Here is a 57,671-nt window from a genome sequence, read left to right on the forward strand (position 1 = left end):
CGGCGCGGTTCATCCGGCGCGGTTCATCCGGCGCGGTTCATCCGGCGCGGTTCATCCGGCGCGGTTCATCCGGCGCGGACGGCGGCGTGCACCGTGTGGGCGGCCAGCACGAACACGTCCGGGCGGTGGTGCACGCTCGCCCGGTCGTCGGGGTCGAGGAGACGGTCGAGGGTGGCGCGGTCGTCGGCGTCCAGGGCGTCGGCGAACGCCTCCCGCAGCCGGGACAGGCTCGCGGCGATGTAGGCCCGGGCCCGGTCGGGGGCCGGTGCGGGCAGGTCGAGGAGGAAGCTGCGGGTGCGGGCGTGCGTCAGGCCCGCGCCGGTCAGCAGGGCCGGCCAGTCCTCCACCTCGTCGACGGAGCCGGGCAGATCGGCCCGCATCCGGGTGAACCGCTCGGCCTCCAGGGCGTCCAGCCGGGTCTGGAGATCCGGGCGCCCGAATCCGAGGTCGCGCGGCAGGTACCGGGGCGGCAGCCCGCCTTCCATGATCGCGAGCGTGCCACCGGGCGCCAGCCGACGCGCGAAGGCGGCGAGGGCGGCGCGCTGGTCGCCCAGGTGGTGCAGGCTGCGGCCCGCCCACAGCAGGTCGGCCGGGTAGTCCGACTCGTCCAGGACGTCGGGGAGTTCACCGGCAAGGGTGTCGAACCGGTCGGCGTACCCGAGCCGGGCGGCACGGCCCCGGGCGCGTTCCAGGAGCGGCTCGGAGCCGTCGACGGCCAGCACGCGCGCGCCGGTGAACGTCTCGGCGAACAGGCAGGAGACGACTCCGGGGCCGCTGCCCGCGTCGACGATCAGACCCGGCTCGGTCACCTCCTTGCCGAGCCAGAAGAGCGCCTGCTCGTACAGGGGGGTGAACAGTTCGGCCTGGGCCTCGAGGAACGGGGCCATCTCGGCCCAGTCGATGTCCGTGTGGTGCCCGTGGGCGGGGTGGCCGTGGTCGTGGCCGCCGTCGTGTGCGTGGTGGCCGTGTTCCGGGTGTGCCATGGTCGTCAGCCTCTCGTCCTGGGATGCCGCCAGCGTGCTCCGGCGCACCGGACGGGGCCACTTCTGTTGCGGGCGCGGCAAAAAGTTGCGGGCGCGGCAAAGGAACGAGATGCGCGGGACGCGGTCCCGCGCGAGCCGATGGACGACGTCATCGGTGGCGAAGTTCGCGATCCGCCGGGGGTCCGGCCCAGGAGGGGCGGCCCCGGCGGATCACCGGTGACCGGCCGGGACGTGGTTCACCGACCGGTCACCGCGCTACGGCGCCACCGCGCTGCCGTGCTACGGCAGCGGCGGGTAGGCGTTCTGCATCAGCTGCTGGAACTGGGCCGAGAACCAGTGCCCGGACAGCGGCGCGTTGGGCAGGGCGCCCGACATGCTGTTGCCGTTGCGGGCGTTGCCCGTGTAGGTCGGGTCGCACATGCGGTCGAAGCCCTTGCCCTCGTCGTTCGCGATGGCGCTGCTGGAGCCGTCGGACTCGCCCGGGGGCTTCATCCAGACGTAGGCGTCGATCCCGGCGGCGGGGCTGGCCTGCGGGCGCTCACCGAGGCCGGCGCCGGCCTGGTTGCACCAGTTGCCGACGTGGATACGGCGGTCGTAGCGGCCGCCGTCGACATAGGCGTCGACGCTGGTCGTCGGACCCGCCGCGGTGGGCCGGGCGGTGCCGCCCCAGCCGTTGCGGGAGGTGTCGATCAGCATGCCGATGCCGGAGTTGAAGCCGACCGAGACCAGCTGGTTGCGGAAGGCCTGGGCGTAGGACAGCTCGTCGACGTAGCGGTTCCAGTCGACCCACTTCGACTGGCGCACGGAGGTCCCGTTCACCGAGTCGTTGATGGTGAAGTTGTTCTCCTTCAGGGCGCTGTAGTTGGCCGTGTTGGTGATGAAGCCGTGCACGTCGTCGACGGTCGCGCCCTCGCTGGTGGCCGCCTGCTTGAACAGGGTGGCGGTGGGGCCGAAGTTGTCGTCCCAGCCGAGCCAGCCGTGGTGGCCGGCGTCGAGGTAGTTGTAGACGTTCGGGACCGCGCCGAGCTTGGCCAGCGCGTAGCCGACGCCCTTCACGTAGTTGCCGTTGGCCAGCATGGTGTCGCAGTTGGGGGTGGCGGTGGCCCGGCTGCCGGTGTTGGTGACGAGGTTGGGCAGCGAGTCGATCTCGACGGTGGTGACGATCCGCAGCGAGGAGTACTTCGGGTCGGCCAGGATGGCCGCGATCGGGTCGATGAACTGCGTCTTGTACTTGTCGATCTCCGTCGGGCCGAGTTCGCCGTTGGAGGCGAGGGCGGAGCAGTCACGGCCGGGCAGGTCGTAGATGACCAGCTGGACGACCTCTTCGTTGCTGCCCTTCTGCGCGAGGGCCGCGTCGAGGTGGTCGCGCAGGCCCATGCCGCCGTTGACCCCGTTGATCGCGGCGATGCGGTCGAGCCACACGCCGGTCGGCTGGTTGGAGACGCGGCTGCCGCCCGGTTCGGCCGCGGCGTGCGCGGACCACTCCGGGTTCACGTACACCTTGGCGCCGGCGTAGGGGTTGTCGACGCGGCCGCTCGGGTCGGTGCCGCCGCCACCGTCACCGCCGCCGCTTCCGTCGTCGACGTTGCAGGTCACGCCGTCGAGGGTGAACGTGGTCGGCAGCGCGTTGGTGCCGCTGTAGGAGCCCTGGAACCCGAAGCCGGCCGAACCGCCGGTCGCCAGCGTCCCGTTGTAGGACTCGTTGTTCGCCGTCACGGCGGTGCCGCTCTGGCTGACCTTGGCGTTCCAGTAATTGGTGATCTTCTGGTTGCCGGCGTAGGACCATTTCAACGACCAGGCGCTCTTGGCGGCGCCGTTGTTCGTCACCGTCACGGCGGCGGTGAAGCCGGTGTCCCACTGGTTCTGCACCGTGTAGTCGACGGTGCAGGGGACGGCGGACAGGCCGGCGTCCGCCGGGACGACGGCCGTCGCCGTCCCGGCCGTCCCGGCGACCAGCGCCAGGGCGGCGAGTATCGATGTTCTCGTGCGGCTCATGAAGGCGGGTTTCCTGTTCTGTCGGTTCTGTCGGGGGATCAACCGTTCAGCGCGCGCAGGTGGTCGCGCAGCCCCGCGCCGTACGACGTGGGGGTGCCGTCGTAGGCGGAGATGAGGGAGGGACCGGAGGAGCAGTCCCAGGTGTTCCAGGTCCAACCGAGGTAGGAGAGACCCCGGTCGTCGAACCACTTCATGACCTGGTCGACGAAGGAGTGCGAGCAGGTGTTCTCACCGATCTCCCCGGCCACCAGCGGCACCTGGGCCGCCACCGGGGCGAGCGTGGAGTTCCAGCAGCTTTCGTTCGAGCAGGTGTTGAAGTTGTAGACGTGATAGGCGGCGACGAGATTGCCCGTGGGGTCGCTGGGCCTGTACGTCAGCCACTGGCTCAGGTCGTTGGAGTACGCGAGCCCGCCGGCCAGGACGACGTTCTTCGCGCCGGTGGCCCGGACGGCGTCGACGAGGTCCTGCATGCCGGCGACCTCGTAACCGATGCCGGGGCAGTTGCCGCCGTCCCGCCAGCACTGCCACGCCTGGGTGGTCGTGGAGGTCGCACGGTCCGGATAGGGCTCGTTGAACAGGTCGAAGGCGACGGCCGGATCGTCCTTGAAGGTGCTCGCCACCGAGGACCAGAACGACGGCGAGTACTGCATGTCCGGCATCGGCTTCTGGCAGGTGGCGTGCACGTCGGAGCAGCCGGCCGAATTGCCGGTGTACTGGCCGTGGCTCCAGTGCAGTTCGACGATCGGCGTCATGCCGTGCGCCTCGACACGGGCCACCAGGTCCTTGACGGCGCCCACGTAATTGCTTCCGCCGTACTCGGGCTTGATGTTGGAAAGGCCCAGCCAGCACTCCTCGTTGAGAGGAATGCGGACCGTGTCGGCCTTCCAGTCCGCGATCGCCTCGACCGCGGCGTCGTCGACGGGACCGTCCCAGATGCCGTAGCCCTGCACGCACATGAACTCGCCACCGGACCGGTTCACACCGAGCAGCCGGTGATTCGTTCCCCCCGCGTCCACGAGCTTGTTGCCCGAGACGTGCAGGGCGGGCGCCGTACCGCTGCCCGTGCCGGGCGGGTCGCTCGGCGTGGGCGTCGGCGACGGCTCGGCGTCGACGTTGCAGGTGGTGCCGTTGAGCGTGAACGACGCCGGCGCGGCGTTGTTCCCCGACCACGAGGCGATGAACCCGGCGCTGACGCTCGCGCCGGTGGCCAGGGAGCCGTTCCAGCTCTCGTTGGCAGCGGTCACCTCGGTACCGGACTGGGACCACTTGGCGTTCCAGCCCTGGGTGACCTTCTGTCCGCCGGAGAAGTCGAAGCCGAGGCTCCAGCTGCTCAGCGCGGCCGAGTTGTTGGTGATCTTCACAGCGCCCTGGAAGCCGTCCGCCCACTGGCTGGTGACGGAGTACTCCACCGTGCACGCGGGCGTGGCTCCCTGCGCCGTCACGGCCGGCACGGTGATCGCCCCGAGGAGGGCGGTCGCGCCGGCAATGGCTAAAAGTGCTGAACGCGGGGGGTGTCGCATGAGCGACTCCTTGCAGATCAGGCGCACCGCAACCGGCGCGTCGACTGATGGAATCGCTCCCACTGGTGCCCAAGAAGCTAGCGCCAAGTGACCGAGCTGAACAGAGGGTGACAGAAACTTTGTTGACTTGTCCTTGTCACAGACTCGTCGAATCTTTTCGACTCTTCGAACATCTTGACCGCCCCTGGGCTCGTACCCACTATGGGAGCGCTCCCACTGGTTCAAGGCTTGTTGCTCCTCCCCCACTTTCTCCGAGCCGCAAGGAGGAACCGGCACATGCATTCCAGACGCAGACGCCGCGCCGCATGGACGGGACCGCGGCGCCTGTGGACCGCCGCCCTGGCGGCCCTCGCGCTCCCGTTGGCCATGCTGTCGACGGGCTCGACGACCGCCCACGCGGCGGCACTTCAGTGCAGCGTCGACTACAGGACGAACGACTGGGGCTCCGGCTTCACCGCGGACCTGACGATCACCAACCGCGGTACGGACGCCATCGACGGCTGGACACTGACGTACTCCTACTCAGGCAACCAGAAGCTCAGCAACGGCTGGAGCGGCACCTGGTCCCAGTCGGGTCAGCAGATCACGGTGAAGGACGCCGGGTACAACGGGAAGGTGGCCGCCGGCGCCGCCGTCTCCACCGGCGCGCAGTTCGCCTACAGCGGCACCAACACCGCGCCCACGAGTTTCGCGATCAACGGCACCACCTGCGCCGGCGCCCACCAGCCGCCGGTCACCGTGCTGACCAGCCCCACCGCGGGCGCCGTCTACACGCAGGGTGACGCGGTCCCGCTCGCGGCCACCGCCGCTGCCGCCGACAACGCGACGATCAGCAAGGTCGAGTTCTACGACGACACGACGCTGCTGGGCACCGACACCAGCTCGCCGTTCACCTTCTCGGCCTCTGGTTTGACCGTGGGCAGTCATTCTCTGGTGGCGAAGGCGTACGACAGCCTGGGCGCGTCCGCCGACTCCACGCCGGTCGGCATCACCGTCGCCTCCGGTCCCGCGGTGGTCGCCTCGCCGACCCAACTCGGCGTCCAGCAGGGCAAGTCCGGCACCTACGAGGTGAAGCTGTCCACCCAGCCCTCCTCCGACGTCACCGTGACGACGGCCCGCGCGAGCGGCAACTCCGGCCTGACGGTGTCCGGCGGGACGACCCTCACCTTCACGCCGTCCAACTGGAACACCGCGCAGCAGGTGACCGTCACCGCCGACTCCTCCGGCACCGGCTCGGCGACCTTCGAGTCGACGGCGACCGGCCACTCCAAGGCCACCGTCACCGTCACCGAGCTGGCCGCCTCCAAGGCGTACGACGCCCGCTTCCTGGACCTCTACGGGAAGATCACCAACCCGGCGAACGGCTACTTCTCGCCCGAGGGCGTCCCGTACCACTCGGTCGAGACGCTGATCGTGGAGGCGCCGGACCAGGGCCACGAGACCACGTCGGAGGCGTACAGCTACCTGCTGTGGCTGCAGGCCATGTACGGCAAGGTCACCGGTGACTGGTCGAAGTTCAACGGCGCGTGGGGAATCATGGAGAAGTACATGATCCCCACCCACGCCGACCAGCCCACCAGTTCCTTCTACAACGCGTCCAAGCCGGCCACCTACGCGCCGGAGCTGGACACCCCGAACGAGTACCCGGCCAAGCTGGACACCGGTGTGTCGGTCGGTCCGGACCCGATCGCGAGCGAGCTGAAGAGCGCGTACGGCACGGACGACGTCTACGGCATGCACTGGATCCAGGACGTCGACAACGTCTACGGCTACGGCAACGAGCCCGGCAAGTGCGAGGCGGGGCCGACGGCGACCGGACCGTCGTACATCAACACCTTCCAGCGCGGTCCGCAGGAGTCGGTGTGGGAGACGGTTCCGCAGCCCACCTGTGACGCCTTCAAGTACGGTGGCACGAACGGCTACCTGGACCTGTTCACCGGCGACTCGTCCTACTCCAAGCAGTGGAAGTACACCGACGCCCCGGACGCCGACGCCCGTGCGGTGCAGGCCGCCTACTGGGCCGACGTGTGGGCGAAGGAGCAGGGCAAGGGCAGTGACGTCGCCACCACGGTCGGCAAGGCCGCCAAGATGGGCGACTACCTGCGCTACGCCATGTACGACAAGTACTTCAAGAAGATCGGCAACTGTGTCGGCCCGTCCAGCTGCGCGGCCGGGACCGGCAAGGACGCCTCGCACTACCTGCTCTCCTGGTACTACGCGTGGGGCGGCGCCACGGACACCAACGCCGGCTGGGCCTGGCGCATCGGCTCCAGCCACGTCCACGGCGGCTACCAGAACCCGCTCGCCGCGTACGCCCTCAGCAGCTACGCGAACCTGAAGCCGAAGTCGGCGACGGGCGCGTCTGACTGGAGCAAGTCGCTGCAGCGGCAGCTGGAGTTCTACCAGTGGCTGCAGTCGTCGGAGGGCGCCATCGCGGGCGGCGCGACCAACAGCTGGGCGGGCCGGTACGCGACCCCGCCGTCGGGCACGCCGACCTTCTACGGCATGTACTACGACTGGCAGCCCGTCTACCACGACCCGCCGTCCAACCAGTGGTTCGGCTTCCAGGCGTGGTCGATGGAACGGGTCGCCGAGTACTACCAGCAGACGGGAGACGCCAAGGCCAAGGCGGTCCTCGACAAGTGGGTGAAGTGGGCGCTGTCGAAGACCACGATCAACCCGGACGGCACCTACCGGATCCCCTCGACGCTCCAGTGGTCGGGCCAGCCCGACACCTGGAACGCGTCGAGCCCCGGCTCCAACAGCTCGCTGCACGTCACCGTCGCCGACTACACCGACGACGTCGGTGTGGCCGCCGCGTACGCCAAGACCCTGACGTACTACGCCGCCAAGTCCGGTGACGCGACGGCCAAGTCGACGGCGAAGGCACTGCTGGACGGCATGTGGGCGAACTACCAGGACGACCTGGGCGTCGCCGTCCCGGAGACCCGCGCCGACTACAACCGCTTCAACGACACGGTCTACGTCCCGAGCGGCTGGAGCGGCAAGATGCCGAACGGCGACACGATCAACTCGTCGTCGACGTTCTCCTCGCTGCGTTCGTTCTACAAGAACGACCCGGCCTGGTCGAAGATCCAGAGCTACCTCGCGGGCGGAGCCGCGCCCGTCTTCACGTACCACCGGTTCTGGGCCCAGGCGGACATCGCCCTGGCCATGGGCTCGTACGCGGAGCTTCTCGAATAGCCCCCGCCGAGCGCTCCGGGGAAGGGCGGCACCGCGACCGCCGCCCTTCCCCGGTACCGCTTGAAGGCTCCGTGTGCGTGGCCTCGCCACCTGACGGCGAGGCCGACCTGCCGGGCGGCCCCCACCTGCACCGGGGGCCGCCCGGCTCTCGCGCGTTTCCCCCCTGTCCCCCGCTCAGGAAGGACGCCCCACCGTGCGAAGAACCCGCATCGTCACGGCCGTGCTGGCGCTCGCGGCCGGTCTGCTCGCGGGCACCCCGCCCGCACTCGCGGCCGGCGGCGCCGCGAAGACGACACTCACCGCCGACACCTACAGCTGGCACAACGCCCGCATCGACGGCGGCGGCTTCGTCCCCGGCATCGTCTTCAACCGCACCGAGAAGAACCTGGCCTACGCCCGCACCGACATCGGCGGCGCCTACCGCTGGCAGCAGTCGACGAAGACCTGGACGCCCCTGCTGGACTCGGTCGACTGGGACCACTGGGGGCACACCGGCGTGGTCAGCCTGGCGTCGGACTCCGCCGACCCGGACAAGGTGTACGCGGCCGTCGGCACGTACACCAACAGCTGGGACCCGGGCAACGGCGCCGTGCTCAGGTCCTCCGACCGGGGGGCCAGTTGGCAGAGGACCGACCTGCCGTTCAAGCTGGGCGGCAACATGCCCGGCCGGGGCATGGGGGAACGCCTGGCGATCGACCCGAACAAGGACAGCGTGCTGTACCTGGGCGCGCCCAGCGGCAAGGGCCTGTGGCGGTCGACGGACTCGGGAGCGACCTGGTCGCAGGTGACGGCCTTCCCCAACCCCGGCGACTACGCGCAGGACCCGAGCGACCCCTCCGGCTACTCCTCCGACAACCAGGGCATCGTCTGGGTCACCTTCGACGAGTCCACCGGCACCTCCGGCAGCGCGACGAAGACGATCTACGTCGGGGTCGCCGACAAGGACAACGCGGTGTACCGCTCGACGGACGCCGGCGCGACCTGGACCCGGCCGGCCGGGCAGCCGACCGGATACCTCGCGCACAAGGGCGTGCTGGACGCCGAGAACGGCTACCTGTACCTCGCCTACAGCGACACGGGCGGCCCCTACGACGGCGGCAAGGGACGGCTGTGGCGGTACGCCACCGCGACCGGCACCTGGACGGACATCAGCCCGGTCGCCGAGGCGGACACCTACTACGGCTTCAGCGGGCTGACCGTCGACCGGCAGCACCCCGGCACGGTGATGGCGACGGGCTACAGCTCGTGGTGGCCGGACACGCAGATCTTCCGCTCCACGGACAGCGGCGCGACCTGGACGAAGGCGTGGGACTACACGTCGTACCCGAACCGGGTGAACCGCTACACCATGGACGTCTCCTCCTCCCCGTGGCTGACCTGGAACGCGAACCCCTCACCGCCCGAACAGACCCCGAAACTGGGCTGGATGACCGAGGCGCTGGAGATCGACCCGTTCGACTCCGACCGGATGATGTACGGGACGGGCGCGACGGTCTACGGCACCGAGGACCTGACCAAGTGGGACAGCGGAAGCCGGTTCACCGTCAAGCCGATGGTGCAGGGACTGGAGGAGACGGCCGTCCAGGACCTCGCCTCTCCCCCGTCGGGCGGCGCCCAGTTGTTCAGCGCGCTCGGTGACATCGGCGGCTTCCGCCACACGGACCTGACGAAGGTCCCCTCGACGATGTACACCTCTCCGACCTTCACCACGACCACCAGCCTGGACTTCGCCGAGACGAACCCGGACACGGTCGTGCGCGTCGGCAACCTGGACTCCGGCCCGCACGTCGCGTTCTCGACGGACAACGGCGCCAACTGGTTCGCGGGCACCGACCCCTCGGGCGTCAGCGGCGGCGGAACGGTCGCGGCGGCGGCCGACGGCAGCCGCTTCGTGTGGAGCCCGGACGGCACCGGCGTGCGGTACACGACCGGTTTCGGCTCGTCCTGGTCGGCGTCGAGCGGCATCCCGGCGGGCGCGATCGTCGAGTCCGACCGGGTGGACCCGAAGACCTTCTACGGCTTCAAGTCCGGGAAGTTCTACGTGAGCACGGACGGCGGCGCCACCTTCACGGCGTCCTCCGCGAGCGGCCTGCCGAGCGGCGACAGCGTCCGCTTCAAGGCGCTGCCCGGCACGAAGGGCGACGTGTGGCTGGCGGGCGGGGCGAGCGGCAGCGCCTACGGCCTGTGGCACTCCACCGACGGCGGGGCGAGCTTCACCAGGCTGGCGAACGTCGAGCAGGCCGACACGATCGGTTTCGGCAAGGCGGCGACGGGAGCGTCGTACCAGACCCTCTACACCAGCGCGAAGATCGGCGGCGTGCGGGGCATCTTCCGCTCCACCGACACGGGCGCGAGCTGGACCCGCATCAACGACGACGCCCGCCAGTGGGCCTTCACGGGTGCCGCGATCACCGGCGACCCGCGGGTGTACGGGCGGGTGTACGTGTCGACGAACGGGCGCGGGGTGATCTACGGCGACACCTCCGACACCGGCGGGGGCGACAGCGGCGGCGGCACGGACCCGACGCCCACGCCGACCGGCGCCTGCACGGTGACGTACAAGATCACCAATCAGTGGTCGGGCGGCTTCCAGGCGGACGTGCGACTGAGCAACACGGGGTCCACCGCCTGGAGCGGCTGGTCGCTCGGCTGGTCCTTCCCGGACGGCCAGCGGATCTCCCAGCTGTGGAACGCCGGCTTCACGCAGTCCGGCGCCGCGGTGACGGCGAAGAACGTGACCTGGAACGCCGATGTGGCGGCCGGGTCTTCGGTGAGCTTCGGCTTCACCGGGAGCTGGTCGGGCTCGAACACGGAACCGGCCTCGTTCCAGCTGGGCGACCAGGAGTGCACGGTCGCCTGACCGGCCGGTGGGTGCGCACCCACCGGGCGCGCACCCACCTCCGCTCACGGCGGGTACACCGTGGGCCGCGGCGCGCGTCTTCACGAGCGCGGACCGCGTCGTGACCACAGGATCGCCCCGCCTCCGGTCCGAAGGCCGGAGCACCGCGATGGATTCCCGGTGGCCGCGGGTCGGGATCAGCGAGCGGCGGGAGCCGTCCAGGCAGGCGGTGCCCGCCAGGAACCGGTCGACGCGGTTGCCGTAGGAGTCGTGCGGGTGCGTTTCGTGTGTACGGCCCGCTCCCGCGCCGCCGCCCGCTGGGAGCGGGCGTCCTCCGTGGACGGCGGCCGGACGTGGCTGACCGACTCGACGATGGACTTCACCCGGGCTTCCCGGGCTTCCCGGGCTTCCTGAAGGCGCGCAGGTGGAACACGGGGTCGGGGCGCGGCCGGTCCTGGTCGGGCAGCTGGGCGAGCCGGGTGGCGAACCGCTCGGTGAGCGGATCGCCGGGCGGCAGCGTGACGAACCAGCCGCGCCGCAGGTCGGCGATGGTGCGGCGGGGGCTGCGGCCCTGGCCCCGGCCCGGGAAGCCGGCCTGCCCGGCGGGCAGCAGGCCGTGCTCGGCGGCGCGCCGGGCGACGCGGTCGGCGGCGTCGCGGGCGGGGGTGCGCGGGCGGGCGGCGAGGACGGCGTCGATGTCGCTGCCGACGTTGTGGGACGCGGCCTTGTCCACGGTGGTGACGTACACCCCGCCGGGGCGCAGCACCCGGGCGCACTCGGCGACGGCGGCGCGGACGCCGGGCTCGTCGAGGAGGTGCAGCAGCCAGACGCTGGTGACGGCGTCGAAGGCGGCGTCCGGGAACGGCAGCGCGCGGCTGTCCGCCAGCAGCACCGCGCCGGGCAGCCGCGCGGCGGCCGTCCGGGCCATGCCCCGGGTCCGGTCGACGCCGGTCACCCGGGCGGCGGGCAGCGCGGCGGCCAGCCTCCGGGTCACTATGCCGGTGCCGCAGCCGACGTCGAGGAGCCGGCCGACCCGCGCGGGGAGCAGGCCCAGCACGGCGTCCGCGGCGGCCTCGGCCCTCGGCTCACCGCCGCGGGAGGCGTCGTAGACGTCGGCTTCCTTGTCGTAGTCGAGCACGGGCGTCACTTGGCCCCGTGCCCGGGCGCGAGCGCCTCCACCCTCCGCGCGAGCGCGAAGTCCAGCTCGGTGATCTTCCCGCCGACGCTGTGCGTGTTCACGGACAGCGAGACGGTGTGGTAGCCGAGGGTGAGGTCCGAGTGGTGGTCGAGTTCCTCCTGCACCTGGGCGACGTGTACGACCATGGCGGCGGCCGCGAAATGCGACCCGAGCCGGTAGGAACGGGTCAGGCGGTCGCCGTCGGCCGCCCAGCCCGGCAGCTCGGCCAGCCGGTCCTCGATCTCGGTGCGCGACAGCGGTTCGACGGGCATGACTCGCTCCTCTCCGGGGCCGGTACGCCCCATCCAGCCTGCCACAGCTGTGCCGCCGCGTCCCTGGTCAGCACCGCGCGGGGCAGCTCGAGCCACAGGCATCCGGCCGCGGCGCGGCCGGCGGTCCGCCCTGTACGGGCCGGCTGCGGGCGGCGGGCACGGCGGGTGGACGGGCGGCCGGTCGGCGTGACCGCCACCGGTTCCCGTGCCCGTCCCCCCGGCCCCCCCCCCCCCGCCCACCGAACCGGGCCCGCGGGCACAACCCGCGCTGCCCGCGCGGAGGTTGCCGGTCGCCGTGGCCGCACCCCGGCGGACCCGGTCGGTCGTCGTCTTCGACTACGGTCGTCCGTATGACGATTCTCGCCTCCGGCGGCCCCGCACCCGCCGCCGTCTCCGCCGGACAGGGCGTCGGCCCGTTACTGCGGGCCTGGCGGGAGCGGCGGCGGGTCAGCCAGCTTGAGCTGGCGCTGCGCGCCGACTCCTCCGCCCGGCACATCAGTTTCATCGAGACGGGCCGTTCCAGGCCGAGCGAGGAGATGGTGCTGAAGCTGGCCGAGCACCTGGAGGTGCCGGTGCGCGAGCGCAACGCCCTGCTGCTGGCGGCCGGTTACGCCCCCCGCTACCCGCGGACCCCGCTGGACTCGCCCGCGCTGGACGCCCTGCGCGCGGGCCTGGAGCGTCTCATCCAGGGCTACGAGCCCTATCCGGCACTGGTGGTCGACGCGATGTACGACGTGGTCACGGCCAACCGGGGCGTCATGATGCTGCTGGAGGGCGTCCCCGACGCCCTGCTGACACCCCCGCTGAACGCGATGCGGCTGACGCTGCACCCGCAGGGCCTCGCGCCCCGCATCCGCAACCTGCGCGAGTGGCGCGGGCATCTGCTGGCCCAGATGGAGCGGCAGATCGCCCTGGACCGCTCCGAGCCGCTGCGGGAGCTGTACGAGGAGGTGGCGGCGTATCCCGTGCCGGAGGGCCGGCAGGACCGGGAACCGGCGGAATCCGTGCCGTACTTCGCGCTGCCGATGGTGATCGAGCACGCCGGCCGGACGCTGTCCTTCGTGTCGTCCATCTCCACGTTCAACACGCCCATGGACGTGACGGTCGCCGAGCTGGCCATCGAGACGTTCCTCCCTGCCGACCCGGCGACGGTCAAGTACCTCCAGTCGCCGGTGCCTCATGCGTGACGGCAGCCCGATGTGTATCTTCACGGATCTTGTGAGAGTGTCGACGGAACATGACACACTGCTTCGCGCAGACGACGGTGCGTAGGGGAGGCGTGGCGTGAGTGAGCGGCGTCCCGCTCCCACGGTGGGGCAGGTGGTGCTCGGCAGGCGCCTGCAGGAACTGCGGGAGGCGGCCGGCCTCAGACGTGAGGAGGCCGCACGCGTCCTGCGGGTGGCGCCTGCGACCGTGCGGCGGATGGAGACGGCCGAGGTCGCGCTGAAGATCCCGTACGTGCAGGTGCTGCTGACCACGTACGGCGTACCGGAAGCCGAGGCGGCCACGTTCGTCGCGCTGGCCGAGGAGGCGAACCGGCCGGGCTGGTGGCAGCGGTTCCACGACGTCCTGCCGGAGTGGTTCAGCCTGTACGTCAGTCTGGAGGGCGCCGCCCGGATCATCCGCACCTACGAGCCGCACTTCGTGCCGGGGCTGCTGCAGACCCCGGAGTACGCGCGCGCCGTCATGGAGGCGGGTACGGTCGGGCAGACCGGCCCGGAGGGCGTCGAGCGGCACGTGTCGCTGCGCATGGCCCGGCAGCGGCTGCTGGAGCGCCCCGACCCGCCACACCTGTGGGTGATCATGGACGAGACGGTGCTGCGGCGCCCGGTGAGCATCCGCGGCGAGGTGATGCGCGACCAGCTGGACAAGCTGCTGGAGTTCACGGAACGCGACCGGATCACGCTCCAGGTCGCCGAGTTCGCCGACGGTCCGCACCCGGGGACCGTCGCGCCCTTCACGCTGTTCCGGTTCGCCCAGCCCGAGCTGCCCGACCTGGTCTTCACCGAGTACCTCACCGGCGCGCTGTACCTGGACTCCCGCAAGGAGGTCTCCGCGCACCTGGAGGTCCTGGACCACATGACCGCGCGCGCCGCGTCGGCCGAGCGCACCAAGAAGATCCTGCGGGAATGCCGCGAGAGCTTCTGAGCCGTCCCGCCACCGGATCACGCGCCGCGCCTTCCCGGCACGCACGTTCCGAGCACGCACGTTCCGAGCACCTCCGAAGCACCTTCGAAGCACGCCGAAGCACCGCCGAGCACCGCCGAGCAATGCCGAAGCACCGCAGAAGCACCGCAGAAGCACCTTCCGAGAGACCGAGGAGAAGAGAGCGCATGACCGGATCCGACGCCACCGCCGTCCAGATCGACACGAGCCGGCCGCACCCGGCCCGGGTGTACGACTGGTGGCTGGGAGGCAAGGACAACTACCCGGTGGACGAGGAACTGGCCCGCAGGATCCTGGCCGCGGACGGGACGGCGGTGCGCGGGGCGCGGGCCAACCGCCGGTTCATGCACCGGGCCGTGCGCACGGCAGCCGAGGCGGGCGTCCGCCAGTTCCTGGACATCGGCACCGGCATCCCCACCGAGCCCAACCTGCACCAGGTCGCCCAGGCGGCCGCCCCGGAGACCAGAGTGGTGTACGCGGACAACGACCCGATCGTGCTGCGGCACGCCCAGGCGTTACTGCAGGGCACGCCCGAGGGCAGCACCGACTACGTCCACGCCGATGTCCGCGACCCCGGCACGATCCTGCGCCTGGCCGGCGAGTCGCTGGACTTCGACCGTCCGGTGGCGCTGTCCCTGGTGGCGCTGACCCACTACCTGGGCGACGAGGAGGACGACGTGTACGGCCTCGTCCAGCGGTACGTCGACGTCCTGGCCCCGGGCAGCCACCTGATCCTCTCCCAGGTCACCCAGGACCTCAGCCCGGACGGCGTGGCCGCGGCCGCGGAGCTGTTCCGCAGGAGCGGCACGCCGTTCTACCCGCGCACGCTGCCGGAGTTCTCCCGCTTCTTCGACGGCCTGGAACTGCTCGGCCCCGGCGTGATCCCCGTCTACGGCTGGCGCCCGGACCCGGAGGACGTCACGGCCCAGGCCGAGGGCGTCGTACCGGTCTACGCGGGAGTCGCCGTCAAGAACTGACCGGAACACGCCGGGCCCGCCGTGCTCTCCCCGGGGACGGCCCCGGGGAGAGCACGGCGGGACGGTCCGGACGGCGGGCCCGGCGCCCGGTCGGCGCGCCGGACGCCTCAGTCCGCGTAGGGGACCTCGGTCACCGCGGCTCCCCCGGTGACCGTGTGCACGGCACCGCCCGGTCCGCCGGTCCGCAGCCGCCAGGGGTGCGGGCTGTCGGTGGTCACACGGAGCCGGTCGCCCTCGCGGCGGACCTGGAAGCGGGCCGTCCCGCCGGTGCCGTCGGTGCGCGGGATGACGACCGTGCGCTCGGCCCCGTCGGCGAAGGCGTGCACGCGCAGTTCGACGTCCTCCGCCCACGCCGAGACCGGCCGCTGGTCGTCGGCGGCCAGCGGGATCACCGACTCCGGGCGGGCGAGCAGCGGCAGGGTGTGGAAGTCGTGCCGCTCGGTCACCCAGCGCGGGCCGGTGACCCGGGCGCCGGTCAGGACGTTGGTCCAGGTTCCCGCGGGCACGTAGTACTCGACGGTGCCGTCGTCGGAGAAGACGGGGGCGACGAGCAGGTCGTCGCCGAGCATGTACTGGCGGTCGAGCGGGGCGGCGGTGGGGTCGTCGGGGAACTCCAGCAGCATGGCCCGCATCACCGGGACGCCGGTGGTGTGCGCCTGCTGCGCGGCGCGCTGGAGGTAGGGGGCGAGGCGGTGCTTGAGGAGGGTGAACTCGCGGGTGACCGCGACGGCTTCCTCGCCGTAGTCCCACGGGACGCGGTACGAGTCGCTGCCGTGCAGGCGGCTGTGCGAGGAGAGCAGGCCGAACTGCACCCAGCGCTTGAAGACGGCCGGGGTGGGGGTGCCTTCGAAGCCGCCGATGTCATGGCTCCAGAAGCCGAAGCCGGACAGGCCGAGGGAGAGGCCGCCGCGCAGTGACTCGGCCATGGCGCCGAAGTGGGAGTCGCAGTCGCCGCCCCAGTGCACGGGGTACTGCTGGCCGCCGGCGGTGGCCGAGCGGGCGAAGAGCAGGGCCTCGCCCTCGCCGCGCTCCTCCCGCAGCAGTTCGAAGACGGCCTGGTTGTACAGGTGGGTGTAGTAGTTGTGCATCCGCTCCGGGTCGGAGCCGTCGTGCCAGACGACGTCGGTGGGGACGCGTTCGCCGAAGTCGGTCTTGAAGCAGTCCACGCCCTGGGCGAGCAGGGTGCGCAGCTTGCCGGTGTACCAGTCGCGGGCGGCCGGGGAGGTGAAGTCGACCAGGGCCATTCCGGCCTGCCACAGGTCCCACTGCCACACGCTGCCGTCCGGCCGGCGCACCAGGTGGCCCTCGCGCATGCCCTCCTCGAACAGCGGTGACTTCTGGGCGATGTACGGGTTGATCCAGGCGGAGATCTTCAGGCCGCGTGCCCTGAGCCGGGCCAGCATGCCCTCGGGGTCGGGGAAGGTCTCGGAGTCCCAGTCGAAGTCGCACCACTGGTAGGCGCGCATCCAGAAGCAGTCGAAGTGGAAGACGCTCAGCGGGATGCCGCGCTCGGCCATGCCGTCGATGAAGCCGCTCACGGTGGCCTCGTCGTAGTCGGTGGTGAAGGACGTGGTCAGCCACAGGCCCAGCGCCCAGGCCGGGGGCAGGGCCGGGCGGCCGGTCAGCGCGGTGTAGCGCCGCAGGATCTCCTTCGGGGTGGGGCCGTGGACGACGAAGTACTCCAGCGACTGGTCCTCGACGCTGAACTGCACCTGGCCGACCGACTCCGAACCGACCTCGTAGCCGACCTTGCCGGGATGGTTGACGAAGACGCCGTAGCCGCGGTTGGTGAGGTGGAACGGGACGTTCTTGTAGGCTTGTTCGCTGCTCGTGCCGCCGTCGGCCTGCCAGATGTCGACCGTCTGGCCGTTCTTGACGAACGGGGTGAACCGCTCGCCCAGGCCGTACACCGACTCGCCCACGCCGAGGGCGAGTTGCCCGACCATGTGGTGGCGGCCCTCGGCGTCGGTGACGAATCCGTTGCCCCGCTCCCCGGCGGAGGTCAGCACCCGCCCGTCCGCGACGAACTCCAGCCGCCACGGGCGGGAGGTGTCGACGCGCAGGGTCAGTTCGCCGGAGGTGAGGGTGAGCAGCGGGCCCTCGCGGCCGACCTTGCCCGCGTCCTCGCCCGCGCCGGGCAGCGCGAAGTCCGGTCCGCGGCGCGCGGAACCGGCGTGGTGGGTGGTGCGCACCCCGATCACGCCCTCGGCCGGGGACCAGCACTCCACGGTCAGCAGCGGGCTGTTGAGGGTGCCCCCGCGGCGGGTGACCTGCTTCACCGGCGCGTAGAGGGTCATCCGGTGGCCGTCGGCGCGCACGTCGGCGATCTCGGCGGCGAAGTGGGCGGTGCAGCCCGGACGCATGAGCCAGTAGCCGTCCGTGAACTTCATCGGGTTTCCTCAGTACGGGCGCGGTGCGCGGTGATCAGGTCCCGGTACCAGCGGTAGCTGTCCTTGGGAATGCGGGTCTGGGTGTCGTAGTCGACGCGGATCAGGCCGAAGCGCTGCTCGTAGCCGCGTGCCCATTCGAAGTTGTCCAGCAGCGACCAGACGTAGTAGCCGCGCACGTCCACCCCGGCGGCGATGGCGTCGGCCACCGCGCTCAGATGGTCGGCGAGGTAGCCGATCCGGTCCGGGTCGTGGACCCGGCCGTCGGGTGCGACGGCGTCGGCCTCGGCGGAGCCGTTCTCGGTGATCCAGACGGGAGGCAGCCGCGGATGGCGGTCGTGCAGGTCGCGGAGCAGTTCGGTGAACGCGGACGGGACGACGGGCCAGCCCATGGTGGTGTGCCGGGTGCCGTACGGGTCCGCCTCGGCCACGCCGATGTCCACCGCGGTGCGCCCGGCGGGGTCGTCGACCTGGTGCGGCGCCGCGGCAACGCAGAGGGGCCGGTAGTAGTTCAGGCCGACGAAGTCCAGTGGCGTGCCGATCAGTTGCAGGTCGTCCGGGAGCCGCCAGGGCCCGTCCGCCTGCCCGGCCCACGTCTCGGCCTCGTGCTCGGGGTAGCGTCCGGCGAACAGCGGCCCGGTCCAGACGTCGTTGTGCAGGGTCTCGGCGCGACGCAGGGCCGCGAGGTCCTCGGGCCGGTCGGAGGCGGCGTGGATCCGGTCGAGATTGAGGGTGATGCCGGCCTCGTGGTCACCGCTCGCGCGCAGGGCGCGCACCGCCAGACCGTGGCCGACCAGGAGGTGGTGGGCCGCGGCGAGGGCGCCCCGGCCCTCCCGGGTGCCGGGCGCGTGGCGTCCCTCGGCGTGGCCGACGAAGGCGGAGCAGTAGGGCTCGTTGAGCGTGATCCAGCGCCGTACCCGGTCGCCGTAGCGCTCGGCGGCCAGGGCCGCGTACGCCGCGAACGCCTCCGCCGTCTCCCGCACGCGCCAGCCGCCGCGGTCCTCGAGCGCCTGCGGGAGGTCCCAGTGGTACAGGGTGACCAGGGGCTCGATGCCGGCGGCGAGCAGTTCGTCGATCAGGCGGTCGTAGAAGTCCAGGCCCTTGGGGTTCGGGGTGCCGGTGCCCGCGGGCAGCAGGCGGGGCCAGGAGATCGAGAAGCGGTAGCTGTCGACGCCGAGGTCGCGCAGCAGGGCGACGTCCTCCCGGTAGCGGTGGTAGTGGTCGGCGGCCGTGTCGCCGGTGGCGCCGCCGAGCGTACGGCCGGGTGTGTGGCTGAAGGTGTCCCAGACGGAGGGTCCGCGGCCGTCCTCGTCGTGGGCGCCCTCGATCTGGTAGGCGGCGGTGGCGGCGCCGAAGCGGAAACCGGCGGGCAGTACCGGGAAGGCCTGATCGGTCATGTCGTGTGAACCTTCGGGGAGTCGAAGCGGAAAGAGGCGAGGCGGAAGTCGCCGTGCGGGGTGAGCCGCAGGTCGTGGACGCCGTCGAGGGGGGAGCCGGTCCCGGTGGTCACCGTCGTCCGGGTGTGGCGGCCGCCGGTCACCGGGACGGCGGTCGCGGCGATGAGCCGGTCGACGGCCCGGACCTCCGGCACCGCCCCGCCCGGCCCGGAGTCCTCGCGGGCCACCTCCGCCGCGAAGCGGGTGACGCCCGACAGGTCGGCCGAGCGGAACAGCAGCGTCGCGGGGCGCCCGGAACCGGCCGGGATGACCGCGTCGCCGGCGGCGCGGGTGGCGTCGGCGGGCCGGAAGGCGGCCAGGTCGTATTCCTGCAGTACGCGGGGGCGCAGGCCGGAGGAGGTGACGCTGCGGCCGTCCTCGTTGTTGCAGGCGAGGAAGTGCTCGAGCACGGGAGCCGTGCGCGGGTAGGCCGGATGGCCGCCGGCCAGGCCCGGCAGCAGGCCGTGCCGAGCCGCGCGGTGTGCACCGGGTCCTCCGAGCAGCCGTCCTCGTTGCGGCCCCACCGCGGGTCGCGCAGCAGGTTCACGACGGGCGCCCACACCTGCAGGCCGGGGGTGCCGGTGCCGTCCACCGGCGGGCGGTGGTGGTGGAAGGCGCGCAGTTCGGCCGGGACGGCTTCGGCGACCTCGAGGACCAGGTCCTCGTCCCAGGTCGCGCCCAGGCCCACGGCCTGCGGGAAGACCGTCGCCGTGCCCAGCCGGGCGACGCCGTGCAGCGCCTCCGTGCCGGTGCGGAACGCGGCGACGCCGAGACGCGGGACGGCCGGTGCGTACTGGTGCAGCAGCGTGATCCGCTCGTCGAGCGTGAGCCGGCCGGGCAGGTCGTCGACGCGCTTGCCGGCCGGCAGCGCGGGATCACGGAACGGAACCCGGCCGGTGGCGGGCAGGGACGGAGATCCCACGTGGCAAACCCCTAGAGCAGACTGATGCGAAGACCATATCGTCGAAGCGCTTCGACGCTGACATTCGTTACGGAGCGCTGTCAATAGCCCAAGATGAAGAAAGTTTCGCTTCTCCCTTCCCCTTGTTTCGGCAGATACATGCCATTAGCGTTCGCGGCCGAGTGAAGCGCTTCGACGATCCGAGGGAACAAGGGACTGAACCAGCCGTGACAACGACAACCACCCGGCCGTCGCCGGGACCTGACGGCGTACCGGACGAGCGGCCGGCGGACGCCACCGTGGCCAACCCCGTGATCCCCGGTTTCCACCCCGATCCCAGCGTCTGCCGCGTGGGCGACGACTACTACCTCGTCTGCTCCAGCTTCGAGTACTTCCCCGGCATCCCCGTCTTCCACAGCCGCGACCTGGTGCACTGGACGCAGATCGGCAACGCCCTCGACCGGCCGGACCAGCTGCGCCTGACCGCCGGCACGGCGTCGTCCGGTGGCATCTACGCCCCCACCCTGCGCCACCACGACGGCCGCTTCTGGCTCGTCGTCACGAACGTGGCCGAGGGCGAGGGCAACATGCTGTTCACCGCCACCGACCCCGCGGGACCCTGGTCCGACCCGGTCCGGCTGCCCGGCGTCGAGGGCATCGACCCGGACCTCGCCTGGGACGAGGACGGCACCTGCTGGTGCACGGTCGCCGGGGTCTCGCAGGTCCGGATCGACCCGTACACCGGGGAGGCCCTGGAGGCGCCCCGGCGGCTCTGGTCCGGCACCCCCGGCGCCCTGGCCCCGGAGGCGCCTCACCTGTACCGCGTCGGCGAGTACTGGTACCTGCTGATCGCGGAGGGCGGCACCGAGCGCGGCCACGGCGTCTCGATCGCCCGCGGGCCCGCCCCGAGCGGTCCGTTCGAGCCGTGCCCGGCCAACCCGGTCCTGACGCACCGCAGTACGGACCGTCCCGTGCAGAACACCGGCCACGCGGACCTGGTCCAGGGTCCGGACGGTTCGTGGTGGATGGTGCTGCTGGGCGTCCGGCCGCGCGGTGGCACGCCGGGCTGGCACGTCCTGGGGCGTGAGACCTTCCTCGCGCCGGTCACCTGGGCGGACGGCTGGCCCGTCGTCGGCGAGGTGTCGCCCGCCCTGCCCGCCCCGCCCTGGCCGCTCGTCCCCGGGCCCGTCGAGTCCGGCCGGGACGACTTCGACCTCGCGGAGCTGCGGCCGTACTGGATCTCCGTGCGCGACCGTCCGGTGGAGCGCTGCACCACCGCGGAGCGGACCGGCTGGCTGACGCTCCGCGCCCGGGGCGACGGCCTGGACGATCCGGACGTCGTCTTCGTCGGCCGCCGCCAGCAGCACCTGACCTGCCGGGTGCGGACCCGGATCGATCCGGCGCGGGGGCGCGGAGGTCTCGCCGTCCGGCTGGACGAGGAGCACCACTACGAGATCGAGGCGTCCGAGGGGGAAGTGCGCGTGCTCGCCCGCGTCGGTCCGCTGCGCACCGTCGTCGGGTCCCGGGCCGTGCCCCCGGGGCCGGTGGTCCTCGGCCTCCGCGTCAGCGACACCCCTCCGCGGGACGCCCGCACGGGGCCGGACACCCTCACGCTCGGCGTCGAGGAGCCGGACGGCGCGTTCACCGTGCTCGGCACCCTGGACGGCCGCTACCTGTCGACCGAGGTCGCGGGCGGCTTCACCGGCAGGGTCATCGGCATGTACGCCTCGGCCGGCACGGTCCACTTCGACTGGTTCGACTACGAGCCGCCGGCCCTGCTCGGTGACCGGCACGCCTCCTGACCGTCCGGGCCCCGGGTGCCGCCCCGGCACCCGGGGCCCCTCCCCGCCCGCTCAGTGCTTGGGCGGGGCCGTGCCCTCCCGGACGGTGAGCGGGGTCGCGATCTCCAGTCCGGCCCGGGGCACGTCCTCGCCACGGCCCAGGGCCGGCGCCGGCTCGGTGGCGACCACCGCCATCTCGGCCAGGGGCTGGTGGACCGTGGTCAGCGGCGGGTCCACCCCGGCGACGGCCGGCACGTCGTCGAAGCCCACCACGCCGACGTCCTCGCGGATGCGCAGCCCGAACCCGCGCGCCGCCCGGTGCACGCCGGGCGCCTGCATGTCGTCGGCGGCGAATACGGCGGCGGGGCGATCGGGCCCGGAGAGCGGATCGCGTGCCGGCCGCCGGCCCGCCCGACCCGCGCGCTCCGCCCCGCCGCCGCTTCGGTCTCCGCTTCGGCGTCTTCGGCCTCTACCGCCTCTTCCGCCTCTTCCGCCGAAGGCGCTTGTGATCGGTTGTCCGGCACGGCCGCCTGTCCCCGTCCACTCGCCTGCTGAAGGCGGCATCGTGACACCGCTCGTCACGGAGGGGACGTCCGGACGGACGCCCGTGGTGCGCTCGCCCGGCGGCCCTCAGGCCGCTCCTCCCCTGTGGTCCGTGTCGTCGTCGACGATCTCCGCGTCGACCACGCCGTCGTCGTGCGGCCCGGTGTGCTCCGTGCCCGCGCCCGCGCCCGTGTCCGTGTCCGCCGCGGCCGACTGCTGCCCGGCCCGCTCGTACATGGCCTGGCCCATCTTCTGGCTGACGGTGGCGAGCCTCTCGACGCCGGTGCGCAGGGCGCCGGTCTCGGCGTTCTGCTTCAGCAGGGTCTTCAGCTCGCCGGTCGCGGACTCGACCTCGGACTTCGTCTCCGCCGGGACGCGGTCCTCGTTGTCGCGGAGGAACTTCTCGGTCTGGTAGACGAGTTGCTCGGCCTGGTTGCGAATCTCGGCGGCCTCCCGGCGCTTGCGGTCCTCCTCGGCGTACTGCTCGGCCTCCCGCATCATGCGGTCGATGTCCTCCTTGGGCAGGGCCGAGCCGCCGGTGACGGTCATCTTCTGCTCGCGGCCGGTCGCGAGGTCCTTGGCGGAGACGTGCATGATCCCGTTGGCGTCGATGTCGAAGGCCACCTCGATCTGCGGCACGCCGCGCGGGGCGGGCGGCAGGCCGGTGAGGTCGAAGACGCCGAGCTTCTTGTTGTACGCGGCGATCTCGCGCTCGCCCTGGTAGACCTGGATGCCGACCGAGGGCTGGTTGTCGGTGGCGGTGGTGAAGATCTCCGAACGCCGGGTCGGGATCGTGGTGTTGCGCTCGATCAGCTTCGTCATGATGCCGCCCTTGGTCTCGATGCCGAGGGACAGCGGGGTGACGTCGAGCAGCAGCACGTCCTTGACGTCGCCGCGGATGACGCCCGCCTGCAGGGCCGCGCCGACCGCCACGACCTCGTCCGGGTTGACGCCCTTGTGCGGCTCCTTGCCGGTGAGTTCCTTGACCAGGTCGGTCACCGCGGGCATCCGCGTCGAGCCGCCGACGAGGATCACGTGGTCGACCGCGGACAGTTGCACGCCCGCGTCCTTGACCGCCTGGTGGAAGGGGGTCTTGCAGCGGTCGAGCAGATCCGCGGTCAGCTCCTGGAACTGGGCGCGGGTCAGCTTCTCGTCGAGGTGCAGCGGCCCCTCGGCGGAGGCGGTGATGTACGGCAGGTTGATCGTCGTCTCGGACGACGAGGACAGCTCGATCTTGGCCTTCTCGGCGCCCTCGCGCAGCCGTTGCAACGCCATCTTGTCCTTGCCGAGGTCGATGCCGTACTGGCCCTTGAACCGCTTGACCAGGTACTCGACGATCCGCTGGTCCCAGTCGTCGCCGCCGAGGTGGGTGTCGCCGTTGGTCGCCTTGACCTCGATGACCCCCTCGCCCATCTCCAGCAGCGACACGTCGAAGGTGCCGCCGCCGAGGTCGAAGACCAGCACCGTCTGCTCCTCGCCCCGGTCGAGGCCGTAGGCGAGGGCCGCGGCGGTCGGCTCGTTGATGATCCTGAGGACCTTCAGGCCCGCGATCTCCCCGGCCTCCTTGGTGGCCTGCCGCTGGGAGTCGTCGAAGTAGGCGGGGACGGTGATCACCGCTTCCGTGACGTCCTCGCCGAGGTAGGACTCCGCGTCCCGCTTCAGCTTCTGCAGCACCCGCGCCGACAGCTCCTGCGCCCGGTAGCGGGTGCCGTCGACGGAGCCGTGCTCCGGGAAGTGCCAGTGGGCGTCGCCCATGTGCCGCTTGACCGAACGGGCGGTGCGCTCCACGTTCGTCACGGCCTGCCGTTTCGCGACCTCGCCGACGAGCACCTCACCGTTCTTCGCGAAGGCCACGACCGACGGTGTGGTCCTGGCCCCCTCCGCGTTCGCGACGACGGTGGGCTCGCCGCCTTCCAGAACGGCCACCACGGAGTTCGTGGTACCGAGATCGATCCCGACCGCTCGTGCCATCTCCGTCCCCTTCCGCGAGGGCACTGCCACATTTCAAGCACAAAACTTGAGTGGGCCGTTGTCAATGCCACATGTCGCCGAGTACCCCGGGAACGCCGGTGCCGCGCCTCCCGATCCCGGGGAGGCGCGGCACCGGAGCGGAAGCGGGTCCGCGGGGCTCAGGCGAGCTTCGCCGACAGCGTGATCGTCGTGCCCGCGAGGGCCTGGCTGACCGGGCAGTTGGCCTTGGCGTTCTCCGCGGCGGCGACGAACGCGTCGTTGTCGATGCCCTCGACCGTGCCCTCGACGGTCAGGTGGATGCCGGTGATGCCCTCACCCGGCTGGAAGGTGACGTCGGCGGAGGTGACGAGCTTGGTGGGCGGGGTGCCGGCACCGGCCAGGCCGTGCGACAGCGCCATGGAGAAGCAGCTGGAGTGGGCGGCGGCGATCAGCTCCTCGGGGCTGGTCCTGCCGTTCGCCTGCTCGGCGCGCGACGGCCACGACACCGGCTGCTCGCCGATGCCCGAGGAGTCGAAGGTGACGACTCCGTTGCCCTCGAGCAGGTTGCCTTCCCAGACGGTGTGTGCGGAGCGCGTGGTTGCCACGGTGAATCCTTCCGAATTCCGGCTGTTGCTTGGGACACCATCCGATCACATTCCCGGTCACCGCACCCGGAAGACCGGCCCACGGGCGGTGAACGGCAGCCGCGCCCCCGCGGGATGGGGCAGGCCCCGGCGCCTTGCCGAGCAGGGTGCGCTCCATGGAACCGGAGGTGTCCAGGACGACGCCGAAGGTGCACCGGGCGACCTCCCCGGGCGGGAACCAGTGGCCGGCGCGGGGGATGTCGGGGGCGGCGGACCGGCGCCGCGAGGGACGCGCGCAGGACCGTACGGGTTCCGGGCGGGGCACGAACTCGTCGAACCAGCGGGCCGGCCTGGCGTCCCAGGGCAGCGGCGGGTGGCCGAGCGCGCGGATCGCCTCGACCGGGCGACCACCCCGACATCACCGGCACGCAGGCCGTCGCCGCCGGGCAGGAAGCCGCGCCCGACCCGCTGGCGCGGGTCCAGGCCCTGGCCCAGCCCGCGGCGGCGGAACTCGTCCAGGTCGACGTAGTCGCCGGGCGGGCCCAGCGGGCCGCCGAGGATGTCGCCCACACCCTTGCCGCGCGGGGTGGCCGGGCGGCGCACGCGGCGCGGGTCGCCGGCGATGCGGTCGTGGACCTCCTCCGCGGACAGGCCCGCCGGCGCCGGGTCGTGCAGCAGTCCCCCGGGCACGGTGCCGACCCGCGTCTCGCACAGCCGGGCGTTGATGACGTGGTCGCGGGCGACGTTTCCGGTCAGGCGGCCCGCTCCTGCCCGTCCTGCTCGGTGAGCGGCACCTGGGGGCCGTCCGCCTCGCGCAGCCAGCGCCGCAGCACGTGGTGCACCCGCTCGGCGCCGACCACCTCGCACCCCTCCCCGGCCGGCGCCGAGAAGGCGAGCGGCGACAGCAGGAAGGGCCGGCCCTGCGCCCCGCCGAGCCCGCCGTGCGAGCCGATCTGCTCCTCGAAGGCGAGGACCTCGCCGTCGGCCGGGTCGTGGAAGGAGTTGACCATGATGTCGGCGGTGTGCGGGAAGGAGTGGGTGCGGCGCACGGCGTCGGCGGCACCGGGCCCGAACGCGGCCAGCGGACCCGGATCCTGCTCCAGCCGGTCGAGCGGAACCTCCGCGCCGTACGCGCCGAGCACGACCCCGCCGTGCTCCTCGCTGCGCACCAGCAGGAAGCCGATCCCCGGGTGGTTGGCGAGCGTGGTCAGCAGCGCCGGGTGGCGGGCGTCGATCTCCTCCTTGCTCATCCGGTGCGGCACGTCCGGGAAGGACACCAGGCCGAGATTGCCGGAGGCCAGCACGATCGGCTCCGAGCGGCGCCCCGGCAGCCGGTGCCGCTCGCCGCCCTCCTCGACCGGCCGGCGCAGCGCCGCGCGCACCGCGGCGCGGGCCTCGGCGCCGCTGTGCGTGTGCTGCGCCTTGCGCGGCACGGGCAGCCCGCAGCCGGCCCGCACCAGCTCGCCGAGGCCGAGGCCGTAGCGGGCGCGGAAGGTCTCGCCGGGGCTCTGGCCGTGGTCGGACAGGACGACGATGCGGTACGGCCGCGGGGCGTGCTCGGAGACCTTCTCGATCAGCGCGAGCGCCCGGTCCAGCCGTCCGAGGACCTTCTCGGCGTCCCGGCTCAGCGGGCCGGAGTGGTGCGCCACCTCGTCGTAGGCCACCAGGTCGGCGTAGATCGCGGTGCGCCCGGCGAGCATGTCGCCCATCACGGCGGAGACCACGACGTCGCGCTCCACCACGGTCGCGAAGGCGCGGACGAAGGGGTAGAGCCCGCCGCGCGAGACCCGTGGGCGCTGCTTGCGCAGGCGGGCCCGGGTGGACTGGCCGATCTCCCGGCCGGTCTCGGCGACGAACGACATGGCGGTGCGCACGGCGTTGGCCGGGTCGGAGAAGTACGCGAAGTAGCCCGCTCGGGACCGGTTCTCCCGGCCGCGGCGGCGGGTGGCTATGGACAGGACGAGGGCCTGCTCGTCCGCGCCGCCGCTGAAGAGGTTGCCGCGGCTCGCGCCGTCGGCGGTGAGCAGGCCGGTGTCACCGGTGCGCACCACGGCACGGCGCTGGAGCTCGGCGGCGCTGGTCGGGCGGTTGCAGACCATCACCTCCCGGCTGTCCTTCTCGTACCAGCGGAACGCCGGCACGTCGTGGTTGGAGCCGTGCAGGATGCCCAGCTGGCTGGCGCCGGTCTGGCTGGACCAGTCGGTGCGCCAGGGGGTGAGCCGGTGGGTGCCGTCCAGCCACCTGGCGACGGTGGGCGCCAGTCCCTTGCCGACGGCGTCCAGCAGCACGTCGTGGCCGACGCCGTCGAGTTGCAGGAAGACGGTGCCGGGGCTGGACGGGCCGGGCGGCCGGCGTCTTCCGCGGCGCTGGGCGAGGCGGTAGAGGCGGCGCCGGTAGGCGTCGTCGTCGCGGACGGCCAGTGCGCCGCCGGTGGCGGAGGCGACGGCGGACATCACCGCGGCGACGATGACGGCGGTCTCGGGCGCGGCCTCGCTGTCGCCGGAGGGATTGATGCGCAGGGCGAGCAGCAGCAGCGAGCCGTTGAGGAAGAAGACCAGCAGCCCGAGCACGAGCGCCGGCACCAGCAGCAGGGCCCGGACCAGCAGCGGCCACACCAGCGCCGACAGCAGACCGAAGGCGCCGGCGCCGAGCGCGGCCGTGACGGCGATCCGGGTGGCGCTGTCGCCGGTCGCGGACTGCAGCTGGAAGTCCGGCAGGATCCCGGCGAGCACGAGCATGGTGACGGTGGAGACGGCCCAGACCGCGACGCTCCGTCCCACCTGACTGGCGATCCGCCGCCAACGCCCGCCACGCACGCCTGCCCACCTCACGTCCCGGCCCGCCCCCGCAGCGGGCCCCCACCCCTCCTACCCTGTCACACCCCCTCCGAGCCCCCACCGCCTCGGCACGGACCCGACAGACACCTGGGCATGGGCATGGGCATGAGCATGCGCCTGGGCATGGGCGGGGGACGGAGGCGGGGCGGGGGACGGAGGCGGGGCGGGGGACGGAGGCGGGGCGGGGGCGTTGACACTGGCCCGGAATGGGCGCCGACGGCGGGTGCCGCAGGTCGGCCGTCTCGGAATTCCCGACCTTCGGGATGGTCCACCCGAGCGTCCGCTTCGTCGGCCGGAAGGTGTGTTCCGGATCGAAGCGGTGAAGGAAAGGAATTTCCTCGGCATGGTCGGTCCAGGGGCCGCGGTGAGTGAGCCGGGGGCGCACCCGGCCCCAGGCCGTCGCGGTACTCGTGTCGTAGCGGATGATGTCCGTTGCCGTACCGAAGGCCGGGAATCAGCCATTCACGCGGCTTTGGAGTTCCTTGTCCCGGGAGCGGATGCGGCCTGCATTGTCCCGGCGGCGAACAGTTGCGCCACTGCCCGTGACGGTGGGCTCTCCCACCCATGCTGACCTGCGGACACAGCGGACGAGCGGGGCATTTCGTCCGCACTGAGGCGCCTGCTCCGCTTTCATGGCCCCGGGTGGTGACATAGGGGGCCGCCGCAGGCCACAAGACCGTTTCTCGACGTTCGCCGCAACGCATCACCCTTGACGTCATGCGAACACTGCGCGTTTGATCGGACGCTGTCGGCCGAGCCTTTTACCAAGGAGGTTCCGTGTCCGTCCACGACGATGATCTCGTCCCTGTCGAAAAAGCGCTTGCGTCCCACCCAGAATTCAGCGACGCTTCGAGGATCACTCTGAAGGCCACCGAATTCTACCGTTTCGCTGTCGATCTCCTGTGCGAGCGGTCGGCGACGGTGGAGCGCCTGGCGGCGGGCATCCGCGACGAGACCGGCCGGCTCCCGACCGCCGTCGTGGAGGACCCGCTGGTACGGGTGACACTCGACGAGGCGGTGTCCCGGCTGGAACAGGGCTTCCTCGACGAGGCCGCCTGGACCGAGGTCGTGACCATGCTGCGTCTGGTCTCCGATGTTCTGGAGCTGCACGGCGCCGAGGCCCCGCCAACCGGCGCGAGTATCTCCGCCGGCCGCCGGGTGCGGGTCACTCCAGGCCGGGAATCCTGGCTGTGCAGCACAGGCTCGGGTGCCACGACCCCGCTGGGCGGTACGTTCCTCAACAGCTTCGAGCGTGACTTCCTGCGTGGTGTGCCCGGTGACCTCCTGGAGCCCACGCCCGAGCACGCGCGGCAGCTCGACGACGGCTTCGCGGCCCTGAACGCCCTGTTTCCCGAGCTGGGAGCAAGTGTCGCGGCCCACTACATCGGTGTGGGCGTCGTCGACGTGCGGACCGAGGGCGAGACCTTCCTTGCGGGCAACGTGGGACGCATTCCCGGAGTGGTGTTCTTCTCCCCGAACCGCATGGCCCGTCCCTGGCGGTTCGCCGAGACGGCGCTGCACGAGGGACTGCACCTGAAGCTGTTCGACATCCAGCGGTCGGCGAGCATCTTCGCCGCCCCCGAGCGTCTGGCCGACGGGCCGAAGGTCAGGGTGCCGTGGCTGAAATGGGCCTCCATGGTCGCGCCCAACGAGTGGGCGCTCGACCGGGCCCTGGGCGCCTTCCACGTGTACGCGCACCTCGTGCTGTTCCAGGCCGCGTTGCGGGCCAGGCTCACGCCTGAGCTGAAGGAGCGTTTCGGCACCCCCGAGCCCGACGACCCACCTTCCCTGTACCGCTTCGGCAGCGAGCGCGCCCACTATCTGGGTCGGCAGATCCTGGACCGTGGCGGCGACGAACTGACCGATCATGGCAGGGAGTTCGTCAGCTGGCTGCTGGAGGCCACGGCAGCGGTGCCGGAGGAGGTCGCCCGTGTCTGATCTCCGCTACAGCAAGGCGCCCGGCCTGAGCACGCGCCCCGTCGAGGCCGCCGACGCACTCATGGTCTTCACCCCGGTCAAGCCCAAGGTCCATTGGCTGAACCTGGCCGGCTGGTACCTGTTCGAGCTCAGCGACGGCAGCGGCGAGGAACACATCGCCGCCGAGTACGCGGAAGCGGTCGCGGGCCAGATACCGCGGGACGAGGCACTGCTGCAGGCCCGCAGCTGTCTGGCCGACCTGGTGCAGCGCGGCATCCTCGTCATGACCGAAGCCTGAGCCGGTCCGGCGCAGGCGCCGAGGCCGGCTGCCCGCGGGCCGGCCCCAGGCCGCCGGGGTCCGAGTCGATGTCTCCTCGAGTTCCTCCGATCCGTCCGGCCGGAGGTTCCTTCTACCTTCGTTGAAGGAGGTGAACTCCATGACGGAGCAGCTGAAGAAGAGGCTGTCCAAGGCGGTGAACGTGGCCCCGCCGAAGGCCGCCGCACCTTCCAGGGACCAGCGTCTGTGGCCCCCGTGGTACATGCAGAAGCACTGAGCCGACAAGGTGCCGGCCCGCCCGAACGGGCGGGCCTGCACCCCCTCGTGGAAGGTGTTCCATGCACGTCGGCGTACTGGTGGTGGGCGGCTCGCTCACCGGGCTGTCCGCGGCCCTTTTCCTCGGCATGCACGGCGTGCCCTGTCTGGTGGTCGAGCGCCGTGACGGCATCCTCGCCCATCCGCGTCTGCGTGGCCTGCTTCCTCGGGCCATGGAGCTGTACCGGCAAGCCGGAGTGGAGGACGAGATCGTCAGCCGCTGTCCGGTCGGCGCCCCGCCCACCGATCTCGTCTCCGTCCACGCCCGCACTCTGTCGGAGGAGCACGAACCGCTCACCGAACCGGAAGACGGCGGGGCGGATGCCGAACAGGTCTCCCCGTGCGGGTTCGTCCCCATCGGCCAGGACGAACTCGAAACCGTGCTCGCGCAACAGGTACGCGAACGGGGCTGCGATCTCAGATTCGGCACGCGACTCACCGACCTCGCGCAGGGTCGCGACGGGGTGATGGCGCGCCTGCGTGGCCCTGACGGGACGGAGGAGACCGTCGAGGCGGACTACGTGATCGCCGCGGACGGCGCCTCCAGCCCCGTCCGCCGTCGTCTGGGCATCCGCAGCAGTGGCCCCGGAACCCTCTTCCACATGGTCACCATGCACATCCACGCCGATCTGTCACCGGCACTGCGCGGCCGTCGTATCGGCATGGCCTATCTCGGCCGGCCCGCGCCGGGAACCACGCTCGGTCCCCTCGACTCCACCGGCACCCGGTGGTTCTTCGCCACCGCCGTATCGTCCGGATCGTCCGGGGACATCGCGAGCGAGGACCCTGCCGCCTGGGTCAGAGCGGCGACCGGACTGGACGCACTGGATGTGCGGCTGCTGGAGCAGGTCCCGGGCGCCGGACGGATCTTCACGTTCCCGGTGGGGGCGCGAGTCGCCGACCGATACCGTGTGGGCCGGGTGTTCCTCGCGGGCGACGCGGCCCATCTGATGCCGCCGACCGGCAGCCTGGGCGGCCTCACAGGCATCATGGACGCGCACGACCTGGCCTGGAAGCTGGCCTTCGTCCTGCGTGGCAGCGCAGGTCCGGCGCTGCTGGACACGTACGGGGCCGAGCGCCGCCCGGCTGCCGAGCAGGCCATGGGACAGGCGTATGCCCGGGCACTGCTGCGCTGGCGGCTGCCCGGACACGGCGGGGGCTGCACGCTGCTGCCCACGAGCGTCCTCATGTACGGCGCCGCCGTCCCGGAGGGGGCCCCCGGCACGCGCGCGCCTCATCTGTATGTCTCCGAGGACGCGTCCTCGCCGATGTCGACGCTCGACCTCTACGGCACCGGTCTCGTCCTGCTGGTCGGCCCCGAGGGCGACGCCTGGGAGTCCGCCGCCCACCGGGCCGGTCAGCGCCTGTCCGTGGCCGTCGAGGTGTACCACCTCGACGCGGACCTGGCCGGCCCGCACGGCCTGACGAACGGCAGCGCGCTGCTCGTCGGCCCCGACGGTGTCGTCGTATGGCGCTGCGACGGCCGGAGGGGCGACCTCGACGGCACGCTGGAACGGGTGCTGCGCGACCTGCTGTGCCGCTGAGATCTTGGCAGGGCACGCACCGGGCCCCCACGCACCGGGCCCCGCTCCGGTCGGCTACGAGGCGCCGTACCTCACAGCCGACCCGATCCGAACGACAGGGCCTGACGCAGGGCCTGACGCAGGGCCTGACGCAGGGCCTAACGGCCGTCGTAGCCGGCCGTCGGCATGGACAGGCGGCGGTGGACGCGGGCCTTCATCTGGGCGTCGTAGCAGGGCTCCGCGGAGCCGACGGTCTCCACCCGTACCCCGCGCCGCGCGCACTCCGCGGTGAACTCCTCCACGGACGACAGCGCGCTCTCCAGTACCCGTCGGCTCGGCGCGACGAACAGGTCGGTCCCCGGGCGGACCCCGTCCCACAGCACGCTGTGGTCGGCCCTGAGCCCCCGCACCAGCAGCTCGCGGGCGACGACGTAGCCCCGCTCGGCCGCCCAGCGCGCGCACATCGCGTGCTGGCTGCGGGAATCCACCAGGAACGGATCGGCGTCCAGCTCCTCGAGCGGCGTCAGACTCGCGATCGCCGTGACCCGCACCGGTCCCATGGTGTTCCCCTCACCTCCGGGTTTCGCCGCCGACCCTACTCCTGCCCGTAGGCTTCGGGGAGTCGCGCGAAGGAGGCAAAGAGGTGCCGGTGGAGGTCACCTGGTGGGGTCATGCCACCTGCACGGTCGAGGACTCGGCCGTACGGGTGCTGACCGATCCCCTGTTCGCTCGCCGGCTCGCCCATCTCCGGCGCCGCCGGGGCGCGCTGCCGCCGCCGGGCGCCTGGCACGCGGACGTGGCGCTCGTGTCGCATCTGCACGCCGACCATCTGCACGTTCCCTCGCTGGAGCGGCTCGCGCCGGGCACGCGCCTGCTCGTGCCCCGGGGCGCACGACGGGCGGTGCCGGCGCTGCGCCGGCTCGTCCGGCTGCACGTCACCGAGGTGGCGCCCGGCGACGTCGTGCGGGTCCGCGACCTGAGCGTGCGTGCGGTGCCCGCGCTCCACGACGGGCGGCGGCTGCCGGTGGGCCCGCGCCGCTCCCCCGCTCTCGGCTACGTCCTGGAGGGCGAGGCGCGCACCTACTTCGCCGGGGACACCGGACTGTTCGACACGATGGCGAAGGAGGTCGGCCCGGTCGACGTGGCGCTGCTGCCGGTCGGCGGCTGGGGGCCGAATCTCGGTGAGGGGCACCTGGACGCCGGCCGGGCGGCCGAGGCGCTGGCCCGCCTCGCGCCGCGCAGCGCGGTCCCCGTGCACTACGGCACCTACTGGCCGATCGGCATGGACGCGGTACGCCCGCACGAGTTCCACACTCCCGGTCACGAGTTCGTGCGCCGGGCGGCCGAGCGCGCGCCCGGTGTGACCGTGCACCGGCTCGGGCACGGGGAGAGCGCCCGTCCGGAGGTCTCCCGGTGACCTGGCTGGCGGCGGCCCCCGCGACGGTCGTACCGCCCGAGTCGACGCAGCAGGCGATCGGGTATCCGTCACTGTTCCTGCTGGTGCTGATCGGGGCGCTGGTGCCGGTCGTGCCGACGGGCGCGCTGGTGAGCTCGGCGGCCGTGGTGGCCTTCCACCACACCGCTCCGTTCACGATGGCGCTGGTGTTCGCGACGGCGTCGCTGGCCGCGTTCCTCGGGGACATGACGCTGTACTGGCTGGGTCGGCGTGGCATGACGTCGAAGAACGGCTCGCGGTGGCTGGAGGCGATCCGGTCGCGGGCACCGCAGGACCGGCTGGAGCAGTCGCAGGCGAAACTGGCCGACCACGACGTGGCCGTGCTCGTGCTGTCGCGGCTGGTGCCGGCCGGCCGTATCCCGGTGATGCTGGCCTGTCTGATGGCGCGCTGGCCGGTGCGCCGCTTCGCCCGCGGCAACGCGCCGGCCTGCCTGGCCTGGGCGGCGACCTACCAGATGATCGGCGTCCTGGGCGGGTCGCTGTTCCCGGAGCCGTGGCAGGGCGTGCTCGCGGCGGTCGGGCTGACGGTGGTGCTCAGTGTGGCGCCGAGCGTGTGGAGGCGGGTGCGCGGTCGCGCCCGGGGGACACGGGCCTGAAGCCACCCGTCGACCGCGCCGCCCGCCTCTCCGGTCACCGACCTCGGCCCGCCCCTTCGGTCACCGACCTCGGCCCGCCCCTTCGGTCACCGACCTCGGCCCGCCCCTTCGGTCACCGGCCTCGGTCCGTCTCTTCGGCGACCGCCGCCGGACGGCTCGGAGGCCGCGGGTCCCGCCCGGCCTGCTCAGGCCAGCACCCGTGAGCCGCCCACGGGCAGGTCCCACAGGTCCGCGCGGTCCAGGCCCGCCTTCTCCCAGGCCGCGAGCACGCGCGTGAGCGGTTCCAGCACCGGTTCCGCCGACAGCACGAACGTGCCCCAGTGCATCGGCGCCATCCGGCGGGCGCCCAGGTCACGGACGGCCCGTACCGCCTCCTCCGGGTCGCAGTGGACGTCGCTGAGCCACCAGCGCGGGTCGTAGGCGCCGATGGGCAGCAGGGCGAGATCGATGCCGGGGTAGCGCTGTCCGATGCGGGAGAACCAGTGGCCGTATCCGGTGTCGCCGGCGAAGTACACGCGCTGTCCGTCGGGGGCGGTGAGGACCCAGCCGCCCCACAGGCTGTGGCAGGTGTCGGTCAGGGTGCGCTTGGACCAGTGGTGGGCCGGCACGAAGTCGAAGCGCACCCGGTCCAGTTCGGCCGCCTCCCACCAGTCCAGCTCGGTGACGGCGGTGAAGCGGCGGCGACGGAACCAGCCGCCGAGTCCGGCGGGCACGAACACCGGGGTGTCGCGCGGGAGCCGGCGCAGGGTGGGGGCGTCCAGGTGGTCGTAGTGGTTGTGGCTGATGACGACCGCGTCGACGCGCGACAGTTCGCTCCAGGGGATGCCCACGGGAGTGATGCGGGCCGGGGTGCCCAGGATGCGGCGGGACCACACCGGGTCGGTCAGCACGGTCAGTCCGCCGATCCGCACCACCCAACTGGCGTGCCCCGCCCAGGACACGGCGACGGTGCGGGCGTCGATGCGGGGCAGCGGGGCGGGTTCGACCGGGATCAGGGGGATGTCGACGAGGCTCTCGCGGGTGGGCCGTATCGCGCCCTCGCGGGCGAAGCGGGCCATGGCCTTCAGGCCGGGCAGCGGGGCGGTCAGGCGATCGTGGAACGTCCGCGGCCACACGCGGCGCTCGGCCAGCGGCCGGGGTTCGGCGAGCGGCGGGGAGGGCGCCGCGAGAGGGTGCGGGGGGAGAGAAGCGGACCGGGGCGGGGAGAGAGCCGGGGCGCGGGGCGCGGTCGAGAGGGCCGCGGACTGGGTCGAGAGGCGGGGCGGGGAGAGGGTCGAGGGGCGGGACGACGCCGGATCGTCGTCCTCCCGGCCGGGCGTGCTGGTGGTGGTCGACTCGGACTGTTGCGTCATCGAGGAGGCTCCCATCGCTGAGCTTCGTCGCGGAGATCGTCGAGGACCGATTCCACTCGGTTCAACGCGCGTTGCACGTGTGGCAGTTCCGACGGTGTGGCTGAACCGAGGCAGTCCGCGCGCTCCGCCCGGGTGCCCCCCAGCAGGGGGCCGGTGGACAAGCGGACGCGCAGTTCGTCGAGTTCGTCGCCGAAGCGGTGGCCGCCCGGGGCGGGCATGGCGAGCCGGGCGGTGAGGAAGTCCTCCAACTCCTGTGCGTCGCCGACCCCGCGGGCGGCGAGCGCGGAGCGCAGCGGGCCGAAGTCGGCGTACAGGTGCCGGCCTGCCTGCGGGGGCCGGGCCAGGGCGCCCGCGGCGACCACCGCCGCGTGCAGGGCGGCGGCCACGCGCGCGTGCAGCCCTACGGCGGCGGCCATGTGCGCGGCGACGGGCTCGGGCTCCCGTAGCGCGTAGGCTGCCGGGGCGGCGACGGGCCCGGCGACGCGGGCGCCGAGCGCGGTCAGCACGTCGAGCACGCGATCGTGCAGGGCGTGCCCGTCCGGGCCGGCCGGGAAGCGGGCGATCGCGGTGGGCCAGGCCGGCGGGAGCAGGGCACCGGCCAGGTCGGCGACGACGGTGACCCGTCCGGGGAGCATCTCCGCCGGACTGAGCACGACGGTCTCGCGCGGGGCGTGCAGCGTGTCGCGCCAGGTCTCGTCGCTGACCAGGTGCAGGCCCTCGGCCGCGGCCGCCTCGGCGCACTGGTGCAGCAGTTCGGGCGGTGCCACCGTCGCGGTGGGGTCGTCGGCGACGGACAGTACCAGCAGCCGCGGGTCACCGCCCTCGGCGCGCACCCTGCGGACCGTCTCCAGCAGGGCGTACGGATCGGGCACGCCGCCGCTCTCGGCGGGCGTCGCCACGTGGAAGACGCCTCTGCCCAGCAGGCGCGCGTACGGCGCCCACCAGGCCGCGCAGGGCCGGGGCACCAGGACGTCGCCGCCCAGCGCGGCGGTCAGCGCGAGCAGCAGGGCGGGGGCACCGGGGCCGGCGGCGACCCGACCGGGCTCCACGGGCAGTCCGCGCCGCTCCCAGTAGTCGCAGGCGGACCGCAGGAGGTCCGGACCGCCGCCGACCGGTTCCTCGTCGGCACGTTCCGCGGCGGCGGCGAGCACGGCGGTCAGCTCGGGCGGCACCGGCAGTCCGTCCTCGGGAAGCCTCGGCCCGTACCGGACGGGGCCGTGGCCTTCCCCGTCCGTCCACCGCATGCGTGCCTCCGCGCAGTCCTGGCGCCGTGTCCGGTGCCGTGTCCATGGCCGTCGGACCGGTCTGTCGGGCCGTCCCCGTGCCGCGGGTGCCGGCGTGCTGCTCCTGCGGTACGAGTCGAGCCCTCGGGCTGTGAGTACCCAGGGTGGCGCCGGACCATGGCCGTCGGCGCGGATTGGCGCCCGTCACACGAGCCTCGGGGGCACCAGGCGGGGCGCCGGGCCGGGCACCAGGCGGGGCGCCGGGCCGGGCACCGGGCGGGGTCAGCCCTTCGTCGCGGAACGCCGGAGCAGCAGCCGGTGCGCGGCGGCGCCGAACGCCCCCGCGATCAGGACGCCGCCGGCGACCAGGGCGGGCACGGATCCGCTGAAGGCGCCGCCCTCGCCGGCCTGCACGCCCCCCCAGTCCCCCGGGCGACGGCTGCCGTCGCCGATCACCCGGAACGTGGCGCTCCACGCCGCGCCCTTCCCGCCGGGCCGGGCCGGACAGGTGCCCTCGACGGCCCACGTGGAGCCGTGCTCTCCCCTGCCCGGGCCGCCGTCGGCCGAGGAAGGGCGCTCCTCCTCGGGGTGCCCCCCGGCGGAGAAACCGGCCCCCGGGCCCCCGTCCGCGGGCTCCTGTCCTGCGGGTTCCTTTCCTGCGGGTTCCTTTCCTGCGGGTTCCTTTCCTGCGGGGTTCTGGGCCGCCGGGTCCTGGGCGGCCGGGTCCTGGGCGGCCGGGTCCTGGGCCGTGGGATCTCCCGCCGCGGGGTCCTGGGCGCGGGCGGTGCGGGACGCGGCCTCGCCGGCCGGTGCCTCGGGGCCTGCGGCCGCGGCCGTCTCCGGCACGTCCTCGCCCGTGCCGTCCTCGCCCGTGACGCCGCCGTCCGGCACGTCCCCGTCCGGCGACGCGTCCGGGACGTCGGCGGTGGTGGCGGGATCGACGTGGGCTTCGGCCGTCCGGCCGGTGGTGGAGGGGGCCTTCTGGTCCGTGGAGCGCTGGACGCCGAGGGCCCCGGGGGAGTCCTCGCCCGCCATCGGGCTCTGACCCGTCGGTTCCCCGCCCGCCGGGTCTTCACCGGCCTGATCCTTCCCCGCCGGGTCCTTGCCGACTGAGTCCTTGCCGACAGGGTTCTTCTCCCCCGGCTCCTTCTTTCCCGGCTCCTTCTCCCCCGGCTCCTGCTCCCCCTGTTCCTTGTTCCCCTGTTCCTTGTTCCCCTGCGCTTTCTCCCCCGGGTCCCTGCCCGCGGCGCCGTCGTGCGACGGGTCCTCCGCCTTGATGTGCGGGTCCCGGTCCCGGAGTTGCTCAGCGGACGCGATGCGGGCGACGCCGCGGTAGACGGGGCCGGACTTTCCGGTGCCGGTGCCGGGAATCCGGTGCAGCTGGACCCGGCGCTCGGCGAACGCCTGCGAGGTGGCGTCGAGGGTGGCGGGCGCGATCCCACCGGTGGGGTCGCAGGAGACCGAGACGGTGACGCTGCCGCCCGGCGAGACGGTGTCCGGGCTGACCCGTGCCGTCGGATCGGCGAGGGCGGTCGAGGCGGCGGCGCCCAGCGTGGCGCCGGTCAGCGCGGCGACGGACAGGACATGGGCGGTGCGGCGCATGGGACGGGCTCCTTCGAGCGACGGCTGCGAGCGGGGGCACGTCGGTCCGTGCCCCGCAGCCATCACAGCCCGCCCGGCGGCCCGGCGCGCGCGGCCGGGCACCATTCGCGGGACGACAGGGGCCGTGCGGGTGACGGCCCGTGCCGGTGCGGCTCACACGGCCGCCTCGCGCATGATCTGATCCCGCATCCGGTCGCAGCACCGGCTGATCAGCCGCGACACGTGCATCTGGGAGATCCCCAGCTGCTCGGCGATGCTGCTCTGCGTCATGTCGCCGAAGAACCGCATGTAGAGGATGGCCCGCTCCCGCTCGGGCAGTGCGGCCAGCCGGGGCTTCACGGCCTCGCGGTCGATCACCGTGTCCAGCGCGGGATCGGACGAGCCGAGGGCGTCGCCGAGGGAGTAGCCGTCCTCGCTGCCGGGCAGTTCCGCGTCGAGGGAGAGCGCGGTGAAGCTGTCCAGCGCCTCCATGCCGACCAGCACGTCCTCCTCGCTCATGCAGGCGTGCTCGGCGATCTCGGCGGCGGTGGGCGGACGGCCCGGGAGGGTCTGCGACAGGTCCTGGGAGGCGGCGCGGACGCGGTTGCGCAGGTCCTGGACGCGGCGCGGCACGTGCAGGGTCCACATGTGGTCCCGGAAGTGCCGCTTGATCTCACCGGTGATGGTGGGCACGGCGTAGCTCTCGAAGGCGTGGCCGCGGTCGGGGTCGTAGCGGTCGACGGCCTTGACCAGGCCGAGGGCTGCGACCTGCCGCAGGTCCTCGTAGCTCTCGCCGCGGCTGCGGAACCGCCCCGCGAGCCGTTCGGCCATCGGCAGCCAGGCCTCGACGATCTCCCCGCGGAGGGCGTCGCGCCGCGCGCCCGGGGGCAGTCCGCGCAGCCTGCGGAAGTCCTCGGCGGTGTCCGGGGCGTCGTCGTGCGGGTGGTGCTTCGCGCTCACTCGAATGGGCATGTTGCGTAGCAACTCCCTGGTCAGTGCTCTCGGTTGGACGGTCACCGGGGGAGCGCGGCCGGGACCGGGACAGGGCCCGTCCGGCCGGGTCGGCGGTTCGCCGTTCCCACGGACGTGCCTCCTGTCCGAAGCACATCAGGTTCGCCTGCCCACGCCTTCGCGCCGCAAACACCGGCGCCGGTATTTCCGCGTGCGCGGGGGTTTTCCGCGGGCCCACGCGGTGACTCGGAACGCAGCCGAATGCGGTGAACACTGTCCGTAACCATGTCGAGCCCGGGAGGTCCGCACATGAGCACCAAGGTCTCCGACCATGTCCTGCAACGGCTGCGGGAGTGGGGTGTGGAGCACGTCTTCGGTTACCCGGGGGACGGCATCAACGGCTTGCTCGCGGCGTGGGGCCGGGCCGGGAACCAGCCCCGTTTCATCCAGTCACGGCACGAGGAGATGTCCGCGTTCCAGGCCGTCGGCTACGCCAAGTTCAGCGGTCGTCTCGGCGTCTGCGCGGCCACCTCGGGGCCCGGCGCGATCCACCTGCTCAACGGCCTGTACGACGCCAAGCTCGACCACGTGCCGGTGCTCGCGATCGTCGGCCAGACGCACCGCACGGCGATGGGCGGCTCGTACCAGCAGGAGGTGGACCTGCACAGCCTGTACAAGGACGTCGCCTCGGAGTTCGTGGAGACGGTGACGGTCCCCCAGCAGCTGCCGAACGTGCTGGACCGGGCGATCCGCACCGCGTACGCCCGGCGCTGCCCCACGGCGGTCATCATCCCCGGCGACGTGCAGGAACTCGACTACTCGCCGCCCACGCACGAGTTCAAGATGGTGCCGTCCAGCCTGGACCGCAGCGCCTGGACGGCGATCCCCGCGGAGGAGCCGCTGCTGCGGGCGGCGGAGATCCTCAACTCCGGTGAGAAGGTGGCGATCCTGGTCGGCCAGGGCGCGGCCGGGGCGCGCGCCGAGGTGGAGCGGATCGCCGAGCTGCTGGGGGCCGGCGTGGCCAAGGCGCTGCTGGGCAAGGACGTCATCGGCGACGAACTCCCCTTCGTCACCGGCGCGATCGGGCTGCTGGGCACCCGCCCGTCGTACGAGCTGATGCGGGACTGCGACACCCTGCTGACCATCGGATCGTCCTTCCCCTACACGCAGTTCCTGCCGGAGTTCGGCAAGGCGCGCGGGGTGCAGATCGACCTCGACCCGCACATGGTCGGCATGCGCTACCCGTACGAGGTGAACCTGGTCGGCGACGCGAAGGCGACCCTGGAGCGGCTCGTCCCGCTGGTCAACGGGGACCGTTCGCGCGACTGGTACGACACCGTGTGCGCGAACGTCGCACGGTGGCACGAGGTGATGGAGCGGCGGGCGGGCCTGTCCGCCGACCCGATCAACCCGGAGTACGTGGCCCGCGCCCTGGACCCGCTGCTGCCGGAGAACGCCGTCGTCAGCTCCGACTCCGGCTCGACGGCCAACTGGTACGCGCGTCACCTGACGATGCGGCCCGGGATGCGGGGCTCGCTGTCCGGCACGCTCGCGACGATGGGCTGCGGAGTGCCGTACGCGATCGGGGCGAAGTTCGCCCACCCGGACCGGCCGGCGATCGCGCTGGTCGGGGACGGAGCGATGCAGATGAACGGCATGGCGGAGCTGATCACGGCGGCCAAGTACCGCGAGCTGTGGGACGATCCGCGGCTGGTGGTGGCGGTGTGGAACAACCACGACCTCAATCAGGTCACCTGGGAGATGCGGGCCATGGAGGGCTCGCCGTCCTTCCTGCCCTCGCAGGAGCTGCCGGACGTGCGGTACGCGGCGTTCGCCCGCTCCCTGGGCCTGACCGGCGTCCGGGTGGAGAAGCCCGAGGACGTCGAGGCGGGCTGGCGGGCCGCGCTGGAGGCCGACGGCCCCGCGGTGATCGAGTTCCTCACCGACCCGGCGGTACCGCCGATCCCGCCGCACGCGACCTGGGAGCAGATGGAGGCGACGGCCGCGTCGATCCTCAAGGGCGACACGGACCGCGGTTCCATGGTGAAGCAGGGCTTCAAGGCGAAGGTGCAGGAGTTCCTGCCGGGCCGCGAGAAGAAGCAGGCGAGGAATGTTGAACGGCGCTGAAGAGTTCAGTTGCGCACGAAACAGTTCAGTGGTCAGTTCAGTAGCGCGGTGAACTGTTCAGTGCCGTACCTACGTAGGCCGGGCAGTGGCGCCGACATCACCCGGGCGAGACAGCTGGGACTGGCCCAGTTCCTGGCCGAGGGCCCGTTCCTGGAGATCCTCGCGGATGCCGCTGGCGCACACGGCTCTGCCGCCATCATCTCCCTGTGCCCGTCACCCGAAGTCAAGGAGGGGGATCAGAGCCGCTTGCCGCGGCCACCGTCGGTTTCGTGTGAGTGCAGCGCCGATGGCAGCTCGGGCGCGAGGTCGCCCCCCGCCGGGTTGAGCTGGTCCAGCGCACGCCGGCCGTACCCTCGCGAACGCGCGGTTCCATACGACAGACGCAGCGGTGACCGCGCAGGGCGACACTGACTTGGGAAGTGGGCACTCCAGTCCGTCGGGGCCGGTCGGGTCGAGCCGCGCTTCGAGGGCGACGTCGGTGGTACCGGAGAAGGCGCCCGGGTAGACGACGGCGGCGGTCGAACGCCATGCCTTCGGCTCGAACAGCACGGCGTCGCCCCGTTGTACGTTCGCTGCCACGAGGCGGGCCAGCGCGCGGAGCTCGTCGCCGTGTCCATCGCCCTCGCGGACGCGCAGTTGGGCGGGCAGCGAAAGGGCGGTGAGGGAGACCAGGGCCAGCAGGGGCGCCGCGGTGGTCATGGCCGGGCGGGCCAGGCGGGCGAGGCCGTGTCCAGGCCCTGGCCCAGCAGCCAGCCCAGGCCGAACAGCGCGTACGGCACCTAGCGCGGCTGATAGAGGGGGTGCGCGAGTGAGATCAGCAGGAGGACGGCGGGCGGGATCGTCAGAAGCGGCAATGCCAGACCCGTGAGGGTGCGGCGGGCGGGGATAGACCGCCGGCGATGACTGCGCAGGATGCCGTAGAGGACGAGCGCCGCGACGGGCAGCGCGGCCAATCGGCCACCGCCGAACGAGGCCGCCAGCTCCAACGGAGTGCGCCAAGCAGGTGCGGTCAGCCAGCTGACGGCCGCGCTCTGTCCCACCGCCCGCAGCAGCACCGGCAGGGGCCCGAGGGAGCCGGTCGCGATCGCCCCAGCGCCGGAGCACCGGGCGGGGCAGGCGCCAGGTGGCAACGGTGCCGGCGAGGGCCGCCAGGCTGAGCAGGACCAGGAGGTTCACCGTCCCGGCCGCGGCGACGGCAGCGGCCTACGCTACCCACCAGCGCGGCGCAATCGACCGTCCGGGCCGGTCCTCCGCCTGCACGGCGCGTGCGAGGAAATAGGCGGCCGCGGCTTCATGCGCAACGGCGGGCTGTGACACCGTCCGGGCGCTCGCTCGCGCCCTGGGCCATCGGTGACACGCGCGATCACACCTCGATGTGGGAGCCCATGATGACCGTGCGGTCGCCGGGGAGACCGAAGTACTCGGCGGCGTCGGCCGTGATGTAGGAGGTGGCGATGAACAAGCGCTTGCGCCACGGGGCCATCGTCGGGGCCTTGCCGCGACGGAGCTCTATCTTCGACAGGAAATAGGACGCCTGGTCGAGCTGGAGCGGCCCCTCGGTCTGGGAGGGTTCCAGCATCGCCAGGCTGGCGGGTACGTCGGGCGTCTCCATGTAGCCGTACCGGGCGGTGACGTGCACGATCCCGTCGTCGGCCAAGCCGAGGTCGTCGACGAGACGCTGGTCGGCCGGGACACGGGGTACCGGCTCGGTCTCGATGGACAGGATCACGACCTGGTCGTGCCGTACGTGGTTGTGCTCGACGTTGGCCCGCATGGCCAGCGGCGCGGTCTCTTTGCCGCGGTTGAGGAAGACGGCCGTGCCGGGGATCCGGACCGTCGACACCGTCCCGGTGCGCAGGCCGTCGATGAACTCGGGCAGCGGGCCCTCGTGCCGTGCCCGTTCCGCCGTGACGATTCTGCGGCCGCGCTGCCAGGTCGTCATGACGGTGAACGCGGTCAGGCCGATCAGCAGCGGCAGCCACGCGCCGTGGACGAACTTGGTCAGATTGGCCGCCACGAACAGCAGGTCCACGAGGAGCAGCACGCCGGCGCCGATGCCGATGAGCCACCTGGGCGTGCCCCACTTCGCGCGGGCGACGTAGAAGAACAGCAGCGTGGTGATGGTGATGGTGCCGGTGACCGCCATGCCGAACGCGAAGGCCAGCGCCGCTGAGCTGCGGAAGGCGAAGACCAGGGTGAGGACCGAGACCATCAGCAGCCAGTTGATCCAGGGGACGTAGATCTGGCCGATGGTGGACTCGGAGGTGTGTGCGACCCGCAGCCGCGGCAGGTAGCCGAGCTGGGCGGCCTGGGAGGTCACCGAGTACGCGCCGGTGATCACCGCCTGGGAGGCGATCACTGTGGCCGCGGTGGCCAGCAGTATCATCGGCCACCGGCCCCAGTCGGGCACGAGCAGGAAGAACGGGCTGCTGATGTTCTTCGGGTCGTCCAGGATGAGCGCGCCCTGGCCGAGGTAGCTCAGGATGCAGGCCGGGAAGACGAGGAACAGCCAGCCGCGGGTGATGGCGCGTCGGCCGAAGTGCCCCATGTCGGCGTAGAGCGCTTCGGCGCCGGTGACCGCGAGCACGACCGCCGCCAGGGCGAAGAAGGCGGTGCCGAAGTGGCCGAACAGGAAGCCCAGGGCGTACGTCGGTGACAGCGCCCTGAGGATGCCCGGGTGGTCGACGATCCCTACGACGCCGCACGCGCCGATGGCGACGAACCAGGCGATCATGACCGGCCCGAACACCTGGCCCACGGCCGCGGTCCCTCTGCGCTGCACCAGGAACAGGATCACGATGATTACCGCGGTGATGGGCACGACCGCGCTGTCCAGCGACGGCTCGACGACCTTGAGTCCCTCGACCGCGGAGAGCACCGAGATCGCCGGGGTGATCATGCTGTCGCCGAAGAACAGCGACGCCCCGAAGATGCCCAGCGCGGCCAGCACGGCGGCGGCCCGTCGACCCCGCTGTGAGGACCAGCGGCGCAGCAGAGTGATCAGCGCCATGATGCCGCCCTCGCCGTCGTTGTCGGCGCGCATCGCCAGCAGCACGTACGTCACCGTCACGATGATCATGACCGACCAGAACACCACCGACACCACGCCGTACACGTTCTGTGTGGAGACAGGGACGGGGTGCGGGTCGCTGGGGTTGAACACGGTCTGGAGGGTGTAGATCGGGCTGGTCCCGATGTCGCCGAAGACCACGCCGAGCGCGCCGATCACCACCGCGAGCCGCACCGAGTCGCGGGCCGACTGCCTGTGAGCCTCCGGAGGCCGCGCCGACGCGGTCTCCTGCCGACTGTCGGCCATGGTGATCCTCCTCCTCACGGGCCACCCTGCCGCCGGCCCGTGCATCAGTGCGGACATTACCGATGCACTGGTCCGACCGCCGGTGGAGCGGATACCGCGAGGAGGGCCGAACGGCTCAAGGCGCCAAGCCCGAGCTCATCGCCGCTTCTCGATGACCTTCGAGTGCAGGAGCGTCCCGGCGAGCTCGATGCGCAGGCGCGGATCGCCGACGTGACTCTTGGAGCGGAGCTTCACCTTGGCGTAGGTGCTGCTGAGCCCGTCGGTGTCGATCACGATGTCCGGCGCGCCGACGAGGAACAGCTTGCCGTGCACCATCTCCGTCTCGATCCGCAGCACGCTCGAGGTGATCACCGCGTGGGTGAAGTCCAAGGTGACCCGGGACAGTTGCGCGCGCAGTTCGATGCGCGCGGGTACGTACCAGCGTCCCTCCCGGACGTACCTGCCGCCGTGCTGTTCGACCACGAGGACGTCCTTGGCCTTCGCCATGGGCGTGACCGGCAGGTCGGCGGTGAGTTCGGCCAGCTCGCCCAAGGTCCGGGCCGACAGCGCGCTCTCCAGTCGGCTGTCGAGTTCCTCGGCGCTGAGCCGGCCGTCGCCGGCGGCGATCCGCAGTACGTCCACCACGCGGTCGCGATCCTCGTACGATGCCCGCAGGCCGGGCAGCTCTTTGGACATGACAGTCACGGTAACAGCGCCTGGGCGCCTGGTTAGACCGCACGGGAATCGGGCCGTCTCGACCGCTCGGCCAAGTTCCAACCACCAAGCCACGACGCCGCTTTGGGACACGCCCTACAGGCCCACGTCCCGGCTGCGGATGTCGTCCAGGGACTCCCGGCGCACCAGGAGCCGGGCCTGGCCGTCGCGTACGGCGGTGACGGGCGGGCGGCCGACCAGGTTGTATCCGGAGGCCATGGACAGGTGGTAGGCGCCGGCGACGGGGACGGCGAGCAGGTCTCCGGGACGTACGTCCGCGGGGAGTTCGACGTCGGCGGCGAGCACGTCGCCTGCCTCGCAATGCCGGCCGACGACGGTGACGGGGGCACGTTCGGCGGTGGTGCGGCGGCCGATCAGACGAGGCGCGTAACGGACTCCGTAGAGGGCCGGGCGCGGGTTGTCGCTCATGCCGCCGTCGACCGCGACGTACGTGCGATTGCCGGTGCGTTTGACGGCGAGGACGCGGTACAGCGCGATGCCCGCCGGTCCGGCGATGGCCCGCCCCGGTTCGATGATGAGACGGGGAACGGGCAGCCCGGCCGCCGCACACGCCTCCGCGAGCTCGGTACGGACCTTGCGGGCCAGGGTGGTCAGGTCCAGGGCCTGTTCACCGGGGCGGTAGGCGATGCCGTGGCCGCCGCCCAGATCCAGCTCGGGCAGGACCAGGCCGTGCTGCCCGTGCAGCCGTGCCATCAGGCCCACCACGCGCCGCACCGCGGCCAGGTACGGCTTGACGCTGGTGATCTGCGAACCCAGGTGGCAGTGCAGACCGGTGAGTTCGAGCTGCGGCTGGTCCAGGATCCGGGCGATCGCGTGCTGGGCGTATCCGTCGGAGATGCTGAGGCCGAACTTCTGGTCCTCGGTGCCGGTGCGGATCTTCTCGTGGCCGCCGGCGCTGATCCCGGGCACCACCCGGACCATGACCTTCTGGTGGCCGTGGGGGCCTACGGCGGCGGCAAGCCGGGCGATCTCCGAGGGGCTGTCGATGACGATGCGGCCCACGCCGAGACGGAGGGCCGTCTCCAGGTCGCGGGGGGACTTGGCGTTGCCGTGCAGCACGATCCGCTCGGCCGGGAACCCGGTGGTGACGGCCAGCTCCAGCTCGCCGGCCGAGCAGACGTCGAGCCCGAGGCCCTCCTCGTCCATCCAGTGGATCATCGCGCGGCACAGGAACGCCTTGGCCGCGTAGAGGATCTCGGTATCGGGGAAGGCGTCCCGGTAGGTGCGGCAGCGCTCGCGGACCTCGGCCTCGTCTAGGACGTAGACGGGGGTGCCGAAGCGGTCGGCGATCTCGGCGAGCGGTACGCCGCCGACCGCCAGGTCGCCCGGGCAGGGCTCGGCGGTGGAAGCGGGCCAGACGGAGAGGTCGCCGGCGAGAGTGGTGACGGCGCTGTCGTGAACTGTGGTCATCATGCCCCCTTTCAGGCAACGCGCAGAGCGAGCGCGGGGACGACAGGGTTCACCGGCCGGGCGGCCCGTGCCGTGAACTGGGGATCCACTGTGACGGTGGCGATGCCGAGCGGTGCGGTCAGCGCGCGCAGCGCGGGCTCGGCGAGCCTGATCCACACCTGCTCGGGGCCGAGCGTCGCGATCAGGAGATTCTCGGAGGTGAAGCCGACGGCCGTACGGTCGCCGAGGGGGGTGCGGAAGACACGCGTGACGCACCCCGAGGGTCCCGGCCGGACGGGAACGAACAGAGGTCCGGCCGGGGACCGATCAGAAGGTTCGGGGCCCTCGCCGCACAGGATGTCTGCCATGGGATACCTCCGGGGTCCGGGGCCCGAATGGGTCCCGGTCGGGTCGGGTCGAGTGGCTTGGTGGCCCCGAACGCGGGGAGGCGGAACGGGGCTCACCGCTGACGCTATGCCCGCCCGGGGTGGTGATCCGCGGGTTCATGACGCAACGCTGACGTGCATCGGGCGAATGCTGACGCGGCGCTGACACCAGCGGCGATCGGGCGCTGCGGGTGCCGTCAGAATGGCGCCAAGAACTGGCTCGCGGGCTGTTCGAAAGCCTTGGCGCGGAGGTGAGATGGACGTGGTTTCCATGAGGTTCGCCGACGCGGGACCGTCCGTCGGCGTGTGCAGAACGGTGAAGTGATGTCCGAGTCCGATGTGCCCTCAGCCGCTCGGGTCCTGGTCGGAGTGAGCGGTTCGCCAGGCAGTCTGACCGCCCTGTGCCGGGCCGCGGGCGAGGCGCGGAGCAGGGGTGCCGAACTGTGGCCGGTGCTGGCCTGGGAGCCGCCCGGCGGGGATCTCACCGCGCGTCGCTCACCGGCCGCGGCCCATCTGGTCCAGGAGTGGGAACGGCTGGCGCGGGAGAGGCTGGTCACGGCTCTGCGTGACGTGTTCGGCAGCGCCCTCGCGGGGCCTCCTGGGCAGGCACTCGTCGCCCGTGGTGCCCCTGGTCGAGCACTGGTCGAGATCGCCGACCGCGAGAACGATCTCCTCGTTGTCGGTGCAGGGCGGCGCGGCCCCCTGCACCGCGCGTTGCGGCCGTCGGTCAGCCGCTACTGCCTCGCCCACGCCTCCTGTCCCGTCCTCGCGGTGCCGCCCTCGCCGTTGGAGGCCGCGCTGGCTGCCGCGCACCGCCGGAACGCCTGGCGGCTGCGACTGGACACCGGTGACGTGGAGAGGGGGTTCGAGACCGTGCCGCCCGAGGTATGAGGCCCTGTATCCCCGCTCCTACTGGTAGCCGGAAAACCCGCGTCACCTGAGGGCTGAGCGGGCTCCGCCCTCAGGAGGCGGCCGCGGCCGGCAGGCCGGGCTGCTCCGGCCGGCGCTGGGGGGCCGTCGGCACGCTGAGCACCATGGTGAGTCCGCCGCCGGGGGTGTCCTCGGCGCTCAGGGTGCCGCCCATGGCCTCCGCGAAGCCGCGGGCGACCGCCAGGCCCAGGCCGACGCCGTTGCCGCGCGGCGAGTCGCCGTAGCGCTGGAAGGGCTCGAAGATGCGGTCCTTGGCGTCGTCGGGGACGCCGGGACCGCGGTCGACCACCCGCACCTCCACGCGGTCGGCGATGGCGCTGGCGGACACCAGCACCCTCTCCCCCGCGGGGCTGTACTTGACGGCGTTCTCTACGACGTTGGCGACGGCCCGTTCCAACAACCCCCGGTCCACGTGGACCATGGGCAGCGTCTCCGGGATCTCCAGCTCAACACCGTCCTCGGGCACGCCGCCCAGGGCCATGGGGACGACCTCGTCGAGGTCGGTCTCGCGGATGATGGGGGTGACGGTGCCGGTCTGCAGGCGGGACATGTCGAGGAGGTTGCCCACCAGGTGGTCGAGGCGGTCCGCGCCCTCCTCTATGGCCTCCAGAAGGTCGGCCTGGTCCTCCTCGGACCACTCGACGTCCTCGGAACGCAGCGACGTCACAGCCGCCTTGATCCCGGCCAGCGGGGTGCGCAGGTCATGGCTAACGGCCGCGAGCAGCGCGGTGCGGATGCGGTTGCCCTCGGCGAGTTCCTTGGCCTGGTCGGCCTGGTGCTGCAGCCGCTGGCGGTCCAGGACGACGGCGGCCTGGGCGGCGAAGGCGGCGAGTACCCGGCGGTCGGCGGCCGGAAGGACTCGGCCCGACAGTGCCAGGGACATGTGGTCGCCGACCGGCACGTCGACGTCCGCGGTGTCGGGGTCCTGGCAGGGCCGGGGGCCCACGCTGCCCGCGCAGGTCCACGGTTCGGTCTCACCGGCCCGCTCCAGCAGCGCGACCGACTCCATTCCGAAGGTCTCCCGCACCCGCTCCAGCAGCTCCTCCAGACTGGTCTCACCGCGCAGCACGTTGCCCGCGAGGAAGGACAGGATCTCGGACTCCGCACGCAGCCGGGCGGCCTGATGTGTACGCCGGGCGGCCAGGTCGACGACCGAGGCCACGGACACGGCGACCCCGACGAAGATGGCGATGGCGACGATGTTCTGCGGGTCGGCGATCGTGAACGTGTGGACGGGCGGGGTGAAGTACCAGTTGAGCAGCAGGGAGCCCACGACCGCGGACGCAAGCGCCGGCAGTAGTCCGCCGACCAGGGCCGCCGCCACGGTCAGGGTGAGGAACAGCAGCATGTCGTTGGCGAGGCCCACGTCCGGGAGGGCGCTGGTGAGCAGCCAGGTGAGGAGGACGGGGCCGAGCACGCCGACGAGCCAGCCCCAAATCACCCGGGCCCGTCCCAGGCGTGCTCCGCGCGCCACGGGCAGTCCGCGGCCCTTGCCGACCTCGTCGTGGGTGATGAGGTGTACGTCGAGGTCGGGTCCGGACTCGCGGGCGACCGTGGCGCCCACGCCCGGGCCGAAGACGTACTGCCAGCTCCGGCGGCGGGAGACACCCAGGACGATCTGGGTGGCATTCACCCCGCGTGCGAAGTCCAGCAGGGCGGCCGGGATGTCGTCGCCGACGACCTGGTGGAAGGTTCCGCCCAGGTCCTCCACTAGGGTGCGCTGGACGGCGAGTTCCTTCGGGGAGGCGGCGGTCAGGCCGTCGCTGCGGGAGATGTAGACGGCCAGCACCTCGCCACCGGCCCCCTTCTCGGCCAGCCGCGCCGCACGGCGGATCAGGGTGCTGCCCTCGGGGCCTCCGGTCAGACCCACCACGATCCGCTCGCGCGAGCCCCAGATGGTCGACACCCGGTGGGCGCTGCGGTACTCGGTCAAGTAGGCGTCGACCCGGTCGGCCACCCACAGCAGCGCCAACTCCCGCAAGGCGGTGAGGTTTCCGGGACGGAAGTAGTTGGACAGGGCCGCGTCGACCTTGTCCGGTTTGTAGATGTTGCCGTGCGCCATACGACGGCGCAGGGCCTGCGGCGACATGTCGACCAGCTCGATCTGGTCGGCGCGTCGCACCACCTCGTCCGGCACGGTCTCGCGCTGCCGCACCCCCGTGATCGACTCCACCACGTCCCCCAGCGACTCCAGGTGCTGGATGTTGACCGTCGAGACGACGTCGATGCCGGCCGCCAGCAGCTCTTCCACATCCTGCCAGCGCTTGGCGTTGCGGGAACCGGGGATGTTGGTGTGGGCGAGTTCGTCGACCAGGGCGACGGCGGGGGCGCGCCGCAGCACGGCGTCGACGTCCATCTCGGTGAAGGTGCTGCCGCGGTACTCGATCTCCTTGCGCGCGATCTCCTCCAGGCCGTGCAGCATCACCTCGGTGCGCGTGCGGTGGTGGTGTTCGACGAAGGCGACGACGCAGTCGGTGCCGCGTTCGATCCTGCGATGGGCCTCCGAGAGCATCGCGTAGGTCTTGCCGACGCCGGGCGCCGCGCCGAGGTAGATCCGGAGTTTTCCGCGTGGCATGTCATCCCTCGAAGCGGTAGCCCATGCCGGGCTCGGTGATCAGATAACGGGGGTGCGCGGGGTCCGTCTCGAGCTTGCGCCGCAGCTGGGCCATGTACACGCGCAGGTAGTTGGTCTTGTTGCTCTGGGTGACGCCCCAGACCTCCTGCAGGAGGTGTTTCTGCGTGATCAGCCGGCCGGGATTGGTCACCAGAATCTCCAGCAGGTGCCATTCGGTCGGGGTCAGCCGTACGTCCCGTCCGCCCCGTACGACCTTCTTGGCGAACAGGTCGATGCTGAAGTCTCCGGTCTCGACCAGTGTCGCGTCCGGGACGAGTGGGGTGTCCTCGGTGCGGCGGACGGCGGCGCGCAGCCGGGCGAGGAGTTCGTTCATGTTGAACGGCTTGGTGATGTAGTCGTCCGCGCCCGCGTCGAGTGCGGCGACCTTCTCGTCGGACGCCTGCCGGGCGGACAGGACCAGGATCGGTACGCGGGTCCAGCCGCGCAGGGCGTTGATGACGTCGATGCCGTCCATGTCGGGCAGGCCGAGGTCGAGCAGGACCGCGTCGGGTTGGCGGGCGGCGGCCAGTCGCAGGGCCGTGGCCCCGTCGGGCGCGGCGTCGACGCCGTACTTGCGTGCCTGCAGGTTGATCACGAGGGCCCGTACGAGCTGCGGGTCGTCCTCGACCACCAACACCCTGGTCATGGGTGCGTGCCTTTCCTGTCGTGCGTCGGGCCGGGCGGCACCGGACGCGAGGCAACCGATGTCATGGCAGCGGGAGTTGACGGATCATCCAGGATGACTCCCGGCCGCCAACTCCCGCGCATGTCGCGTAATCCCATCAGCTCTTCGCCACAAGGCCCTTGAGGGCGATGTTCAGCTCCAGGACGTTCACGCGGGGCTCGCCCATGAAGCCGAGGGTGCGGCCCTGCGTGTGGTCCTTGACCAGCTTCTCCACCTGCGCGACCGAGAGCCCGTTCTTGGCTGCGATCCGGTGGACCTGGATCTCCGCGTAGGCCGGGGAGATGTTCGGGTCCAGGCCTGAGCCGGAGGACGTGACCGCGTCGGCGGGCACCTCGGACGCCTTGACCGTGTAGCCGGGCACCGAGTTGTCCTTGATAACGGCCGCCTTGGCGTCCTTCACCTGCTGGATCAGGACCTTGTTGTCGGCCGCGAGGTTCGTCGCGCCGGACAGGATCAGCTTGTACTGCGTGTTGACGCTGTTGCTGCCGAGCCCGTTGGCCGGCCGGCCCTGGAACCACTTCAGGTCCGGGTCCGGGGTCTGTTGGCCCTTCTTCAGCGGCAGGTTGTAGGACTGCCCGATCAGGGAGGAGCCGACGACCTTGCCGTCCGCCTTGATCTCGGAGCCGTTCGCCTTGTCATGGAACAGCGCCTGGGCCACGCCGGTGACGACGAGCGGATAGATGACGCCGGTCACCAGGGTCAGCACGAGGAGGGCCCGCAGGGCCGCCCCGAGCAACCGAGCGGTGTTCGATACGGAGTTGTTCATGGCGATCAGCCGATTCCGGGGATGAGGGAGATGAGCAGGTCGATGAGCTTGATGCCGATGAACGGGGCGATGAGCCCGCCGATGCCGTAGATCGTGAGGTTGCGCCGCAGCATCTTGTCAGCGCTGACCGGCCGGTACTGCACGCCCTTCAGGGACAGCGGCACCAGCGCGATGATGATCAGCGCGTTGAAGATGACCGCCGAGAGGATCGCGGAGTCCGGCGAGGACAGGCCCATGATGTTGAGCTTGTCCAGGCCCGGGTAGACCGCCGCGAACAGCGCCGGGATGATCGCGAAGTACTTCGCGACGTCGTTGGCGATGGAGAACGTCGTGAGCGCGCCCCGGGTGATCAGCAACTGCTTGCCGATCTCGACGATCTCGATGAGCTTGGTCGGGTTGGAGTCGAGGTCGACCATGTTGCCGGCCTCCTTGGCGGCCGACGTGCCCGTGTTCATGGCGACACCGACGTCCGCCTGAGCGAGGGCTGGCGCGTCGTTGGTGCCGTCCCCGGTCATCGCGACGAGCTTGCCGCCCGCCTGCTCACGCTTGATCAGCGCCATCTTGTCCTCGGGAGTGGCCTCCGCGAGGAAGTCGTCGACGCCCGCCTCCTCGGCGATCGCCTTTGCCGTCAACGGGTTGTCACCCGTGATCATGACGGTCTTGATGCCCATGCGGCGCAGCTCGTCGAACCGCTCACGCATGCCCTCCTTGACGACGTCCTTGAGGTGGATGACGCCCAGCACGCGGGCACCCCGGTCGTCCTTGACGGCGACCAGCAGCGGCGTACCGCCCGCCTGCGAGATGGCGTTGGAGAGGGTGTCCGCGTCGTCCGCGACGGTGCCGCCCTCCTCCTTCACCCAGGCGATGACCGAACCGGTCGCACCCTTGCGGATCTTCCTGCCGTCGACGTCCACACCCGACATACGGGTCTGGGCGGTGAAGGCGATCCACTCGGCACCGGCCAGCTCGCCCTGATGGCGCTCGCGCAGGCCGTACTTCTCCTTCGCCAGTACGACGATGGAACGGCCCTCGGGCGTCTCGTCGGCCAGCGACGACAGCTGGGCGGCGTCGGCCACCTCGGCCTCGGTGGTGCCGCTTACCGGCACGAACTCGGACGCCTGACGGTTGCCGAGCGTGATGGTGCCGGTCTTGTCGAGCAACAGCGTGGAGACGTCACCGGCGGCCTCGACCGCCCTGCCGGACATGGCGAGGACGTTGCGCTGGACCAGCCGGTCCATGCCCGCGATGCCGATCGCCGACAGCAGCGCGCCGATCGTCGTGGGGATGAGGCAGACCAGCAATGCCACCAGCACGACCATGCCGAGCTTGGTGCCCGCGTAGTCGGCGAACGGCGGCAGCGTGGCCACGGCCAGCAGGAAGACGATCGTCAGCGAGGCCAGCAGGATATTGAGAGCGATCTCATTGGGCGTCTTCTGCCGGGCCGCACCCTCGACCAGGTTGATCATCCGGTCGATGAAGGTCTCGCCGGGCTTCGTCGTGATCTTGATGACGATGCGGTCGGAGAGGACCTTCGTGCCGCCGGTGACGGCGCTGCGGTCGCCGCCGGACTCGCGGATGACCGGGGCCGACTCTCCGGTGATGGCCGACTCGTCGACCGAGGCGACGCCCTCGATGACGTCACCGTCACCGGGGATGATGTCACCGGCCTCGCAGACGACCAGGTCGCCGATCTTCAGGTCGGTGCCCGGGACCTGCTCCTCGGACGTACCGTCCGTGAGCAGCCGGCGCGCCACGGTGTCGGTCTTGGCCTTGCGCAGGGTGTCGGCCTGCGCCTTGCCACGGCCCTCGGCGACCGCCTCCGCCAGGTTGGCGAAGACCACGGTCAGCCACAGCCATGCGCTGATCGCCCAGCCGAACCAGTCGCCCGGGTCCTTGAAGGAGAACACGGTGGTCAGCACGGAGCCGATCCACACCACGAACATCACGGGCGACTTGACCATCACCCGCGGATCCAGCTTGCGGAAGGCGTCCGGCAGCGACTTGAGTAGCTGCTTGGGATCGAAGAGGCCCGCGCCGACACGTCCCTCGGCGGGCTTGTGCCCGGTGGGTACGTCGCTGTGCGGCGCCCGGGTCGGAGTGACTGTGGACATCGAGTCCTCTGACTTCTCTATACGGGTGGTCATGACGCCAGCCCCTCGGCCAGCGGACCCAGCGCCAGGGCCGGGAAGTAGGTCAGACCGGTGATGATCAGGATCGCGCCCACCAGCAGACCGGTGAACAGCGGCTTCTCGGTGCGCAGGGTGCCCGCCGTGGCCGGTACAGGCTTCTGCTCGCCGAGCGAGCCGGCCAGCGCCAGCACGAACACCATCGGCAGGAAGCGCCCCAGCAGCATGGCCAGACCGGTCATGGTGTTGAACCAGTCGGTGTTCGCGTTTAGACCGGCGAAGGCCGAGCCGTTGTTGTTGGCCGCGGAGCTGAAGGCGTACAGCACCTCGGAGAAGCCGTGCGCGCCGGAGTTCAGCATGGAGTTCGGCGGGGTCGGCAGGGCCATCGAGGCAGCCGTGAAGATCAGCACCAGGGCCGGGGTGATCAGGATGTAGCAGGCCGCCAGCTTGATCTCGCGGGTGCCGATCTTCTTGCCCAGGTACTCGGGCGTACGGCCGACCATCAGACCGGCGATGAACACCGCGATGACCGCCATGATCAGCATGCCGTAGAGGCCGGAACCGGTACCACCGGGCGCGATCTCGCCCAGCTGCATGCCCAGAATGGTGATGCCGCCGCCGAGGCCGGTGAAGGACGAGTGGAAGGAGTCCACCGCACCGGTCGACGTCAGGGTCGTGGACACCGCGAAGATGGACGAGGCACCGACACCGAACCGGGTCTCCTTGCCCTCCATCGCACCGCCTGCCGCCTGCAGCGCCGGGCCGTGGTGCGCGAACTCGGTCCACATCATCAGGGCGACGAAGCCCAGCCAGATCGTGAACATCGTGGCGAGGATCGCGTAGCCCTGCTTGATCGAGCCGACCATGACACCGAACGTGCGGGTCAGGGCGAACGGGATCACCAGCAGCAGGAAGATCTCGAACAGGTTCGTGAACGGCGTCGGGTTCTCGAACGGGTGGGCGGAGTTGGCGTTGAAGTAACCGCCGCCGTTCGTACCGAACTCCTTGATGGCCTCCTGCGAGGCGACCGCGCCGCCGTTCCACTGCTGCGAGCCGCCCATGAACTGGCCGACCTCGTGAATGCCGGAGAAGTTCTGGATCGCTCCGCACGCGACCAGGACGATCGCCGCGATCGCGGCGCCCGGCACCAGGATCCGGATCGTGCCGCGCACCAGGTCGGCCCAGAAGTTGCCCAGTTCACCGGTGCGCGAGCGGGCGAAGCCGCGCACCAGCGCCACGGCGACGGCGATGCCGACGGCCGCGGAGACGAAGTTCTGCACGGCCAGACCGGCGGTCTGCACGACGTGCCCCATGGTCTGCTCGCCGTAGTACGACTGCCAGTTGGTGTTGGTCACGAAGGACGCGGCCGTGTTGAACGACTGCGCCGGGTTGACCGAGGAGAAGTTCAGCGAGCCGGGCAGGACGCCCTGCAGGCGCTGGAGGAGATAGAGGAAGAGCACGCTGACCGCGGAGAAGGCGAGGACGCCTCGCAGATACGCGGGCCAGCGCATCTCGGTGTCGGGGTTGGCACCGATGCCCTTGTAGATCCACTTCTCGACCCGCAGGTGCTTGTCGGAGGAGTACACCCTGGCCATGTAGTTGCCGAGGGGGATGTAGGCGAGGGCCAGCGCTCCTATGAGGGCGAGCAGCTGGAGGACGCCGGCGAGTACGGGACCCATGTCTGTCTCAGAACCTCTCCGGGAAGATCAGGGCGAGGACGAGATAACCCAGCAGGGCGACGGCCACAACCAGGCCGACGATGTTCTCGGCGGTCACAGCTTGGTCACCCCCTTGGCGACGAGGGCCACCAATGCGAAACCCGCGAGCACGGTGACGACGAAGGCCAGATCGGCCATCGCTAACTCCTGGAGTGAGGTTCGATGAAGACGGACGAGTAGAGGAAAGCGCCTCTTTGGCCGGATCGGGCCCTCCGTTGACGGCTCTCTTACGGCGCCGCCCACGGCCTTGACGGGACTCTTACGGCCCTTGATCCATACCAGCGAGTAAGGCCGCCGTAACGGCCGTCAGTCCTGGCTCAGAGCAGCCGGAAGCGAAGCCGGCAGATCACAGCGTCGGTCTCCCTGCGCACGGCGTGCGCGACGACCGCGCCCCGCTGGTTCTGCAGCAGCCGCTGCCACAGCCGCTCCGGCTCCGTCTCCGGGATCAGCACGGTGACCCGGGTGCTCGGCTCAGTGGCGGCCACCTCACGGAGGTAGGCGGCGATGGGACGGCCCAGACTGCGCCGCTCGCAGGTCAGCCGGACGAGTGGAACACCCGGGTCCCAGTCGGCCCAGGAACGCTCCAGGGCGTACAGGGCGGCCCGGTCCTCGGGGTCGGGGTAGCAGACGGTGACCGCCCGGACCTCGTCGCCCAGGGAGGCTGCCGCCGTCAGGGCCTCCGAGGTGAGGCGGGAGATCGACGAGACGGGGACGATCACCAGCGAGCGCTCGCGGTGCGGGGGCTCGGGTATGCGGCCCAGGTCCAGCCGCTCACCGATCCGGCCGTAGGCGCGGTGGACGGCCTCGAAGGCGACGACGAGCAGCGGCAGGGCGATCACGATCAGCCACGCGCCCTCTGCGAACTTCGATCCTGTGACGACAATGGTCGCCACGCCGGTGAGGACGCCGCCGAAGCCGTTGAGCAGCGCCTTGCCCCGCCAGCCCCGCCCCCGCTCCAGGCGCCAGTGCCGGACCATGCCGACCTGGGCGATCGTGAAGCCGACGAAGACACCGATCGCGAACAGCGGCACCAGGGTGTTGGTGTCGCCGCCGGAGAACACCAGCAGCGCGGCCGAGACCACGGCCAGGGCCAGCACGCCGTGCCGATGGACCTGCCGGTCGGCCTTCAGGGCGAAGACATGGGGAGCGTAGGTGTCCCGGGCGAGCAGCTTCAGCAGCACCGGCAGGCCACCGAAGGACGTGTTGGCCGACAGCGCCAGCAGGATCATCGTGGCGAACTGGATGACGTAGAAAGCCCAGTTGTGACCGAGGGAGGCGTCCGCGAGCTGGGCGAGGACGGTGACGCCCTCGACCGGCTGGAGGTGGAAGCGGCCGATGAGTACCGACAGTCCGATCAGCATTAGACCGAGTACGGCGCCGAGCGCCACCTCGGCCCGCTGGGCCCGTTTGACGCGCGGGCGGCGGAAGGAGGGCACGGCGTTGGCGATGGCCTCCACGCCTGTGAGCGCGGCACAGCCGGAGGCGAATGCTTTCAGCAGGAGCAGGGCGCCCACGGTGGTGGCGTTGTCGGCGAGGACCGAGGCGTGCCCGGCGGCGGTGGCCGTGCTCACCGGCTGGGAGCGGAACAGTCCGACGACGATGAGGGCGAAGATCGAGCCGACGAAGACGATGGTCGGCACGATGAACGCTTTGGCCGATTCCACGATGCCGCGCAGGTTGACGCCCGTGATCAGGGCCAGTACTGCGAGACACAGCCACAGCCGGTCGTCGTAGAGCGCCGGGAAGGCGGAGGTCAGCGCGGCCACGCCGGCCGTGACGGCGACGGCGACGTTGAGGACGTAGTCCAGGACCAGGGAGGCCGCCGCCACCAGGCTCGTGCGCGCCCCCAGGTGGGTCTTGGCGACGGCGTAGGAGCCACCACCGTCCGGGAAGGCCGCGATCACCTGCCGGTACGAGGCGACCAGCACCGCCAGCAGGCCCGCGATGGCCAACGTCACCGGCATCGTGAAGCCGAGCCCGTGCGCACCGGCGGCGGCCAGCACCAGCACGATCGCCTCGGGGCCGTACGCCACGGACGCCATGGCGTCCAGCGACAGGGCGGCGAGGCCGGTGACCGCGGTCAGGCGGTGGCGTTCGCCGCTATCCGGCGGCTCCTCACCGGCGGGGACCGCGTCCGGCTCGGTGGTCAGGACAGTC

42 protein-coding genes and 2 pseudogenes (1 of these 44 running past the window's edge) are annotated in these 57,671 nt (G+C 71.7%); 14 read left to right on the plus strand and 30 right to left on the minus strand.

The genetic code is table 11. The features are described 5' to 3' along the window. Positions 1 to 65: 65 nt before the first annotated feature. The 3 genes from VKA29_RS23745 to VKA29_RS23755 form a co-directional block, all read right to left on the minus strand. Entirely contained in the window at positions 66 to 983 is a 918-nt protein-coding gene (locus VKA29_RS23745) for a class I SAM-dependent methyltransferase (RefSeq protein ID WP_324787974.1), read from the minus strand. 279 nt (positions 984 to 1,262) lie between these two features. Beyond that, a complete protein-coding gene (locus VKA29_RS23750; RefSeq protein WP_324787975.1) occupies positions 1,263 to 2,978 on the minus strand; it encodes a glycoside hydrolase family 6 protein in 1,716 nt (571 codons plus the stop codon). 38 nt (positions 2,979 to 3,016) lie between these two features. After that, positions 3,017 to 4,498 (minus strand): cellulose binding domain-containing protein, encoded by a 1,482-nt coding sequence (locus tag VKA29_RS23755; protein ID WP_324787976.1) that lies wholly within the window; start codon positions 4,496 to 4,498, stop codon positions 3,017 to 3,019. A gap of 276 nt (positions 4,499 to 4,774) precedes the next feature. Between VKA29_RS23755 and VKA29_RS23760 the strand changes: the two genes are divergently transcribed. Beyond that, a complete protein-coding gene (locus VKA29_RS23760; RefSeq protein ID WP_324787977.1) occupies positions 4,775 to 7,702 on the plus strand; it encodes a glycoside hydrolase family 48 protein in 2,928 nt (975 codons plus the stop codon). 193 nt (positions 7,703 to 7,895) lie between these two features. After that, on the plus strand, positions 7,896 to 10,562 hold the full coding sequence (locus VKA29_RS23765) for a cellulose binding domain-containing protein (protein WP_324787978.1): 2,667 nt from the start codon (positions 7,896 to 7,898) through the stop codon (positions 10,560 to 10,562). A 358-nt stretch (positions 10,563 to 10,920) separates the two neighbouring features. On the opposite strand, the gene VKA29_RS23770 is transcribed toward VKA29_RS23765, so the two are convergent. Beyond that, positions 10,921 to 11,679 (minus strand): class I SAM-dependent methyltransferase, encoded by a 759-nt coding sequence (locus VKA29_RS23770; RefSeq protein WP_324788104.1) that lies wholly within the window; start codon positions 11,677 to 11,679, stop codon positions 10,921 to 10,923. Between the two features lie 5 nt (positions 11,680 to 11,684). After that, on the minus strand, positions 11,685 to 11,990 hold the full coding sequence (locus VKA29_RS23775) for a 4a-hydroxytetrahydrobiopterin dehydratase (protein ID WP_324787979.1): 306 nt from the start codon (positions 11,988 to 11,990) through the stop codon (positions 11,685 to 11,687). 350 nt (positions 11,991 to 12,340) lie between these two features. On the opposite strand from VKA29_RS23775, the gene VKA29_RS23780 reads away from it, so the two are divergent. The 3 genes from VKA29_RS23780 to VKA29_RS23790 all read left to right on the plus strand — a co-directional run bounded on the left by VKA29_RS23780 (position 12,341) and on the right by VKA29_RS23790 (position 15,133). Next, positions 12,341 to 13,177, plus strand: coding sequence for a helix-turn-helix transcriptional regulator (locus VKA29_RS23780; protein WP_324787980.1), 837 nt, complete (start codon positions 12,341 to 12,343; stop codon positions 13,175 to 13,177). 97 nt (positions 13,178 to 13,274) lie between these two features. Beyond that, positions 13,275 to 14,138, plus strand: coding sequence for a helix-turn-helix transcriptional regulator (locus tag VKA29_RS23785; RefSeq protein ID WP_324787981.1), 864 nt, complete (start codon positions 13,275 to 13,277; stop codon positions 14,136 to 14,138). Between the two features lie 185 nt (positions 14,139 to 14,323). Continuing rightward, positions 14,324 to 15,133 carry an SAM-dependent methyltransferase gene (locus VKA29_RS23790; RefSeq protein WP_324787982.1) on the plus strand — a complete coding sequence of 270 codons (810 nt, stop codon included), beginning with the start codon at positions 14,324 to 14,326 and terminating at the stop codon, positions 15,131 to 15,133. 107 nt (positions 15,134 to 15,240) lie between these two features. Here the strand turns inward: VKA29_RS23790 and yicI are convergent, their stop codons facing one another. From yicI to VKA29_RS23805, 3 genes and pseudogenes are all read right to left on the minus strand, one after another. After that, positions 15,241 to 17,523, minus strand: coding sequence for an alpha-xylosidase (yicI, locus tag VKA29_RS23795; RefSeq protein ID WP_324787983.1), 2,283 nt, complete (start codon positions 17,521 to 17,523; stop codon positions 15,241 to 15,243). Beyond that, positions 17,520 to 18,917 carry a GH1 family beta-glucosidase gene (locus VKA29_RS23800; protein WP_324787984.1) on the minus strand — a complete coding sequence of 466 codons (1,398 nt, stop codon included), beginning with the start codon at positions 18,915 to 18,917 and terminating at the stop codon, positions 17,520 to 17,522. The genes yicI and VKA29_RS23800 overlap by 4 nt, the downstream gene beginning before the upstream one ends. A gap of 284 nt (positions 18,918 to 19,201) precedes the next feature. After that, positions 19,202 to 19,878: pseudogene (locus tag VKA29_RS23805) on the minus strand (glycoside hydrolase family 3 N-terminal domain-containing protein); the annotation flags it as partial. A gap of 278 nt (positions 19,879 to 20,156) precedes the next feature. Here VKA29_RS23805 and VKA29_RS23810 point away from each other — a divergent pair. Then, a complete protein-coding gene (locus tag VKA29_RS23810; RefSeq protein ID WP_324788105.1) occupies positions 20,157 to 21,659 on the plus strand; it encodes a glycoside hydrolase family 43 protein in 1,503 nt (500 codons plus the stop codon). Positions 21,660 to 21,710: 51 nt separating this feature from the next. Here VKA29_RS23810 and VKA29_RS23815 read toward each other — a convergent pair whose 3' ends face one another. The 5 genes and pseudogenes from VKA29_RS23815 to VKA29_RS23835 form a co-directional block, all read right to left on the minus strand. Then, positions 21,711 to 22,202, minus strand: coding sequence for a substrate-binding domain-containing protein (locus VKA29_RS23815; RefSeq protein ID WP_324788106.1), 492 nt, complete (start codon positions 22,200 to 22,202; stop codon positions 21,711 to 21,713). A 66-nt stretch (positions 22,203 to 22,268) separates the two neighbouring features. Continuing rightward, complete coding sequence (dnaK, locus tag VKA29_RS23820) at positions 22,269 to 24,152, minus strand: molecular chaperone DnaK (protein ID WP_324787985.1); 1,884 nt, start codon at positions 24,150 to 24,152, stop codon at positions 22,269 to 22,271. Positions 24,153 to 24,310: 158 nt separating this feature from the next. Beyond that, on the minus strand, positions 24,311 to 24,736 hold the full coding sequence (locus VKA29_RS23825) for an OsmC family protein (protein WP_324787986.1): 426 nt from the start codon (positions 24,734 to 24,736) through the stop codon (positions 24,311 to 24,313). A gap of 91 nt (positions 24,737 to 24,827) precedes the next feature. Then, positions 24,828 to 25,462, minus strand: a pseudogene (locus tag VKA29_RS23830) (hypothetical protein); the annotation flags it as partial. Positions 25,463 to 25,467: 5 nt separating this feature from the next. Further along, the gene (locus VKA29_RS23835) at positions 25,468 to 27,531 is read right to left on the minus strand and encodes a phage holin family protein (RefSeq protein ID WP_324787987.1); all 2,064 of its coding nucleotides are present in this window, start codon (positions 27,529 to 27,531) and stop codon (positions 25,468 to 25,470) included. Positions 27,532 to 28,329: 798 nt separating this feature from the next. Between VKA29_RS23835 and VKA29_RS23840 the strand changes: the two genes are divergently transcribed. The 3 genes from VKA29_RS23840 (at position 28,330) to VKA29_RS23850 (ending at position 31,605) form a co-directional block, all read left to right on the plus strand. Then, positions 28,330 to 29,490: an aKG-HExxH-type peptide beta-hydroxylase gene (locus VKA29_RS23840; RefSeq protein ID WP_324787988.1), complete on the plus strand. Its 1,161-nt coding sequence runs from the start codon at positions 28,330 to 28,332 to the stop codon at positions 29,488 to 29,490. Beyond that, positions 29,483 to 29,767 (plus strand): hypothetical protein, encoded by a 285-nt coding sequence (locus VKA29_RS23845; protein ID WP_324787989.1) that lies wholly within the window; start codon positions 29,483 to 29,485, stop codon positions 29,765 to 29,767. The genes VKA29_RS23840 and VKA29_RS23845 overlap by 8 nt, the downstream gene beginning before the upstream one ends. A gap of 317 nt (positions 29,768 to 30,084) precedes the next feature. Next, a complete protein-coding gene (locus tag VKA29_RS23850; protein WP_324787990.1) occupies positions 30,085 to 31,605 on the plus strand; it encodes an FAD-dependent monooxygenase in 1,521 nt (506 codons plus the stop codon). 137 nt (positions 31,606 to 31,742) lie between these two features. Here VKA29_RS23850 and VKA29_RS23855 read toward each other — a convergent pair whose 3' ends face one another. After that, the gene (locus VKA29_RS23855; RefSeq protein ID WP_324787991.1) at positions 31,743 to 32,144 is read right to left on the minus strand and encodes a hypothetical protein; all 402 of its coding nucleotides are present in this window, start codon (positions 32,142 to 32,144) and stop codon (positions 31,743 to 31,745) included. A gap of 83 nt (positions 32,145 to 32,227) precedes the next feature. Between VKA29_RS23855 and VKA29_RS23860 the strand changes: the two genes are divergently transcribed. Both VKA29_RS23860 and VKA29_RS23865 read left to right on the plus strand, forming a co-directional pair. After that, the gene (locus VKA29_RS23860; protein WP_324787992.1) at positions 32,228 to 33,001 is read left to right on the plus strand and encodes an MBL fold metallo-hydrolase; all 774 of its coding nucleotides are present in this window, start codon (positions 32,228 to 32,230) and stop codon (positions 32,999 to 33,001) included. Continuing rightward, complete coding sequence (locus VKA29_RS23865; protein WP_324787993.1) at positions 32,998 to 33,636, plus strand: DedA family protein; 639 nt, start codon at positions 32,998 to 33,000, stop codon at positions 33,634 to 33,636. The genes VKA29_RS23860 and VKA29_RS23865 overlap by 4 nt, the downstream gene beginning before the upstream one ends. Positions 33,637 to 33,821: 185 nt before the next feature. Here VKA29_RS23865 and VKA29_RS23870 read toward each other — a convergent pair whose 3' ends face one another. From VKA29_RS23870 to VKA29_RS23885, 4 genes are all read right to left on the minus strand, one after another. Then, positions 33,822 to 34,988: an MBL fold metallo-hydrolase gene (locus VKA29_RS23870; protein ID WP_324787994.1), complete on the minus strand. Its 1,167-nt coding sequence runs from the start codon at positions 34,986 to 34,988 to the stop codon at positions 33,822 to 33,824. Beyond that, on the minus strand, positions 34,985 to 36,232 hold the full coding sequence (locus tag VKA29_RS23875) for an aminotransferase class I/II-fold pyridoxal phosphate-dependent enzyme (RefSeq protein ID WP_324787995.1): 1,248 nt from the start codon (positions 36,230 to 36,232) through the stop codon (positions 34,985 to 34,987). Before VKA29_RS23875 ends, VKA29_RS23870 begins: the two co-directional genes overlap by 4 nt. A gap of 261 nt (positions 36,233 to 36,493) precedes the next feature. After that, positions 36,494 to 37,813 (minus strand): hypothetical protein, encoded by a 1,320-nt coding sequence (locus tag VKA29_RS23880; RefSeq protein ID WP_324787996.1) that lies wholly within the window; start codon positions 37,811 to 37,813, stop codon positions 36,494 to 36,496. A gap of 153 nt (positions 37,814 to 37,966) precedes the next feature. Further along, the gene (locus tag VKA29_RS23885) at positions 37,967 to 38,764 is read right to left on the minus strand and encodes an RNA polymerase sigma factor SigF (RefSeq protein ID WP_324787997.1); all 798 of its coding nucleotides are present in this window, start codon (positions 38,762 to 38,764) and stop codon (positions 37,967 to 37,969) included. A gap of 288 nt (positions 38,765 to 39,052) precedes the next feature. Between VKA29_RS23885 and VKA29_RS23890 the strand changes: the two genes are divergently transcribed. Next, positions 39,053 to 40,870 carry a thiamine pyrophosphate-requiring protein gene (locus tag VKA29_RS23890; protein WP_324787998.1) on the plus strand — a complete coding sequence of 606 codons (1,818 nt, stop codon included), beginning with the start codon at positions 39,053 to 39,055 and terminating at the stop codon, positions 40,868 to 40,870. A 609-nt stretch (positions 40,871 to 41,479) separates the two neighbouring features. Next, positions 41,480 to 41,653, plus strand: a complete 174-nt coding sequence (locus VKA29_RS23895) for a hypothetical protein (protein ID WP_324787999.1) — start codon at positions 41,480 to 41,482, stop codon at positions 41,651 to 41,653. Here VKA29_RS23895 and VKA29_RS23900 read toward each other — a convergent pair. From VKA29_RS23900 to VKA29_RS23920, 5 genes are all read right to left on the minus strand, one after another. Beyond that, positions 41,650 to 41,910, minus strand: a complete 261-nt coding sequence (locus VKA29_RS23900) for a hypothetical protein (RefSeq protein WP_324788000.1) — start codon at positions 41,908 to 41,910, stop codon at positions 41,650 to 41,652. The two genes, VKA29_RS23895 and VKA29_RS23900, sit on opposite strands and share 4 nt — an antisense overlap. A 323-nt stretch (positions 41,911 to 42,233) precedes the next feature. After that, positions 42,234 to 44,186 (minus strand): potassium transporter Kup, encoded by a 1,953-nt coding sequence (locus VKA29_RS23905; protein ID WP_324788001.1) that lies wholly within the window; start codon positions 44,184 to 44,186, stop codon positions 42,234 to 42,236. 135 nt (positions 44,187 to 44,321) lie between these two features. Continuing rightward, positions 44,322 to 44,861, minus strand: a complete 540-nt coding sequence (locus VKA29_RS23910) for a DUF1707 domain-containing protein (RefSeq protein WP_324788002.1) — start codon at positions 44,859 to 44,861, stop codon at positions 44,322 to 44,324. A gap of 114 nt (positions 44,862 to 44,975) precedes the next feature. After that, the gene (gene lysA / locus VKA29_RS23915; RefSeq protein ID WP_324788003.1) at positions 44,976 to 46,310 is read right to left on the minus strand and encodes a diaminopimelate decarboxylase; all 1,335 of its coding nucleotides are present in this window, start codon (positions 46,308 to 46,310) and stop codon (positions 44,976 to 44,978) included. An 11-nt stretch (positions 46,311 to 46,321) separates the two neighbouring features. Then, positions 46,322 to 46,657, minus strand: coding sequence for an SAV_915 family protein (locus VKA29_RS23920; RefSeq protein ID WP_324788004.1), 336 nt, complete (start codon positions 46,655 to 46,657; stop codon positions 46,322 to 46,324). Between the two features lie 342 nt (positions 46,658 to 46,999). On the opposite strand from VKA29_RS23920, the gene VKA29_RS23925 reads away from it, so the two are divergent. Next, a complete protein-coding gene (locus VKA29_RS23925) occupies positions 47,000 to 47,566 on the plus strand; it encodes a universal stress protein (RefSeq protein ID WP_324788005.1) in 567 nt (188 codons plus the stop codon). 70 nt (positions 47,567 to 47,636) lie between these two features. Here the strand turns inward: VKA29_RS23925 and VKA29_RS23930 are convergent, their stop codons facing one another. The 7 genes from VKA29_RS23930 to VKA29_RS23960 form a co-directional block, all read right to left on the minus strand. Continuing rightward, positions 47,637 to 50,180, minus strand: a complete 2,544-nt coding sequence (locus tag VKA29_RS23930) for a sensor histidine kinase KdpD (RefSeq protein WP_324788006.1) — start codon at positions 50,178 to 50,180, stop codon at positions 47,637 to 47,639. A gap of 1 nt (position 50,181) precedes the next feature. Next, positions 50,182 to 50,865 carry a response regulator gene (locus tag VKA29_RS23935; protein ID WP_324788007.1) on the minus strand — a complete coding sequence of 228 codons (684 nt, stop codon included), beginning with the start codon at positions 50,863 to 50,865 and terminating at the stop codon, positions 50,182 to 50,184. A gap of 136 nt (positions 50,866 to 51,001) precedes the next feature. Continuing rightward, a complete protein-coding gene (locus VKA29_RS23940) occupies positions 51,002 to 51,670 on the minus strand; it encodes a potassium-transporting ATPase subunit C (protein ID WP_324788008.1) in 669 nt (222 codons plus the stop codon). A 5-nt stretch (positions 51,671 to 51,675) separates the two neighbouring features. Beyond that, positions 51,676 to 53,814, minus strand: coding sequence for a potassium-transporting ATPase subunit KdpB (gene kdpB / locus VKA29_RS23945; protein WP_324788009.1), 2,139 nt, complete (start codon positions 53,812 to 53,814; stop codon positions 51,676 to 51,678). Next, entirely contained in the window at positions 53,811 to 55,475 is a 1,665-nt protein-coding gene (gene kdpA, locus VKA29_RS23950) for a potassium-transporting ATPase subunit KdpA (RefSeq protein ID WP_324788010.1), read from the minus strand. Before kdpA ends, kdpB begins: the two co-directional genes overlap by 4 nt. 7 nt (positions 55,476 to 55,482) lie before the next feature. Beyond that, positions 55,483 to 55,572 (minus strand): K(+)-transporting ATPase subunit F, encoded by a 90-nt coding sequence (gene kdpF / locus VKA29_RS23955; RefSeq protein WP_016434100.1) that lies wholly within the window; start codon positions 55,570 to 55,572, stop codon positions 55,483 to 55,485. Positions 55,573 to 55,831: 259 nt separating this feature from the next. Further along, positions 55,832 to 57,671, minus strand: the 3' portion of a protein-coding gene (locus tag VKA29_RS23960; protein ID WP_324788011.1) for an APC family permease. Its footprint extends 2 nt past the window's final position; 1,840 of the gene's 1,842 nt are visible here — the last part of the coding sequence; only part of the start codon is in view: it crosses the right edge, with 1 base visible at position 57,671; the stop codon is at positions 55,832 to 55,834.

This window comes from Streptomyces sp. H51 (assembly GCF_035656535.1).
In the GTDB taxonomy this organism is placed as follows: Bacteria; Actinomycetota; Actinomycetes; order Streptomycetales; family Streptomycetaceae; genus Streptomyces.

Bases quoted from the DNA above. Each gene is read 5' to 3' on its own strand.
- VKA29_RS23745 (WP_324787974.1), bottom strand. From the start codon at position 983: ATGGCACACCCGGAACACGGCCACCACGCACACGACGGCGGCCACGAC.
- VKA29_RS23750 (WP_324787975.1), bottom strand. From the start codon at position 2,978: ATGAGCCGCACGAGAACATCGATACTCGCCGCCCTGGCGCTGGTCGCC.
- VKA29_RS23755 (WP_324787976.1), bottom strand. From the start codon at position 4,498: ATGCGACACCCCCCGCGTTCAGCACTTTTAGCCATTGCCGGCGCGACC.
- VKA29_RS23760 (WP_324787977.1), top strand. From the start codon at position 4,775: ATGCATTCCAGACGCAGACGCCGCGCCGCATGGACGGGACCGCGGCGC.
- VKA29_RS23775 (WP_324787979.1), bottom strand. From the start codon at position 11,990: ATGCCCGTCGAACCGCTGTCGCGCACCGAGATCGAGGACCGGCTGGCC.
- VKA29_RS23780 (WP_324787980.1), top strand. From the start codon at position 12,341: ATGACGATTCTCGCCTCCGGCGGCCCCGCACCCGCCGCCGTCTCCGCC.
- VKA29_RS23790 (WP_324787982.1), top strand. From the start codon at position 14,324: ATGACCGGATCCGACGCCACCGCCGTCCAGATCGACACGAGCCGGCCG.
- yicI (WP_324787983.1), bottom strand. From the start codon at position 17,523: ATGAAGTTCACGGACGGCTACTGGCTCATGCGTCCGGGCTGCACCGCC.
- VKA29_RS23800 (WP_324787984.1), bottom strand. From the start codon at position 18,917: ATGACCGATCAGGCCTTCCCGGTACTGCCCGCCGGTTTCCGCTTCGGC.
- VKA29_RS23815 (WP_324788106.1), bottom strand. From the start codon at position 22,202: ATGCCGCCTTCAGCAGGCGAGTGGACGGGGACAGGCGGCCGTGCCGGA.
- dnaK (WP_324787985.1), bottom strand. From the start codon at position 24,152: ATGGCACGAGCGGTCGGGATCGATCTCGGTACCACGAACTCCGTGGTG.
- VKA29_RS23850 (WP_324787990.1), top strand. From the start codon at position 30,085: ATGCACGTCGGCGTACTGGTGGTGGGCGGCTCGCTCACCGGGCTGTCC.
- VKA29_RS23855 (WP_324787991.1), bottom strand. From the start codon at position 32,144: ATGGGACCGGTGCGGGTCACGGCGATCGCGAGTCTGACGCCGCTCGAG.
- VKA29_RS23870 (WP_324787994.1), bottom strand. From the start codon at position 34,988: ATGACGCAACAGTCCGAGTCGACCACCACCAGCACGCCCGGCCGGGAG.
- VKA29_RS23875 (WP_324787995.1), bottom strand. From the start codon at position 36,232: ATGCGGTGGACGGACGGGGAAGGCCACGGCCCCGTCCGGTACGGGCCG.
- VKA29_RS23880 (WP_324787996.1), bottom strand. From the start codon at position 37,813: ATGCGCCGCACCGCCCATGTCCTGTCCGTCGCCGCGCTGACCGGCGCC.
- VKA29_RS23885 (WP_324787997.1), bottom strand. From the start codon at position 38,764: ATGCCCATTCGAGTGAGCGCGAAGCACCACCCGCACGACGACGCCCCG.
- VKA29_RS23890 (WP_324787998.1), top strand. From the start codon at position 39,053: ATGAGCACCAAGGTCTCCGACCATGTCCTGCAACGGCTGCGGGAGTGG.
- VKA29_RS23905 (WP_324788001.1), bottom strand. From the start codon at position 44,186: ATGGCCGACAGTCGGCAGGAGACCGCGTCGGCGCGGCCTCCGGAGGCT.
- VKA29_RS23910 (WP_324788002.1), bottom strand. From the start codon at position 44,861: ATGTCCAAAGAGCTGCCCGGCCTGCGGGCATCGTACGAGGATCGCGAC.
- lysA (WP_324788003.1), bottom strand. From the start codon at position 46,310: ATGACCACAGTTCACGACAGCGCCGTCACCACTCTCGCCGGCGACCTC.
- VKA29_RS23920 (WP_324788004.1), bottom strand. From the start codon at position 46,657: ATGGCAGACATCCTGTGCGGCGAGGGCCCCGAACCTTCTGATCGGTCC.
- VKA29_RS23925 (WP_324788005.1), top strand. From the start codon at position 47,000: ATGTCCGAGTCCGATGTGCCCTCAGCCGCTCGGGTCCTGGTCGGAGTG.
- VKA29_RS23930 (WP_324788006.1), bottom strand. From the start codon at position 50,180: ATGCCACGCGGAAAACTCCGGATCTACCTCGGCGCGGCGCCCGGCGTC.
- VKA29_RS23935 (WP_324788007.1), bottom strand. From the start codon at position 50,865: ATGACCAGGGTGTTGGTGGTCGAGGACGACCCGCAGCTCGTACGGGCC.
- VKA29_RS23940 (WP_324788008.1), bottom strand. From the start codon at position 51,670: ATGAACAACTCCGTATCGAACACCGCTCGGTTGCTCGGGGCGGCCCTG.
- kdpB (WP_324788009.1), bottom strand. From the start codon at position 53,814: ATGACCACCCGTATAGAGAAGTCAGAGGACTCGATGTCCACAGTCACT.
- kdpA (WP_324788010.1), bottom strand. From the start codon at position 55,475: ATGGGTCCCGTACTCGCCGGCGTCCTCCAGCTGCTCGCCCTCATAGGA.